Source organism: Rhodobacteraceae bacterium LMO-JJ12, assembly GCA_021555075.1.
GTDB lineage: Bacteria > Pseudomonadota > Alphaproteobacteria > Rhodobacterales > Rhodobacteraceae > JAKGBX01.
Genome location: JAKGBX010000002.1, coordinates 169,194 through 224,986 on the forward strand (window position 1 = coordinate 169,194; position 55,793 = coordinate 224,986).

Consider the following 55,793-nt stretch of genomic DNA (forward strand, 5'->3'; position numbering starts at 1 on the left):
GGCGATATCAACGCCCCATTCGTCCATGCGGAAATCCATCGAGGCGATCGAGCTTACGCCATCGACAAAAAGCAGAGCTGGGTGGCCCGCTGCGTCAAGTGCGCGGCGCACAGCGGCGATGTCAAAGAGCACGCCAGTTGCGGTTTCGTTGTGGGTTGCCAGAACCACTTTGATTTCGTGGTGTTTGTCAGCGGTGAGGATTTCTTCATAGCGATCTGCGGGCAGCCCGGCGCCCCACGGCGTTTCAACGATCTGCACATTGAGGCTGTGACGTTGGCACATGTCGATCCAGCGATGGGAGAACATGCCGTTTCGCGCAGCGAGAACTTTGTCGCCCGCGCTCAGCGTGTTGGTCAGGGCGGTTTCCCAACCGCCGGTGCCGGTGGAGGGGAAGATGAAAATCTCGGCGGTTTCGCTTTTCAGAACCTTTTTCACGCCCGCCAGTGCCGGACGAAGGATTTGCCCGAACAGTGGCGAGCGGTGATCCAGCGTCGGCATGTCGACAGCCTTGCGAAGCTGCTCGGGCATGTTGGTCGGGCCGGGGATAAAAACCGGGTTTTGAAAGCTCATGTCCGTCTCCTTGTATCGTTAAGAGGTAAGGTATCCGCCCCTCACAGGTAATGACACTTTTTTGAAATCATTTTTCATTTTCCTCATTGTTGAGAAAATTTAGTATTGTCAGCCGGTTACATTTTTCATATCGTGAATTTCCGTTTCATCCGGAAATTGAGATTTCTTATGGATTCCCAAGACAATCCCCAAACTGCCGTCCGTCGCGCCCGTGGGCGGCCAAGGGGTTGGGACGACAAGACCGAGCAAAACACCATCAAATCGCTCGATCGAGCGATGGAGGTTTTCGAATACCTGAGCCGGACGCAGGGCAAGGCATTGTCAGCGCTGGCCTCGGAGATGGGGCAATCGCCCGCAACGGTCTATCGAATTCTTGTGACACTTGAAACGCGAGGGTTGGTCGAATTTGATGCAGAGGAACAGGTCTGGCATATCGGGCCGAACGCCTTTGTGATCGGTGCGCGCTTTTTGCGGCGCACCGGCCTTGTGGAGCGCGCGCGACCCATTCTGAGAAAGTTGATGGAAGAGACCGGAGAGACCGCAAATATCGGGATCGAAAAGGGTGGCTCGGTGTTGTTTCTAAGTCAGGTGGAAACCGAAGAGAGCATACGCGCGTTTTTCCCGCCGGGAACGCTTTCGCCGATGCATGCGTCAGGTATTGGAAAGGCGTTGCTTGCTCATATGGATGAAAGCAGGCTGTCGAGAGTTTTGATCGAAGGCGCGTTGGAGACATTTACCCAGCATACGATAACGGATATCGCGCGATTGCGCGCCGATCTTGCCGAGACGCGGGCGCGTGGCTTTGCCATCGACGGTGAAGAGAAGAACCTCGGAATGCGCTGTATCGCGGCCCCGGTTTTCGATCTCAGTCAAGAGGCGGTCGCCGGTATCTCGGTTTCGGGGCCCACCAGCCGGGTCGACACAATAGATATCGAGCGCTTGAGCTCAGCCGTCATAAATGCGGCCAATGCGCTTTCGCGTGCCATTGGTGGCGAGCCAGCCTAAGCGAGTCAGACTTAACGGTGAGGAGTCCCCAGTCTCATGTGGCGGTTAACGTCTTTGTAGAGCAGATAGCGGAATTTGCCGGGGCCGCCCGCATAGCAGGCCTGCGGGCAGAAGGCGCGCAGCCACATGTAGTCGCCTGCTTCGACCTCGACCCAGTCTTGGTTGAGGCGATAGACGGCCTTGCCTTCGAGCACATAAAGCCCGTGTTCCATGACATGGGTTTCGGCAAAAGGGATCACCGCGCCGGGCTCAAACGTGACGACGGTGACATGCATGTCGTGGCGCAGGTCGGCGGGATCGACAAAGCGGGTTGTTGCCCACTTGCCATCGGTTTTGGGCATCACTGTCGGGGCTATGTCGTTCTCATTAGTGATGATCACGTCGGGCGTATCAAGCCCGTCGACCGCCTCGTAAGCTTTGCGAATCCAATGGAAGCGAAGCGTTTCGTCGCCCCCATTGTGCAGGGTCCAATCTGTCGCGGGTGGTAGGTAGGCATAGCCACCGGGTGTCAATTGATGGTCTTTGCCTGCGACGGCTAAGGTGGCCGTTCCCTCAACCACGAAGAGGACGCCTTCGGCCTGGGGGTCGGTTTCGGGACGGTTTGAACCGCCGCCCGGCGCAACCTCCATGATGTATTGCGAGAAAGTTTCGGCAAATCCGCTGAGCGGGCGCGAGAGCACCCAAAGCCGCGTGCCCTCCCAGAAAGGTAGGAAGCTGGTCACAATATCGCGCATCGTGCCCTTTGGGATAACGGCGTAGGCGTCGGTGAAGACCGCGCGGTCCGTCAGAAGGGTTTCCTGACCGGGGTGGCCACCATGGGGCGCATAATATTTTGTCGTCATGCGGTTTCCTAACGCTCGTTGGTTGGGGGTAGTATGTCTTTGAAAAGACGAGGGAACCACCCGCATTGCCGGAACATATCTTTTCGAGATTAGTTGATAATCCGAAATTGCTTGCGATGAGAATTTTGAAAAAGGTGGCGCGGGTTGCTGCGCCGCCTTGGGGGTTATTGGCGCGCCTGTTGTGCCTTTAGTTCCAGGCGGCGCGCATGCAAGACAGGCTCGGTATAGCCAGACGGTTGCTCGCACCCTTTGAGAACAAGTTCGCAGGCAGCCTTGAAGGCGATGCCGTCATAGTCGGGCGCCATCGGCACATAGTCGGGGTCTGAGGCGTTCTGACGATCGACGACTTCTGCCATCTGTCTGAAGATATCCATGACTTCATCCTTGCTAACGATGTCATGGTGCAGCCAGTTTGCGATATGTTGCGCAGAAATCCGGCAGGTTGCGCGATCTTCCATCAAGCCAACATCATTGATGTCGGGAACCTTGGAGCAACCGACGCCCTGATCAATCCAGCGCACGACATATCCCAGAATACCCTGTGCGTTGTTTTCGACCTCGCGGCGGATCTGTTCCGGGGTCCACTTGCGATAGCTGGCGATGGGGATATCGAGCAGCGCCTCGACATAGGCGCGCCGCCCACCTTTGGCCAGGTCAGCCTGAACCTTGAACACATCGACCTTGTGATAGTGCAGCGCATGCAGGGTTGCGGCGGTTGGTGACGGCACCCAGGCACAGTTCGCGCCCGCTTTGGGGTGTTCGATCTTGGCGTCGAGCATTGCGCTCATCTTGTCAGGCATGGCCCACATGCCCTTGCCGATTTGTGCGCGGCCAGAGAACCCACATTCAAGGCCGATGTCGACATTCTGATTTTCGTAGGCCGTGATCCAGCCCTTGCGCTTGATGAAATCCTTGCGGCTGAACGGGCCTGCTTCCATTGAGGTATGAATCTCGTCGCCGGTGCGGTCGAGAAACCCTGTGTTGATGAAAAACACTCGATGCTTGGCTGCGCGAATACATTCCTTGAGGTTGACGCTGGTGCGGCGCTCTTCATCCATGATGCCAAGTTTCACGGTGTATTGCGGCAGGCCCAGAATACGTTCGACCTGGGTGAAAGTCTCATCAGCAAACGCTACCTCTTCTGGGCCGTGCATCTTGGGTTTCACCACATAGATCGATCCTTGGGTGGAATTGCGTGCGCCGCCGTCCTTGGCCAGATCGTGCATCGCGACAAGAGTTGTCACCAGCGCGTCGAGCAGACCTTCGAAAATCTCGCCGCCGGTGCGGTCGAAGACTGCGGGATTGGTCATGAGGTGGCCGACATTGCGCACCAGCAAGAGGGCGCGACCCTTGACGGACAGATCGGTTCCGTCTGGCGCGGTAAATTGGCGGTCAGGATTGAGGTTTCGAGTGAGGGGCTTGCCGCCCTTCTCAAAGGTTTCCGACAGGTCGCCTTTCATCAGGCCAAGCCAGTTGCGATAGGCGAGCACTTTGTCTTCGCCATCGACACAAGCCACGGAATCCTCGCAATCAATGATCGCTGACATGGCGGATTCGAGTTTGACATCCGCCAAGCCAGAGGCGGTTTGCTTGCCGATGAGGTGGGTACGGTCAAAAACCAGTTCGACATGCAGGCCATGGTTTTTCAAGAGCACTGTGCTCGGGTTGTCTGCGTCCCCTGTATATCCAACGAATTTTTCGGGCTCGATCAGGGATGAACCATCGACGGTCAGCCGACCATCTGTGATGCGATAGGATTTGGCTTTCCCATGGCTTGTCTGGGTCAGTGGGAATGTTTCGTCCAGAAACACTGCTGTCCGGGCAACAACCCTTGCGCCGCGTCCGCCATCGAATGCCCCTTGTGGGGGCGGTGACCCCATGGCGTCGGTGCCGTAAAGCCCATCATACAGGCTGCCCCATCTGGCGTTTGCGGCGTTCAGGACAAAACGGGCATTGGTGACAGGGACAACAAGTTGCGGGCCGGGAATGCTTGCGATTTCTGCATCAACATTTTGCGTTGCAATGGAAAAATCGCCAGCTTCCGGCAACAGATACCCGATCTCTTCGAGGAACGCCTTGTAGGCCACGCTATCGAATGCCGTGTCGCGGTGTTGCTTGTGCCAGGCGTCGATTTTGGCCTGTAGCACTTCGCGCTTTTCCAGCAAGCTCTGGTTCCGGCTGCCGAAATCATGCGCCAGTGTTGATAGCCCGGCCCAGAAATCATCAGCTTTGACGCCGGTTCCCGGCAATGCTTCGTTTTCGATGAATGCGATGAGTTGGCAATCCACCGAAAGGTCGTTGCGGGCTTGATGGTTGGTATTACCGAACTTAGCTGACATGTCTTCTCTCGCTCGAAATAGGTTTGTCTCGGGTCTCATGCTTGCCGAGATGTATGATGTGGCCGCCCACCAGTTCTATACCGCGAACGCAGGCCCTGTCATTGATTGAGAAAGGGATCATTTGCAGCCGGCAGAGGAAGCACTTTCATCCTTTTTGCGAAAACGACCGCAGTTAAGCAAACCGGAGTCGGCACAGTGGTGGCGCGTGCGGGGTTTTCAGATTTCTAAGCGCACGGCCTCCCTAAGTCGGCCCGGACGACAATCTGCGTGATAATAGGTGAATTGTACGGCTGGCGGGTGGTGTTGAGACAGATGTTCTGTGAGTATCCTGAATTGAGATGGCGGTCTTCCGGGTGGCAGGCGAAAACATATCTATTTCTTGACTTTCCCGCTCCACGCTTTGATTGAAGCCCCAGTAGAACGATCAGAATAGGGGGGGAGAGATGCGTCTTCTTGCTGGAATTGCCGCATTGATCTGCGCTGTTAACCTGATGATCGGCAAAACATTCGCTTGGCTGTCGCTGGGCATTGTTGTCGTCTGTTTCACGGTTGTTGTTCAGCGCTATATTTTTGCGACGAGCTATGTGTGGATGCAGGATCTCTACATCTGGTTGAATGGTGCGATGTTTACCGCCGTGGCCGGTTTTGCATTGCTGCGCGATGACCATGTTCGGGTCGATATCTTCTATCGCCCCGCAAAGGTGCGGACCCGGGCGCTGACTGATTTGATTGGCGTATTTCTCTTCCTGCTTCCTTTTGCCGGGGTAGTTTACGTCTATTCGATGCCCTTTGTACTACGCGCCTGGGGGCACTACGAAAGCTCGGCGAATGTCGGCGGAATGCCGGGTCTCTTCATTCTGAAATCGTTCGTTATCGCATTTGTAGTGCTGATAGCCCTTCAGGGGGTTGCGATGGTCATCCGGTCAATTCTGGTTCTGTCGGGCAATGAACAGATGGTTCCCAAGTCAATTCAGTACAGCGCCAATCAAGCGGAAATTGACACCTCGAAGGGAGCTGCCTGATGGATCCGGTGTTGATTGGCGAAATCCTTGCCGCCCTGATGTTCTTTGGTGTGATCGGCTTCTTGCTGCTGGGCTTTCCGGTTGCGTTTACCCTGGCGGGTGTTTCGCTGCTTTTTGGTGGCGTCGGAATGGCCTTTGGGGTCTTTGATCCGTCAAACTTCGGCTCTCTGCCCAACCGTTATATCGGGTTTATGACCAATGAGGTGTTGGTGGCTGTGCCGCTGTTCATTTTCATGGGGGTGATGCTGGAGAGAAGTCAGATTGCCGAGCAACTTCTGCTGACCATGGGCAAACTGTTTGGCAACCTGCGCGGCGGGCTTGGCATTTCGGTGGTGCTGGTGGGGGCGATGCTGGCTGCCTCGACAGGTGTGGTCGGGGCAACCGTGGTGACAATGGGGCTGATCTCGCTGCCTGCGATGTTGCGTGCGGGATATGATCCCAAGTTGGCCAGTGGTGTGATCTGTGCCAGTGGCACGCTGGGTCAGATTATTCCGCCGTCAACGGTGCTGATCTTCATGGGTGACATGCTGTCAGGCATTAACAGTCAGGTGCAGATGGCCAAGGGCAATTTTGCGCCAACCCCGGTTTCGGTGGGGGATCTGTTTGCCGGGGCGTTGCTTCCGGGGATTCTGTTGGTTTCGCTCTATCTGGTCTGGGTTTTGTTCAAGGCGGTTACTGATCCGGCCTCATGCCCAGCGACGCCGGTCCCGCCGGAAGAGAAAGGGGGGCTTCTGCGTGAGGTCTTCGTGGCTCTTGTTCCTCCTCTTCTGCTGATACTTGCGGTTCTGGGTTCGATTCTGGGCGGTATTGCAACCCCGACTGAGGCCGCTTCTGTTGGGGCTGTCGGGGCAATGGTTCTGGCGGCGCTACGCTGGCGTTTGTCTTACAAAATCCTCAGGGAAACGATGGTCGCAACGGCGACGATCACCAGCATGGTGTTTGTCATTCTGCTGGGCGCTTCGGTCTTTTCGGTAGTGTTTCGGATGATGGGGGGCGACAATCTGGTGCATGAGTTCCTCAGCAACCTGCCCGGTGGCAAACTGGCGGCGGTTGCTGTGGTGATGCTGATCATGTTCTTCCTTGGCTTCATCCTCGACACGTTTGAGATCATCTTTATCGTGATCCCGATCACCGCGCCGGTATTGCTGATGCTCGATGTTGATCCGATCTGGTTGGGCGTTCTTGTCGGGGTGAACCTGCAAACGTCGTTCCTCACCCCACCCTTCGGGTTCGCATTATTTTACTTGCGCGGTGTGGCACCGCCGGGTCTGCCGACCAGCGCGATCTATAAAGGGGTTCTGCCCTTCGTGGTGTTGCAGATCATTGCGATCGCGATTCTGTTCGCGTTCCCCGAGATCGTTACATGGCTGCCCCGAATGGTGGCGGGGTGACGTAAGAAAGGCCCGGTGTTTCCACCGGGCCTTTCGTTTAGCGTAACTGCTAGAATTAGTATTTCAGATACATTTCGCGTGCACGAACATAGGGCGAGTCGATGTTCTCTGTGCGCGTGCGAACCAGGTTCAGCGCCTCAATAAAGCTCTCAGTGGTCTTCTTGACCAGCGGATCGTCGCTGTTGCGCAGTTCCTCGACCACTTCGACCGATGCTTTGGCACCGGCTTCCATGATGTCATCTGGGAAGTTGCGCACGACAACACCATGATCATCAACCAGCGTTTTCAGTGCACGTGGGTCGTTGGCAACGAAGTCGGCCGAAACCTGATCGTATTCTGCCTGAGACACGTCGCGGATGATGGCCTGAAGATCCTCGGGCAGTTCCTGATACTTTTTCTTATCGACGACCAGTTCGGTTGCCAGGCCGGATTCCACGAAGGACGGCATGTAGTAGTTCTTGGCGACCTGATAGAAGCCGAGCGCCAGATCGTTGTAAGGGCCAACGAATTCGGCGGCATCAAGCGTGCCCGATTGCAGCGCCTGAAAGATTTCGCCCGCAGCCATGTTGGTGACAGTTGCGCCAAGTTTTTCCCAGACCCGACCGCCAAGGCCCGGCGTGCGGAAGCGAACGCCTTTGACATCCTCAACACTTTTCAGCTCGTCACGGAACCAACCACCTGTCTGGGTGCCGGTGTTGCCGGATAGGAAGCCCTGAACGCCGAACTGATCATAGATTTCGTCCCAGATTTCCTGACCACCCATGAAGCGGACCCATGCGGTCAGTTCGGGCGTGGTCATGCCGTAAGGAACGCCGGTAAAGAACGACAGCGCAGGTGACTTGTTCTGCCAGTAGTAAGCGGCGCCATGGCTCATCTCTGCGGTGCCATCAATCACGGCGTCCAATGACTGAAGCGGCGGAACCAGCTCACCTGCCGAATAGACCTGAACAGTCAGACGGCCGCCCGAAGCGGCGGTGATGCGGTCAGCCAAGCGTTGCGCGCCAACGCCGAGGCCAGGGAAATTTTTGGGCCAGGTTGTGACCATGCGCCAGGTGATATTACCCTGAGCAACGGCTGGCGCAGCCAAGCCAGCGGCGGCAGCGCCCGCTCCCAGAACACCTGCACTGCGAATAAAACTACGACGATCCATGATGATTCCTCCCGGATTTACAATGTCTCAAAAAGCGGTTCGACCCGAGTGGCGGAAACGCTTCGGCACACACTTAATCCCCGGCTTCAGGAAATGTCCATGCTGTGAAAACCAATTGGATCAGTTGACTACTTTGCCGGTTCGCGTGCGTTCAAACCTGTTGTGGGGTTTGGTCTGGTTTGTTTATGCGAATACTGGTCATTTCCCACGATGTTTTGCCAAAGAATCGGGTATTTAGCTCTCTTATGGACGTCGGGTAACAAGTTTGTGTTCAACGTGCCGCCGCAACAAAAAGGTGAACGGGCAGAGTGCGGAATCGATCAAGTTGACGGGGCATTTCAAATCAGCGTGTTGAGCGGTTCAGGTGGCTGAAGAGAAAGCTTCAAAGAAGACGCCAGAAGAAAACTGCGCTCATACTAAACCCGATGCAGGCAATAAAAATGCGCAGTACCGGGACGGGGATTCGGCGTGCGATTGGTGCCCCTGCATATCCACCAAGGGTGGAGGCGATCATCATCACGACGGCTTGATACCAAACGATGAGTCCAGCGATTGCGAAAGTTGCAACGGAGATCGCGGACAAGGCAAACGACAAGCCGCTTTTCAGTCCGTTCATCTGGTGGATATCGTGCATTCCCCACAGCGCAAAAAGGGCCAGTAGAACGATCCCCAGACCGCCATTGAAATACCCACCGTAAACGCTGATCGCGAAGAGCCCGCTAGCGCCAAAGGGCGTAATGGCTTTGCCCTTGCTGGCGGCCCATTTTTTTAGTGGATCACCAAACAGAAAAACCAGCGTTGCAATGAGAAGCAGGAACGGAACAACGACCGAAAAGGCCTTGTCCGAAGACATCAGCAGCAGAACCGAGCCAATCAACCCTCCAACAAGGGTGATTGCTGTCAGTCTGATGAGCGTCTTGTGGTCGAACGCGCGCAGTTCACGCTGAAATCCAAGCGCACCACTCAGGTATCCGGGGAAGACGGCAATTGCGCTTGTTGCGTTTGCCGTAACCGGAGGAACCCCGGTAAAGACCAGCGCAGGAAGGGTCAGGAAAGTGCCGCCGCCCGCAATCGTATTGAGAACACCAGCGAAAAAGCCGGCAACGATAAGGATCAGGAGGTCAAGCAATTGAGTATCTTATCATAGGTTCGTTTCAGGGTGCGTGATTTGGGCATGACTAAAGCGTTTCACGCTTTAGAGAATCCTTGAGCGACGCAGCTCTGTGCACTTTCATGGCTAAGCAAATTACCCGGCATCTTAATTCGTGAGATGCCGGGTGTGTAGATCAGATGTGATCGTCTTTGGAGAAAGAGCCACGGCTGTGTCCGGTGAGGCCGCCAGAAACTTCTTCGGTGGCTTCGTCTGCCAATTCTTGTGGCAGGATGAGGTTTAGCACGATGGCAATCAACGCTGCGGGCAGCAGGCCGGAGGTCAGCAGGATACGTGCGGTGTCGGGCATGTGCTGCAATGCGCCGGGTTCAAGCTGAAGGCCAAGACCGATTGACAGTGCGATTGCAAAGATCACCATGTTGCGGCGGTTCCAGTTCACATCCGACAGCATGGAAATACCAGCAGCCACGACCATGCCGAACATGACGATAACGCCGCCGCCCAGAACTTCGATAGGCACGGTGCGGATAACCCCGCCAACCTTGGGTACCAGACCACAGATGATCAGGAAGACAGCACCGCAGGTCACCACATGTCGGCTCATCACACCGGTCATGGCGATGAGGCCGACGTTCTGACTGAACGAGGTGTTGGGGAATGCGCCAAAGCAGCCCGCAATCGCGGTGCCCAAACCATCGGCATAAGTCGCCCCCTGGATTTCCTTGTCGGTGGCTTCGCGGCCTGCACCTCCTTTGGTGATGCCCGATACGTCGCCCACGGTCTCAATCGCGGAAATGAAGGCCATCAAGCAGAAACCGAGTATTGCTGCTGTTGAGAATTCAAAGCCATATTTGAAGGGCTGGGGCAGTGCAAAGGCGGCTGAGCGCTCCCAAGAACCGGTAATCGCCGAGATCGGCAGCATGCCGACTGCAATCGCATAGACATAGCCGACAATCAGACCGACGAGCACAGCTGAAATCGACAACATTCCCTTGGTAAAGAATTTCAGGCCGAGAGTGACGATGATCACCACCAGCGCGGCGGACCAGTTGAGCAGGCTGCCATATTCCGGTGTGCCGATGGCAGGAACCCCACCAGCGGCGTATTGGATGCCCACCTGAACCAGTGCAAGACCGATCATGGTCACAACCAGCCCCGTCACGAGTGGTGGCAAGGCAAAGCGGATTTTACCGATGAAAGTGCCGAGGAAGGCATGAAACAACCCGCCGATGATGACTCCGCCAAAGAGGGCCGCCAGCGCATCGACACCTTTGCCTGCTACCAATGGTATCATGATAGGCAGGAAGGCAAAGCTGGTGCCTTGCACGATGGGCAGCTTTGCCCCGATTGGTCCGAGGGTCAGTGTCTGCAACAGCGTTGCCACACCGGCAAACAACATCGACATCTGGATGAGGTAAAGCAGTTCGGGAAAGTCAGGCGAATTTGAACCGAAGCCGAAACCGGCGGCACCGGCAACGATGATTGCGGGCGTCACATTCGAGACGAACATGGCCAGAACGTGTTGGATTCCCAGCGGGATGCCCTTGGCAAGCCCTGGGAAATAGTCTGGGTCGCGCAGTTGTTCTGCGGTCCCTATAGAGTTGTCAGCCATGGGGTGTCCTCTCTGTTGACTGTCCGTGCTATGTCTCCGCTTCTGTTGGCGAAGTGGTTTTGGTGTCAGATGTTACGACGAATGGCTCATCGAACCAGTGTTCTTCCAGATTCGGACCATCCCCGATGCGGTCAACGACTATAAATTGACCAGAATGCCCGATTGGTGTGAGTACACCGTGCCAGACGCCACGATGCAGGTTTATGGATTGTCCGGGCTGGCTGATGAAGGCTTGCAGATTTACGGGTTTGCCGCCGTTGTCATCTGCAACAATCACCAACATCGGCACGCCCGAAACCGGGATGAATGCCTGGCTTCCGTCTGGATGGCGTTCGACCATGTCGACGGTATGCGGAAAATGACGGGCCTTGGCGTCAAAAAGGCTGATGCCCGCGCGTCCGTCGGTGAAGTTTAGCGATGCTTTGTCATGATGTCTGCCGCAAAGCCCCTGATTGATCAGCTTGTCAGGCGCGCCGTTTACTTCAATGACATCTCCCCAAGGGGCGAAAGTTTCTGCTTTCAACGGGTCTGCGGTGATTTTGGTCGTCATGCGCCGAGTTTCTCTTGAAGTCGCAATTCGGCGATGCGCTCGACCTGTCGACAAGCCTCTGAAAACTCGGCGTCGCGGTCGTTTTCGATGCGGCGTTTGAAGGCATCCATGATCGAAGCCTTGGTGTTGTCGCGCACGGCGATGATGAAGGGAAAGCCGAATTTCGCGGTATAGGTATCGTTAAGTTCGGTGAATGTTGCGCGCTCCTCATCGGTCAGTGCATCGAGACCGACTGCGGCTTGCTCTGCCGTCGATTCCGCGGTCAGACGTTTGGCCTCGGCCAGTTTGCCGGCGAGATCGGGGTGGGCGGTAAGCACGCCAAGACGCTGGTCTTCCGACGCAGAGCGGAAAATACGCGTCAACGCATTGTGCACCCCCGTAGCGGTGTCATGCGCTGGCCCGAGTTCAAGCGCGTGCGCGCCCTCGGCGATCCAGGGACTGTGCTCGAACACCCCGCCGAATTGAGCAACGAACGTGGCCTTGTCCATTTCAGATGGTTTCGTTCGTGTTGTCGGTGGATGTTGTTTGCGCCAATGTTCGGCGATCTGGAAGCGGGTTGCGAACCAGACACCTTCATGCGAGGCGAAGTAATCGAGCGCCCGTTTCAGCGCCGCCGCACGGCCAGGACGCCCGGCAAGGCGACAATGCAGCCCGATCGACAGCATCTTGGGCTGGCCTTCCTGCCCTTCGGCGTAAAGCACATCGAAACTGTCCTTGAGATAGCTCTCGAATTGATCGCCGGTGGTGAATCCTGCCTGAATGGCAAAGCGCATATCGTTGCAATCCATCGTGTAGGGAATGATGAGCTGATCGTGCCCGTCAAATTGCATCCAGTAGGGCAGGTCGTCGGCGTAGCTGTCAGCGACATAGGCAAGTTGGCGGGTTTCGGCGGCCAATCGCACCGTGTTCATGGAGCAGCGGCCTGTGTACCAGCCACGGGGCGGCTCTCCGACAACTTCGGTATGCAGACGGAAAGCCTCGGTAATAGTTGCGCGCTCTTCCTCCTCGCTCATGTCCTTGTGCTCGATCCATTTCAGCCCGTGGCTGGCAATTTCCCAGCCTGCGGCTTTCATGGCAGAAACCTGTTCGGGAGAGCGAGCCAGTGCCGTTGCGACGCCATAAACGGTGATGGGTAGGTCGCGCATCATCCGGTGAAGCCGCCAGAACCCGGCGCGCGCGCCGTAGTCATAGATCGACTCCATGTTCCAGTGGCGCTGACCGGGCCAGGGCTGTGCGCCCGTGATCTCCGACAGGAATGCTTCGGAGGCCGGATCACCGTGCAGGACGTTGTTCTCGCCGCCTTCTTCGTAATTCAACACAATCTGGATGGCGATTTTTGCGTTGTTTGGCCAATTTGCCGCCGGGGGTGTGGCTCCATAGCCGGTCAGGTCGCGCGGATAACGGGTCAAGGATCGGTCCCTTTCGAGGTTTTCTCATTTCTATTTCATAAAAAACGAGATGTTTTTCAAATAATATGCGAAAGAGCCTTTTGTGCGAGGAGCTTTCCTCTTCACTTATCATGCGGCCAATATGGGTAGAAATCGAATGGAAAGGCCTCTGACATGACCGGATATCTGACAACGCATGTGCTCGATACGGCACGCGGCTGCCCAGCCGAAGGTTTGACCATTGAATTGTTTCGGGTCGAAGGCGACCGGCGCACGCATCTCAAGACGCTCAAGACCAATGACGACGGGCGCACCGACGAACAAATCCTGCCTGCGGACAAGTTCGAAACAGGCACGTATGAATTGGTGTTTCATGCGGGTGCCTATCTTGACGCAATTGGTGTGCCGCCGGAATCGCCGCGTTTTCTCGATGTCATCCCGCTGCGCTTTGGTATGTCAGAAGCTTCGCATTATCATGTTCCGCTGCTGCTTTCGCCGTTTGGATATTCGACGTACCGGGGCAGCTGACTGTCGGGTCAGGTTTTACCGACGGTCTTGGCGATTCGGTCAATCATGAATTCCATGAAGAGGCGCGATTTCGGATCTTGCCTGCGTCGGTGGGTGAACAGGCAGGCCATCTGAATAGGCTCAGGGGGTGTTTCAACCGCGACCGGAATCAGCCGCCCGGCTTTCATATGCTCGGCAATCTCAAACACCGGTTTCATGGCAATGCCGTGACCTGCAAGCGCCCAATCGGTCAGAACGTCACCGTCGTCTGATTCATAACGGCCCGATACCTGAAAGCGCTTGGGCCCGTCGGCGGTTGTGAGGCGCCATTGAAACTCTGTCGCTCCGGGAAACCGCAGGCTGAGGCATTCATGCCCTTGCGAAATCAACTCCTCGCCTGATGCGGGGTTGCCATGCGTTTCGACATAGGAGGGAGCGGCGCACAACACGCGTTGAACATCGGCAATCTTGCGAATGCGTAGATTGCTGTCTTCCGGCTGCCCCAGAAAGAAGGCAAGGTCGAGCCCCTCGGTCGTCAGATCGACCTTTCTGTCGGTCAATCTCAGGCGGACGCTCACTTCGGGATAGGCTTTCAAAAACTCGGGCACTTGTGGCGCGATCAGCCGTCGACCAACCCCCAGGGGCGCTGCGACATAGAGCGAGCCCTTGAGGTTTTCGGTGATGTTGACGATCTGCGCTTCTGCGTTTTCCACGGCTTCGAGTATCTCGCACGCGCCGCGATAGAACGACTGCCCCTGTTCTGTGGGTGTCAGGCTACGAGTCGTGCGCTGAAATAGACGAACGTTCAGATGCTCTTCCAATTGGGAAATGCGCGAGGACGTCACGGCGGGAGAAATACGCAGATCCCGCCCGGCGGCCGACATGCTGCCCAACTCGTAGACGCGAACGAAAGTACGGATGTTTCCGAGGTAGGACATGATTATTCTGTTTTTTTTGATGCTGCTTGGCAATAAGACACGGTACCAGAAGAATTGCGGACCGCCTAGTCTGATAAGAAAACGAATCTAGGGAGAAATGCCATGTTTGAACTTGCCATTTTATGGGACTGGTTCGGCTTTGCAGTGCGGTGGCTACACGTCATCACCGGTATTGCCTGGATTGGATCGTCTTTCTATTTCATTGCGCTTGATCTGGGCTTGCGCAAGGGGCCGCATTTGCCTGCGGGCGCCAGTGGCGAAGAATGGCAAGTGCATGGTGGCGGATTTTATCACGTCCAGAAATACATGGTTGCGCCAGAACAGATGCCCGAGCATTTGACCTGGTTCAAATGGGAAAGCTACTCGACCTGGTTGTCGGGGGCCGCTCTGTTGGCAATCGTCTATTGGGTGGGCGGTGAGCTTTTCCTGCTCGATCCGACCAAGGCCGAACTTGCCTTGTGGCAGGGTATTGCGATTTCGGCGGCTTCGATCGGGATCGGCTGGGTGCTTTATGACGGGCTCTGCAAATCGAAACTGGGGGATTACCCGACCGCGATGATGCTGGTTCTTTTCGTAATCATTGTGGTGATGAGCTGGGGCCTCAATCAGGTCTTTACCGGACGCGCAGCGCTGCTGCATCTGGGCGCGTTTACCGCCACGATCATGACGGCAAACGTCTTCCTCATTATCATGCCGAACCAGCGGATTGTCGTTGAAGATCTGAAGAACGGGCGCACGCCCGACCCGAAATACGGCAAAATTGCCAAGCTGCGTTCGACCCACAACAACTACCTGACCCTGCCGGTGGTTTTCCTTATGCTGTCGAACCATTATCCTTTGTCGTTTGGCACAGAGTATGGCTGGATTATCGCTAGCCTTGTCTTTTTGATGGGCGTTTTGATCCGCCATTATTTCAATTCGGTGCATGCCCGGAAGGGTCAGCCGCATTGGACATGGGCTCTGACGGTGTTGATTTTCGTTATCATGGCATGGCTTTCAACGGTGCCGGGCATGGATACCTATGAGGAATCCGAGGCCCGTGCCCTGACCCCTTACGAGCAGAACTTCGCTTCGGCCGATGGGTTTGATGATGCCTTTATGGCCGTGGTCGGCAATTGTTCGATGTGTCATGCGCGCGAGCCAAGCTGGGACGGTCTGAGATCGCCGCCCAAGGGTGTAGTTCTGGAAACCGAGGCTGACGTCGCACGCCATGCACCGCAGGTCTATCTGCATGCCGGGGCGAGCCACGCGATGCCGCCGCCCAACGCGATAGCCATGGATCGCGAGGCGCGCGCCCTGATCGTGGCGTGGTTTCGCAACGCATCGGATAGCTGACTGCTCAGCGGCCTGTCATATTTGTTGAGACTTGCGTTGTTGCGACATGCGACGAGTGACGAACTGACGCCGAACAAGGGCCAATATGAACATCGCAGTGAGGATCAGGATAATCGTGGGGGCGGGTGCGCTATCCAGAAAAAAGCTGGCATAGGTGCCCAGAAGCATTGAGGCCATACACACCAGAACCGACACCCACAGCATGGTTGAAAACTGACGCACCAGCAGGAAAGCGATTGCCCCCGGCGCGATCAGTAGCCCGATGGCAAGGATCAGCCCAGCCGCTGAAAGCGTCGCCACGATGGTGAGCGAGAGCGCGGCCAAAAGGCCATAATGCAGCCAACCGACCCAGAGGCCCGACGCCTTTGCTTGCGCAGGATCAAAGCTGTGCAGCAGCCAGTCTTTCCATTTCAGGGCGAGCATCAGGCCGACCCCCGCAGAAATGATCCCGGCGGTCCAGAGTTCATGGGTTTCCACCCCCAACATGTTGCCAAACAGGATGTGATCGAGGTGTGCGTTGGTCTCGATCGAGACATACAGCACGATGCCGACCCCGAACATGCCGGAGAACACCACCCCCATGACGGTGTCCTGTTTGACCCGGCTGTTAGTTGCAAGATAGCCGGTGGCAATGGCGCATGTCATGCCTGCGGCAAAGGCACCGACGATCAGCGGCAAGCCCAGGATGTAGGCCAGAACGATTCCCGGCAGGACGGCGTGGCTAACCGCGTCGCCCATCAATGCCCATCCCTTTACCACCAGAAAACACGACAACAGGGCGGTCGGCACCGATACGATGATCGAGATAAGGAAGGCGTTCTGCATGAAGCCAAAGCGGAAGGGCATCAGGAGTGTTTCGATATCCATCATGCGCTCTCCTGCATGGGGCGCGCGGGGCCGCGTTTGAGCGCTGCATTCGCCTTGCGCCGTGCCGCCAGAAGCCCGTGTTTCGGGGCAAATACGAAGGCCAGGAGGAAGATCAGTGTTTGCAAGGTGACGATGATGCCGCCAGTCGCCCCGTCGAGGAAAAAGCTGATGTAGGCACCAAAAAAGCTGGTCAGCGATCCGATGGCGACAGAGGTGACGATCAGGCGCGGAAACCGGTCGCAAAGCAAATAGGCGGTGGCGCCAGGCGTGACCACCATCGCGATCACAAGGAATGCGCCGACAGTTTGCATCGCTGCGACGACCGAAGCTGACAGAAGCACAAAGAAGACGGCCTTGAGCAAGCCGGGGCGCAGGCCGATGGTGCGCGCGTGGTTTTCGTCAAAGAAGGTGACCATCAGGTCTTTCCATTTCGCAAGTAACACCGCGAGCGACACAAAGCCAATGATCGCCAATTGCAACGTGTCCTCGGGCGTGATGGCCAGGATGTTGCCCATTGTTATGGTCTGGATCGAAACCGACATCGGATTGACCGAGACGATGAATAGGCCAAGTCCGAAGAATGAGGTGAAAATCAACCCGATGATGACATCGACCTTGAGACCCGAGCGTTCTGAGAGAAACAACATCGCACCTGCCGCCAGCGCGCCCGCGATGAACGCGCCCAGCGCAAATGGCAGTCCAAGGATGTAGGCGCCTGCAACGCCCGGCACGACCGAGTGCGAAAGCGCATCACCGATCAGCGACCAACCCTTGAGCATGAGGTAAGCCGACAGGAACGCACAGACGCCACCAACAAGCGCCGATACCCACATCGCATTTGTCATGTAGCCATAGGCGAAGGGTTCAAGCAGATAGCTGATCATTCCTCGCGCCCCGTTTCGTCGCGTTCTGTGCGCTGGGTCTTGTCGCCGTATTGAACGAAGGGGCGTTCGTCATCGGTTACGATCGTGACTTCGCGTGCGTCTTCGTCATCATGCAACTCGGTGCCGCCGAGCGTAAAATAGCGCAGCACACCGCCAAAGGCATGCTCGAGATTCTCGCGAGTAAAGATTTCTTCCGTTGGTCCGTGGGCCAGAACGGTTCCCTTGACCAGAATGGTGCGATCGCAGAATTCGGGGACCGAACCGAGATTATGAGTGGAAACCAGCATGACCCGGCCCTCGTCACGAAGCTCTCGCAAGAGCGTAACAATTTGATCTTCAGTTTTTACATCAACGCCTGTGAAGGGCTCATCCAGAAGGATCACTTGCCCGTCTTGCGCCAGCGCCCGGGCCAAGAAGACGCGCTTGCGCTGGCCGCCGGACAATTCACCGATCTGTCTGTGGCGGAATTCCTGCATGTTGACGCGCATCAGAGCCTGATCGACGGCCGCGTGATCCGCAGGTTTTGGGCGTCGCAGGAACCCCATATGGCCATAACGTCCCATCATCACAACGTCTTCGACCAAGACGGGAAAGGCCCAATCGACCTCTTCAGACTGCGGAACGTAGGCGACAAGGTTCTGGCTCAGAGCGTCGCGAACGCTGTGGCCGAGGATGCTGATCTCGCCGCGAGCGACGGGAACGAAGCCCATGATTGCCTTGAAAAGGGTCGACTTGCCCGCGCCGTTGACGCCGACCAGAGCAGTCACCGTGCCGCGCGGTATGTCAAAGCTGGCATCCCAGAGCGCGGTATGCCCGTTGCGATAGGTCACGGTGACATCACGCGCGGCTATGCCTTCGGGGTGGCCTGCTGGCTTGGTTTCGCTTGCAGGTGTCGCGTGGTCATCGCGCATGTTGTTATTCCATTCCTCTTTCATTCGTTTCCAAGGGTTAGCCCCTCGGCAATTGTGCTCGTAGTCACTCTGAGCAAGTCGAGATAGGTAGGCACCGGCCCGCCTGCCGCGCTGAGCGAGTCGACATAGAGCACCCCACCGAACCTCGCGCCAGTTTCCCGCGCGACCTGCTTGGCGGGTGCAGTGTTCACCGTGCTCTCGCAGAATACCACGGGAATTTCATGTTGGCGCACACCGTCAATCACGGCGCGCACTTGCTGTGGTGTGCCAATCTGATCGGCATTCATCGGCCAGAGATAGAGTTCCTTCATTGCAAAATCGCGGGCGAGATAGCTGAACGCTCCTTCGCAAGTGACCAGCCAGCGCTTGTCTTCTGGAATTTCCGCTATGGCCAGTCGCAGCGGTTCGATGGTGGCACGTAGCTCATCCTTGTAGCGGGTTGCGTTTTCAGCATAAATCGTCGCGTTATCGGGGTCATGCTCGGCAAGGGCGTTGGCGATATTATCGATATAGATAAGCGCATTATCCAGCCCCATCCAGGCATGCGGGTTGGCTTTGCCTTCGTAACTTCCGGCCGCAATCGAAATTGGGACGATACCGTCTGACAAGGTGGCCGAGGGAACATTGCTCAGGTTGGACAGGAATTGTTCGAACCAGAGTTCCAGGTTCAACCCGTTCCAGAGGATCAGATCGGCATCATAAGCGCGCACGATATCGCGGGGTGTGGGCTCATAGCCGTGAATCTCAGCGCCCGGTTTGGTGATCGACACCACCTCTGCCGCGTCCCCGGCAACATTCGCGGCCATGTCAGCGAGAACGGTAAAGGTTGTCACGACCTTCATCTTATCCTGCGCTTGGGCAGCCGTCACAAAGAGCGCTGCGATAGCGACCGCGAAGGGCGTGGCCTTAATAAGCGTGCGAAACATTCGTTTCTCCATTTCAACAAGTGCGTATGGCTTCTGTAAATGCAAATCATTCGCAAGTGTCAAGGTGTTTGCGAATTATTCGCATTAAGTGGCCTGTCGAGGTGTCGTGCGCGACTCATGCTCATTCACTTGCGCGCCTACGCTTGCGGTCTTGTTTGGCGATCAGAACCTGGCGTTGCGGCAGCCATTTGTAGTCTTTGTCGGCGCGCGTTCCGATCCAGGTCAGCCGCCCGCCCTTGCGCCAGGGGTCAAGAACAATGCCATCGAACATGGAATCGTTTTTCCGGCTGATGATGGTGGTGGAATGTTCGATCCGAAATGGATTTTGTGAATTGGCGATGGCACGATGCAGGTCGAGTGTCTGGAACTTCTCTTGCTTGAGCCGTTTTTCCATGTCTTCGGCCCAATGCCAGCATAAACCGCGCGGGCGCAGACCCATGTTGACCTTGGTGTTATGAATGAGCGGTGGATCAGTGATCTGATATTCGATCGCCAGTTGGCCGGAATGGAGAAACGCGATACGCGCGGCGCGTCCGGCTTCTGCGGCATCTACTTCTGGTCCCAACGCCTGGATCGCGGCGGCAAGCGCGGCTATCTCATCCATGTCGGCATCGGGCGGCGGCGCCGAACATGCCGACAGCGCCATCAGGACCAGAAAGCCCAGCTGTGCCAAAAAGGTATTCTTCCGCCTCATACAGGCCTGTGCAATGATTGACTCATTCTTCGGCCCAAGTGCTAACGCGCGTGTCGGCATATGTCGAGCCGCGCCGGATTACAGATTCATCACCTTGTCATAGAAGTCACGGTTGCGGGCGCGTGCGTCGTCGAGCAATCCGAGGTGTTGTCGGGCACGGGGAAGGGACAATTGCCAGTTCTCGGTGGTGGCCATCTCGGGCGGATCGGCGAAACCATCAAATTTTCCCGAGAACGGCAGGCAGAGAACCCGGCGGCCCAGAAGCATCGCCCAATAGGTACCATGATAGGAATTGGTAACAACGGTTGCGCCGTTGGCGAGATGGGCAATCGCCTCGGCCAGGTCGATATGGTGGTTGGTAATTGCGGGAATGCCGGGTGGCAGAGTTAGCCCATGGGACTTTCGGGCATGCAGGAATGCCACGACCTCGTGCCGGGGTGGCGGGGGCGCGTCAAAGAGCGGTGACATGGCTGACACGCATGGCACGTATTCACACCCCGGCACGTCCACATTGCGCGAAGAGATCAGAGCACAGACGGCGCGGGTAATTTCGAAGGGAAGGGAGTTTGCGGCTGTCCGGTCGATGCCGACACCCCAGATCACCTTGGCCTGCGCCTTGGCTGAATGATAGATAGCTGCATCGACAGATTGGCGAAACACCTGTCCGCCACCAAAGATTGCGCGTCGGCAAGCAGGTAACTCGTGGCCGAAATCCAACGCCGTGGTGCGCCCGAAAGCGAAATAATCCATCGGGCAACACGACTGATCACCGACATTTGCGGTGGTGCGGATATGTTGGAATACGGTGTCGAACATGTCTTCCCATAACGGCCATTGCCTCTGGCGCCCAGCCCCACTACCACTATTTACATGCTGGAGATATTCCTCAAGACCGTGCCGTTTTTTGCTCTTATCGGGCTGGGATATGGCGCCGGGCGAACGAAGTTCTTTTCCGAGGAAGCGACCGCCTATCTAACCAAGTTCGTGTTCTATTTTGCGCTCTCGGCGATGATATTTCGCTTCGCCTCAAATATGTCGCTGTCGGATGTGGCGGAACCGCGGTTCATCCTAGCCTATCTCTGGGGGTCGGGTTGTGTCTATGGGCTGGCGATGGGGGTGGCGTTTTTGCGCGGACGCCCAGCCGAGGAGGCAGCGATCGAGGCGCAATGCGCGGTGATTGCCAACGTCGGTTTCCTGGGGATCCCGATGCTGACACTGTTGCTCGGCCCCGATGCGGTGGGGCCGCTCATGATGGTGCTGGCGATGGACCTGATCGTGTTTGGTTCTCTGATTGTGATCGTCGTGACGGGCGGGCGCGATGGCCGGATGAGTTTTGCGGTGCTGGGCACAGTGGGTATGGGGTTATTGAAAAACCCGATGATCATGTCGATGGCGCTGGGTCTTCTGGTTTCGGCGCTGCATATTCCGATCCCGACGCCGGTGGAAGAGTTCCTTGTCCTTTTGGGCGCCGCAGCAACACCTGGTGCGCTTTTCGCCATCGGTGCATCACTGGCCAGCAAATCGGCTGAGCGGATGGTCGTAGCGGGGTGGCTGAGCTTTGCCAAGCTGGTTCTGCACCCGCTTTTTGTCGCCGTGGCGGCGCTTTATCTTTTCCCTCTTGATCCGTTCCCCGCGGCTGTCATGATCTCATGCGCTGCGTTGCCGGTGGCGGGCAACATCTTCATTCTGGCACAGCATTACGGCGTAGCGCCACATCGGGTCTCGGCGGTAATCCTTGTTTCTACCATGCTGAGCGTTGTGTCGGTCCCCTTGGTCATCGCCTGGGTGACACAGCTCTACTGATCACGCCGAATGCCTCGGGGTAAAGACAAAAGTGACCAGCGTGCGCGGGCAATACACGCGCTAATCCACGATTGCGTTTGAACTATGGGAGAGTGGCGCGGTAGGGTCGCGCGCAAAAGCACAAGTGAGACCAAGATGAGCCAGCAAGACTTGCCAGGATATCAGCCAGTTCCGCTGCCGCGGCGCCCTGAGCGCAGCGATGCAGAGGTCACGGAGGCCGCGAAAACCTTTCGTAAAGACATGGCAGAGCGGCACACGATCCGGGATTTCAGCACACGCAGCGTTTCGCGCGAGGTGATCGAAGAGATCATCCTTACCGCTGGTGGAGCGCCGAGTGGCGCCAACCATCAGCCGTGGCATTTTGTGGCAATTTCCGATCCTGAAGTGAAAGCGAAAATCAGGGTGGCAGCCGAAGAGGAAGAAGCGAAGTTCTATGCGGGTGGTGCAGGAGACGAATGGCTGAGCGCGCTGGAGCCCATGGGAACCGGCGTTTCCAAGCCACATTTGGAAGACGCGCCTTGGCTGATCGTTGTCTTCGCGCAGCGTTATGGGCTGCGCGAAGACGGCACACGGTTCAAGAATTACTATGTGCCTGAAAGCGTTGGGATCGCCAGCGGGTTTCTGATTGCGGCGCTGAATATGGCGGGGCTATATGCGCTGACCCACACGCCCAATCCGATGAAGTTTCTTACCGGGGTGTGTAGGCGACCGGAGCACGAAAAACCGATCATGATCGTTGCGGTAGGCCATGCCGCCGAGGATGCAATGATACCTGGCAAGGCGCTTAAGAAAAAACCGCTGGACGAGGTGGCGACGTTCATCACGGATTGAGCCAGCGAGGGCAGTTCGAGGCGGCTCTTTGCGCCCTGAAAATAAGGAACATGACTATGGAAACTGTATCGGAAAACAGGTGTTTCGGCGGGACGCAAGGCGTCTATACGCACGCATCAGAGGCCTGCGGCGGGCCGATGACCTTCGCGCTTTTCTTGCCGGAAGAGGCGCGCGATGGGCCTGTGCCGGTGCTTTGGTATCTCTCGGGCCTGACCTGCACGCATGAGAACGCCATGGTGAAGGCGGGAGCGCAGGGTTGGGCGGCCGAGCAGGGCATCGCGCTGGTCTTCCCCGACACCTCACCGCGCGGCGAGGGTGTGGCGGATGACGAAGCTTATGATCTGGGGCAGGGCGCGGGCTTTTATGTCAATGCAACTGAAAAACCCTGGGCGCCGCATTTTCAGATGTGGGACTATGTGGCCGAGGAATTGCCCAAGCTGATCGGGCAGGAATTTGCCCTGGATATGGAGCGTCAAGCCATCACCGGGCATTCGATGGGCGGGCATGGCGCGCTGACTTTGGCGATGGGTCTGCCGGGGCGTTTTCGCTCGGTCTCGGCGTTTTCGCCGATCTCGCACCCGACGGCGAGCGATTGGGGCCGCAAACAGCTTGCCGCCTATCTGGGCGATGATGAGGGCCTCTGGGCGCGCCACGATGCCACCCTGATGATGCGTGAAGGAGGCTTTGACGGGCCGATGCTGATCGACACCGGCACGAGCGATCAATTCATCGACCTGTTGATGCCGGAAGCCTTTGCCGCGGCTGTGAACACGCGGCGCCAGCAGGCCACGCTGCGCCTGCAACCGGGGTACGATCATAGCTATTTCTTCGTATCCTCCTTCATGGAAGATCATGTCGGGTTCCACGCGGAGGCGCTTTATGCCTGATCCCCAGTTGCGCAGTCTGGCCGAGATTTTCCTGTCGAACGGGGATCGCCAGATTTACAAATGGCTGCACTATTTCGACATCTACGAGAAGCACTTTGCCCGGTTTCGTGGCACAGCGCCGGTGATGCTGGAAATAGGTGTGCTCAAAGGTGGTTCGCTTCAGATGTGGAAGGAATATTTCGGGCCGGGAACGCAGATTGTCGGGCTCGATATCAATCCGAAATGCAAGAAATTTGAGGAGGAAGGCATCGAGATTGTCATCGGTTCGCAGGATGATGAAGAGGTGTTGGATGATCTTCTGGAACGCTACCAGTTCGACATTGTGCTTGACGACGGTAGCCATCAGATGGATCACCTGAACGCAACTTTCTCGCATCTCTACACCGCGATTTCGCCCCATGGGGTCTATCTTCTGGAAGATCTTCATTGCTGCTATTTTCCACGGTTTGGCGGCGGCCTGGGGCGCGACGGCAGCTTCATGGAAACGGTGAAAACCTGCATAGATCAACTGCACGCCACCTATATTCGCGATGTCGAACCGGATGGTTTTACCCGCAGCACAAGCGGTATTCACATCTATGACAGCATCGTCGCGTTTGAACGCGCGCCACAGGGGGAGCGCCAAAGACTGGCCACCGCCGCGATGGGGCAACTGACGAAAAAGGCGGATGGATGATATATGTCGACGCGGATGCGTGCCCCGTCAAAGCCGAGGTCGAGCGGGTCGCGGTGCGCCATGGGGTGAAGATGTTCCTTGTCTCGAACGGAGGTCTGCGGATGTCGCAGAACCCTTTGGTCGAGGTGGTAATCGTTTCCGCCGGGCCGGATGAGGCCGATATGTGGATTGCCGAACGGTGCGGGCCGCAAGACGTTGTGATCACAGGGGATATTCCGCTGGCGGCAAAATGTGTGGAGGCCGGGGCTCAGGTGCTCAAGCACAATGGTGAGCGTCTGACCCAGGCCAACGTGCGCGAGGCGCTGGCGATGCGTGATCTGATGACCGACCTTCGTGCTGCCGACCCGTTCCGCCAAGGCGGCGGCAAGGGCTTTGGCAAGGCGGATCGCTCGCGCTTTCTTGATGTTCTGGAAACCACGCTGCGGGCGTTGGCGCGGGGCTGAGGTAGACAATTACGGTATCGAGGGTGATGCCAATTATTGCTGCTTTGCCAAGGGTTTGACGCGTCGCGTCTGAACGTGGCAGGCAGTGCGAAAGTTGATAGGCCAGAGGAGCACCACGAGATGAGCATTCCAATGATTCCCTTTGTTGAGGGTGAGGCGAGGCTAAGCTGGCAGGGCTTGTTGAAGGCGTTTGAAGCTGGGCATGAGATGGCGAAGGCCGAGATTGGCGATACCTTTCTTTATCGTGGCAAGGACACGCTTTTGTCGCGCGCAGCGTGGATTGATGGGATGGGTCAGGCGGTCAAGACCGCGACCATTTTCCCCGGCAATCCGGGGCAGGGCAAGCCGATGGTGAACGGCGCGGTGAACCTCTATTCCGACAAAGATGGCACGTTGGAAGCGATTGTCGATTTTCATCTGGTAACGAAATGGAAGACCGCCGGAGACAGTCTCTATTCCGCGTCAAAACTGGCGCGCGAGGGCGCGCAAGACTTCCTGATCGTGGGCGCTGGAACGGTGGGCCGGTCGATGTTTGAGGCTTATGGCGCACTCTTTCCCGGTGCGCGGTTCAGCGTGTGGAACCGATCGCCCGAGGGGGCGGAGGCGATGGTGGCGCAGTGCCCCGGAATGGTTGTGGCGTGTGATCTTGAAGCGGCGGTGGGCGCGGCGGATGTGATTGTGACTGCTACGATGTCGTCCGAGCCGGTGATCAAGGGGGCGTGGTTGCGACCCGGGCAACACCTTGATCTTATTGGCGCTTATCGGCCGGATATGCGCGAAGTCGATGATGAAGCCATGACTCGCGCGCGGGTTTTTGTGGACAGCTATGATACAACGCTCGCGCATATTGGTGAGTTGATCGAGCCGCTAAAATCCGGGGCGCTAAAGCGCGACGATGTTATCTCCGACTTTTACATGCCCGAGACGTATGTGCGCCAAAGCGATGACGAAATCACCATCGCCAAGAACGGTGGTGGCGCGCATCTTGATCTGATGACAAGTCGCTATATTCTCGACGCGTGGCTTTCGTGACAAGTTGCACTCTGACAGGCAGGGTTTAACAAACTGGTAACGCGGCGCGCAGGCTGGGTTCAGGCCGGAACCAAACGGCGTTCCTTGACCGGAAGATGGACGATGGCAGAGAAGGCACCAATTGCGACGCCGACCCACCAGACGGCGGAATAGCTGCCGTAGATGTCATACATCCGCCCGCCCAGCCAGACCCCCAGGAAGCTGCCAAGCTGGTGCGAGAAAAAGACGATTCCGTAGAGCGTACCCATGTAGCGCAGCCCATAGATATGGGCGATGAGACCGGAGGTGAGTGGCACCGTGGCCAGCCATAGTGCCCCCATGGAAACAGAGAACAAAAGCACCGTTGCCGGTGTCATCGGCACGAGAATGAAGGCGGCGGCGATGAGGGTGCGACCGGTATAAATGCCTGCCAGCAAATACTTTTTCGAATACCGGTTGCCCAGCCAACCGGCAGTCAGGGTGCCGACGATATTAGCCAGACCGATTAGCGAGATTGCCACCGCGCCGAGCCGCGACGTTGTGGTGATGCCCAAGCCATGCAAAAGACCGCCCGATGTGAGGGGGCCGCACATCTCGGTGACCAGGGCCGGAAAATGCGCTGTGATGAAGGCCAGTTGATAGCCGCAGGAGAAAAAGCCGAGGAAAATCAATGTGTAGGACGGATCGCGGAAGGCTTTCTTGAGGATGGAGCCCATGCTTTCTTCCAGCTCGGCGCGGCTTGCTGGTGGTTTGGGGCCGCGCATCATTGGCAGGGTGACAAGGACAGCAAGGATCATTGCGGCAAAGATCACGAACACCGATTGCCAAGTGAAGAAGGTGAGCAGGTATTCGGCCAGCGGTGCGCCGATGACCTGACCGCCGGAGCCTGCGGCAGTGGCGATGGCAAGGCTCATCGAGCGGTTTTCATCCGAGGCGGCACGGCCCACCACCGCGAGAATGACCCCGAAGCCCGTGCCTGCGATGCCGAAACCCACAAGGATTTCATAGAGTTGCATTGAGGTTGGTGTGACTGCGAAAGAGCTGAGCACAAGTCCTGCGGCATAGATCAGGGCGCCGATGATTATGGCGCGCCGGTCACCTATTTTTTCGGCCAAGGCGCCGAAAATCGGCTGGCCGATGCCCCAGAACAGGTTTTGCAAGGCGATGGCGAGGGAAAACTCGCTTCGCGCCCAGCCGAATTCTTCGGCGATGGGGATCTGAAAAATACCGAAGCTGGCACGAATGGCGAAGGAAACAAGGATGATCACGCACCCCACGATCAACACGGGAGTGAAAAGAGGGGCGGATTTCTGCATGAACGTCTCCTGTAATGGTAGAAGGTTTACCCCGTATGCAGACGGCGTCAAATCAGGATTTGTTAACTTGTGTTAACGGCGGCGCGCGGTGTCGGAAGGTGGGGTGATTTGCGGCTGCTGTCTGGCTGCTATGCGTATGACATACGCAAGCGTATGGACTAACGCGCCGTTAAGGTTAATGCGGCGGTCGGCGCGGTGGATGGCCGCCCCCGCCTTCGCGCGCCCACCCGCCCACCCCGGTCGCGGTTTGCAGGCAAACCACGACCGACGCCCGAAGGCGGGGGCTTGGGTTTTGAATGAGCTGCCAAGCGGCACCTGCGGGAAGCTTCGCGGAGGATATTTTCGGTCAGAGGAAGATCGTGGCGCGCGCGCCTATTCGGGGAGGGTTCTTGCCCAATCGAGAAAGACCTGTGCGCTTGCCTGCCAGTGACGTGACAGCATCAGGTCATGCGGCGCGTCGGGGATGATATGTGCAGCAGTGTCAAAACGGCGGGCGAGGCGGTGCTGGGTTTTGGGTGGAAAGATCTGATCGAGTGCGCCGCCGACCACACAGACCGAGGGCGAGGCCGTGGGTTTGTGCGGCAGCGCCAATACCAGCATATCGAGGAAGGCAAGGAAGCTTTCATCGCTCAGCCGGGGATGGAAGGCGGCGATGGCGTCGTCTGTTGCATCCGGATCGAGAAAGAGTTGGGCGGCATGCTGCGGGTTCTGGACCATCGGGTAGAGAGAGGCGCGGGCAAGGACGCGAAGCAGGGTGAGCGGGGTGCGGCGCAGGGTTTTGAGCGCGACACCCAGCGCGCCGGTATGCGGGAGGGCGCAGAGAAGGCCCGCGCCACGCAGGGGGATGTTTCGCGCCATCAGGTGTTGGATGATGAACCCGCCCATGGAATGGCCGATGACGATGGGCGGGGCGGGCAGCTCTGCAATCGTGCAAGCGATATCATCGACGTAGTCGCGGATCCGGTTCCAGCGCATGGCTTTGCGCGGCGGGCTTTGCCCGTGGCCGCGCAAGTCGGGCGCATGGGTGTCGAACCCAGCGTCGGCGAAGGCATTGAGGTAATTGCCCTGCCAGCACCATGCGCCGTGCCACGCGCCATGGACCAAAAGCACGGGCGGGCCGTTCTTTGGCCCCTTGCGCAGGATGTTGAGCGTTGCAGTCATGTGCAAAAGCTTAGCGGCTCTACACTTCTGTGCAAAGCCGCGCTAAAGCGTTTCGACATTTTGCTCGAACCTATCAGGATGTGGAAACGCCCGGCGGAAAAGAATACTGGGGGCGGTTTCAATTCAGGTTCGAGTTTCAAATCACGCTTGAAACTTCTAGAGAAGGCCACATGACGCGCGATATTGCCGAGGAATATGCCGCCCGCGTGGCGGCGGGAACGCTGACGCCTGATCCGGCGCAGGTGGCGGTTTTGCCCGAGTTGGAACGGGTGCGCCAGGCGCTTGCCAAACCTGTCAGAAAGGGTTGGTTCGGCAAGGTCAAGGTGGAGCCTGTTCGCGGGCTATACCTCTGGGGCGGGGTTGGGCGCGGCAAGTCGATGCTGATGGATTTGTTTGTCGATTGTCTGGGCGATGTTCCGGTGCGGCGGGTGCATTTTCATGGCTTCATGCAAGAGATTCACGAGGCGATGCACAAGGCGCGCAAGGAGGGTGTGGAAGATGCGTTGATGCCCGCTGCGAGAGCGGTGATTGACAGCGTGCGATGCCTTGCGTTCGACGAAATGCAGATCAGCGATATCACCGATGCGATGATTGTAGGGCGGCTTTTCGAGGCGTTGCTTGGGGCGGGTGTTGCCATTGTTACCACGTCGAACCGCGCACCGGATGAGCTTTATAAAGACGGGCTGAACCGGCAGTTGTTTCTGCCCTTCATTGATCTGTTGAAGGAGCAGATGGAGGTGCGCGAGTTGGCCAGCGCAACCGACTATCGTCAGGATCGTTTGGAGGGGCAGCCGGTCTATTTCACGCCCAATGATGGCGCGGCGCGGGCGGCGATGGATGCGATCTGGCAGGATCTCACCGGCGGGAGGAGTGAGCGGCTGGTGTTGAAGGTGAAGGGCCGGGAGGTGGAGATTCCCGGGTTTCACAATGGCGTGGCGCGGGCGAGTTTTTATGACCTTTGCGGTCGGATGCTGGGACCGGGGGATTACCTGGCGCTGGCGCAGGAGGTCAAGGTTCTGTTGATCGACGCGATCCCGCGCCTGTCGCGCAGCAATTTCAACGAGGCGAAGCGGTTCGTGACATTGGTTGATGCCTTGTATGAGGCCGATGTGCGGCTGATCGCCAGTGCGGCGTCGGAGCCGGAAATGCTCTATGTCGAGGGCGAGGGCACGTTTGAGTTTGAGCGCACGGCGAGTCGGTTGCGGGAGATGCAGTCGGACGGTTGGGGTGCGGAGCAGGACTCAGCAGGCTGATCCGACGGGCATTTGAAAGGTTAGAAAAATGAAAGGGGGCCGTTGAACCGGCCCCTCAGTCATTCCTGCCTGGTTGTTTTGATGCTCGGGTGTCGGCCTTTCAGGATGTGCCGGGGTTGGGGATGGTCAGGCGCTGACCCGGGCGAATAGCGTTGGGGGTTGAAAGAAAAGTGCGGTTGGCCTCGTAGATCGTCTTGTAGAGGCGCGCGTCGCCGTAAAACTTGTGCGCGATCGCGCCGAGGCTGTCGCCGCTTTGAACTGTGTAGAAACTATAGTGAATGGTTTGCCCGGCGCGCTGGACCACGCGCACCTCGACGCCAGCGCCATCAGCGAAGGTTTTGGGCGGGATCGCGGCGTCATTGGCGGGTTTGGATTTGGTGACCAGCGTTGCCAGAAGCGTGGCGGTGTCGAGCTTGCCGGTGTCGGTGAGAAGCGCGTCGGGCACGGTGATCTGCCCGGCTATGGCGGCTTCGTTGAGAATGGCGTCGAGATAGGCGTCGGGCTGCCCCTGGTGCAGGGCCTGGGCAATCAGCGCTTCGAGATTTCGGGCTTGGGGTATCAGGGAAGGTGTGCGGGCGGCCGTGAGTGAGGCCAGCACATCGGCGGTCATGTCGCGCAGCGCGTCGGGTTCGCCGGTGGCGGGCGCGGTCGGGGAGGATTTGCCAAGGCCGGAAAGCACGCTGGCGCTGAGCGTGGCCATGTCCGCGTTGCCAGCTTCGGGCGCGGGCGCGGAGGGTTGGGCGATGGCGGAACCGAGGGGGGAGGCATTGAGCGATGCGGCGGATGTGGTGCCAAGCGTAGACACGAGGTCGAGATCGTTTTCAGCGCGGCTGACCTGAACCTGATTGACGACCGGGGAGGGCGCGCGATCTGAGCTGTCAGGTTCGGAAGCATGGAGGAATGCGTCTTGTGGCGGGGTGCCCGGTTGCAGAGCAAGCAAAGCGAGGGTGATTGCCAGAAAGCCCCCGGCGATGACGAACATGCGAAGCATTGGGCTTTTGTCCTCCATCGCTCAGCTTGTTGGTTGGTGAATGGTGAGCCCGAGCAGCGCCCAAAGCTGCATGCCACCACGATAATATTGGATTTTCTCGGGGGGGTAACCGGCCTGTATCAGGTTTTGGACGGCGCGTGCGCTTTGGGCGTCCCATGGTCCGTTACAAAACACGGTCAGAGCCAGCGCGTTGGAGAAATCCCACTCGGTATCGGACTTCTGGGCGCCCAGCGCCTTGAGGATATCATCGCGGTAGGGGTTGGCGGCATCGAGCGTGGAAAACGGCACGTTGACCGCGCCGGGGATCGTGCCTTTGCGGAACCATTCCGGCACCCGGCTGTCGATCAGAAGCCCTTGGTTCGAGGCGACGCTGGTTTCGAGAAAATCCATCACCTCGAGCTCGCCAATGGTCGCCACGCCGGGCGCTGCCGACACTGGAGAGATGCAGAACGGCGGGCAGGGGCGCGAGGTTTTGGTCAATTCGGGGTTGAGGTGGTGCGCAGTGTCCTGAATTCGCGCAATAATCAGTTCGTGGCCGTTCAGCACGATGTTGCGCGATGCCACGTCGGGCGTGATCTGGACTTCCTGGGCGACGAGGGGCGTGGCGATGGACAAGCCGATAGCGACGGCGAGGCGCAAAAGGCGCTGCATAATCGTGTCCCCTAATACTCACGCGCCAATTACGCTACAGGCTGGCGCGTTTCGTCTTCATGCCCAGATATAGGCGAATCGCCGCGAATCAGTCAACATAAAGTGATTCGCTATGAAACATCGAATTATCTGGGAAAATTTGGGCAGACGGGGAGATCAGGCGTTTGTACGCAGGACCATTCCGGCAAGGTAGAGTGAGCCACAGATCAGCACGCGCGCGTGGGGATCTTGGGTGGCGATGGAGGTGAGGGCGGCTTGAACGTTTTCTGCGGTTTGCGCTTGGATGCCGCAAGTGCGGGCGGCGCTGGCGGTTTCTTCGGCGGGTAGGGTGGCGGCCTCGCCGGGGATCGACACGGCGGTGAGGCTCTGGATATGGGGCGCCATCGGGGTCAGGTAGCCTGCGATATCCTTGGTATTGAGCATGCCGCAGATCAGATGCGTCGGGCGTTTGGGCAAGCCGGAGAGGTGGCGCGCGAGGGCCTGACCGGCGGCGGCGTTGTGGCCGCCATCGAGCCAAAGCTCGATTTCGGGCGCGCTGTCGGTGAGGGGGCCAGAGCGCAGGCGTTGCAGGCGGGCGGGCCAATGAGTGTTTTGCATGGCAGCTTCGGGCGATCCGGTTTTGAGCGTGCGCAGGGCGGCCAAAGCGGCACCGGCGTTGTCGATCTGATGCGCGCCGGGTAGTGCGGGCAAAGGCAGGTCGAGAAGGCCGGTTTCGTCCTGAAAGATCAAGCGTTCGCGTTCCTCGTAGGCGTGCCAATGCTGGGCCTGGGCAATCAGCGGCGCGCCGAGAGCAGCGGCGCGGGCTTCGATCACTTCCATCGCTTCATCCGGTTGCGGGCCGACGACGCAAGGCACACCACGTTTGAGGATGCCGGCCTTCTCGAAGGCGATCTTGGCCAGCGTGTCGCCGAGATATTGTTCGTGGTCGATTGACACCGGTGTAATGATGGTGAGGGCGGGTTTTTCGATCACGTTGGTGGCGTCGAGCCGCCCGCCGAGGCCGACTTCGAGGATCGTGTAATCCGCCGGGGTGCGGGCCATGGCGAGGAAGGCGGCGCAGGTGGTGATCTCGAAGTAGGTGATATTGCCGCTCTCGTTTGCGGCGTAGCATTCATCAAGCACGGCGGTGAGGGCGCTTTCTTCGATCAGATCGCCCGCGAGGCGGATGCGTTCGTGAAAACGCGCGAGATGTGGCGAGGTATAGGCGTGGACGCGGTGGCGCGAGCCTTCAAGCCCGGCGCGGATCATCGCCTGGGTTGAACCTTTGCCGTTGGTGCCAGCGATATGGATGACCGGGGGCAAGTCGTTTTGGGGGTTGCCCAATGCGTCGAGCAGACGCCACATGCGATCAAGCGTGAGGTCGATGATCTTGGGGTGTAGCGCCATCATCCGGGCCAGGATGGCGTCGGAGCCGGGGTTCATTTTTTCGCGGCAGGTTTGGCAGGCGGCTTCGCTTCCTTTTCAGGCGGCGTCGCTTTGGCGGCGGCTTGTGGCTCGGCTTCGGTATCCGCCTCGGCCTCGGGTGCGGGCAACTCGCCGGCGATGGCGGGATCGAGGCCCAGCAGCATGCGGGTGATCGAGATCAGTTCGTCACGCAATTGCGGGCGCGGTGTGACCCGGTCGAGCATGCCGTGATCGAGAAGATACTCGGCGCGTTGGAACCCTTCGGGTAGTCGTTCGCCAAGGGTTTGTTCGATGACGCGCGGCCCGGCAAAGCAGATCAGCGCATTGGGCTCGGCGATCTGGATGTCGCCCAGCATGGCATAAGACGCAGTCACCCCGCCGGTGGTGGGATGGGTGAGCACCACGATATAGGGCAGCCCGGCCTCTTTGAGCATCTGCACGGCGACGGTGGTGCGCGGCATCTGCATGAGCGACAGGATGCCTTCCTGCATACGCGCGCCACCGGCGGCGGAGAACAGGATGAGCGGGCGCTTTAGCTTTACCGCGCGTTCGGCGGCGGCGATGATGGCATTGCCGACATACATGCCCATCGAGCCGCCCATGAAGGCGAAATCCTGGGCTGCGGCGACGATGGGGGTGCGACCTATTTCGCCTTCGACCACCAACATCGCTTCTTTTTCGCCGGTGGCTTTCTGGGCGGCTCTCATCCGGTCGGGATAGCGTTTCTGATCGCGGAACTTGAGCGGGTCTTCGGGAACATCGGGCACGGCTACTTCGGTGAAGACGCCACCATCAAACAGGGCTGCGAAGCGGTTGCGCGGGGTGATTGCCATGTGATGGCCGCAAGAGGTGCAGACGTTGAGATTGTCCGTCAGCTCGCGGTGAAACAGCATCGTGCCGCATTCATCGCACTTCTGCCACAGGTTTTCCGGCGTATCGCGACGCGAAAAGATCGAGTTGATCCGGGGGCGAACGTAGTTGGTGATCCAGTTCATGGGGCTGAGTCGCCTCTTTTAGCGCGGGTTCGTTGGTTCACGAGATAGTCGCGGGCGCAGGGAATTGCAATCAACCTAACCCGGCGGGTTTTGCGTGTTCGCGAAGGAATGTGCCGTTGGGGAAGCCTGACACGGCAATACGTTGGCCAGTTTGGCCTGTTGTGCCAACACTTATCAATGAAAGCGCCGGGAGGTGCGTCAGCGATGCGCCAGAGATCTGCCGGTGCGTTGTTGCAAAACTGTCATGAAACCTTTGCAGAAGCATCACAGAATCCCACTAGCGACACGGCAGAGGTCGAATGCTCCGGCCCGAAATGACAACCAGGAGATAGTATGTCTTTCACCAAGCTTTCCGTGTCGGCGCTGACATTTGTCAGCGTGTTCGCCACCACCGCCGCCGCGCGTGACGAAATTCGCATTGTGGGGTCTTCCACCGTGTTCCCGTACACCCAGGCTGTTGCCGAACAATTTGCCAACAATACCGGCGCATCATCGCCGATCGTCGAATCCACCGGCACCGGTGGCGGCATGAAGATTTTCTGCGGCGGTATCGGCGAACAGCATCCCGACATCACCGGCGCGTCGCGTGCCATGAAGGCCTCGGAATACGAGCTTTGCCAACAGAACGGCGTGACTGAGATCTCGGAAGCTCTGATCGGTTTTGATGGCCTGTCGATGGCCGTGTCGCGCGCCAACGATTTTGATTGGAGCCTGAGCCTGGGTGAAGTCTATCTCGCGCTTGGCGCCCAGGTGCCGGTTGATGGTGCGTGGACAGACAACCCCTACAAGATGTGGAACGAGATCAACCCCGATCTGCCTGCGGTCGAGATTCTGGCATACGGCCCGCCGCCGACTTCTGGGACGCGTGACGCCTGGGTCGAATTGGCCATGCATGCCGGGTGTGAAGAGCTGGACTTTGTCAAGGATGGCGGTTTCGACGGTGACTGGGTTGAAGAGAACTGCTCGCGTATGCGCGTGGACGGGCCGTTTGTTGAAGCCGGGGAGAACGACAATCTGATCGTTCAGCGCCTGAACGCCGATCCGAACGCTCTCGGCATTTTCGGCTACTCGTTCCTTTTTGAGAACCTCGACAACCTGAAGGGCGTGAAGATCGACGGCGTCGAGCCGGATATGAACACCATCGCCGACAAGTCCTATCCGGTGTCCCGCCCGCTCTACTTCTATGTCAAGAACGCCCATCGTGGTGTCATTGCCAACCTCGACGAGTTCATCGAGGAATACATGTCGGATGATGCGCTGGAAGCTGGCGGCTATCTGTCCGAGCGTGGCCTGGTAGCGTTGGCTGACGCACGCCGCACCGAATTGCAAGATGCGGTTCTGAGCGGTGCGTCGATGACTGCCCCGAAGTGAGATCCCTACACGGATCCAAAGTCCGGGACGCGACGTGGCGTCCCGGACATTTTTCCTGAAAGAACGGGCCTATGACAGCTTTTCCCTTTCTTCTGCTGATGCTGGCGGTGATCTCTGGCTATGTGATCAACCGACGTGCGGCGCGGCTGATCAGCGACAACGGCCGTAGGCTGCATTCGCTGACCTCTTATCACGGCGGGTTTTCTGCGCTGCTGATCCTTGTTCCGGTGCTGAGCTTGATTCTGTTCTGGCTGGTCATGCAGGGGGCGGTCATCGACCGCGCCGTGATGAGCCATTTGCCGGACGGTGTTCTGGACGGCCTCGATTCCGGCGGTATTCAGCTTGTTCTGGCCGAGATCAAATCGATCTCGCGGGGGCAGATTTTTGGCACCCCGCAAGATTGGAAGATTGTCGCGGCAGACCATTATGTTGCCCTTTACGAGCGTTCGGGTTGGTTGCTGATTACTGTGGTGCTCGTTCTTTCGCTTGGCTTGCTGGGGTTTGCACGATCCCGCGTAACCGCCGATTTTCGGGCGCGTCAGGGTGTTGAGGGCATTGTTTCGGGGCTTATGATCTTTTGTTCGACCGTTGCGATTTTCACGACAATCGGAATCATCGTTTCGCTGTCCTATGAAACGCTGCGCTTCCTCGATCGGGTTCCATTGACTGACTTCCTGTTCGGTATGAATTGGGAGCCGCAGATTCCGCTGCGCGAAGACCAGATTGCCGCCGAAGGTGCGTTTGGCTGGCTTCCTGTCATCCTTGGCACGATCGTGATTACATTTGTTGCGCTGGTTGTGGCGGTTCCGGTCGGTTTGTTTTCCGCTATCTATCTCAACGAATTCGCGCCCAAACGGCTGCGTTCGTATGTGAAACCGGTGCTTGAGATCCTCGCCGGTGTTCCGACAGTTGTTTACGGCTTCTTTGCCATTCTGGTTGTGGCTCCGGCCATCCGAAGTCTTGGGCAGTCGATCGGGCTGGATGTGGCGCCCAATACGGCGCTGGCGGCGGGGGGGGTCATGGGGATCATGTTGATCCCTTTTATTTCCTCGTTTGCGGATGACGCGCTTTCTGCGGTTCCGCAGTCTCTGAGAGATGGTGCGCTGGGGATTGGTGCGACGCGTGCGGAAATGATGACGACGGTTCTGTTTCCGGCGGCTCTGCCGGGGATTATCGGTGGTGTTTTGTTGGCTGTCAGCCGGGCGATTGGCGAAACGATGATCGTGGTCATGGCCGCCGGTCTGATCGCCAGGATGACGATCAACCCGCTGGACAGCGTTACCACGGTGACGGTTCAGATCGTAACCTTGCTGATTGGGGATACGTCGTTTGACAACCCCAAGACGTTGGCGGCTTTTGCCCTCGGCATGATGCTGTTTCTCGTCACCCTGATGATCAACATTTTCGCGCTGCGCATCGTGCGCAAGTATCGCGAAGCATACGATTGAGGCTTTGGACATGAGCGATATAACGAACGCAGCGGGTTTTGCGCGAAAGCCCACCTCGACAGAGCTTGTGGCGGCCTCGCTTGGGCGGCGGCGGCGCAAGCAGACGCGCCTGAAGTGGATCGGAATCAGCGCCATTTCCGTCGCGTTTCTGATGCTCTTTATTCTCGTGGCATCTCTTGTGTCGAGCGGGTGGCAGGCCTTTACCCAAACCCATGTGACACTTGAGGTCTATGTCGACCCTGAAGAGATCCCGGCGGCGCGTTTGCCGCGCGGAGGGTTTGACGACGCGCTCGCGGCTTCGCTTGGGCGGATGTTGCCGGGCGTGCAGATGGATGACCGGGCGACCGCCCGTGCCGTCGAAGGGCTCTTGTCGAATGGCGCACAATTCGAGCTGCGTGACAGGGTCGTGGCCGACCCCGGGCTGATCGGGCAGACCATCACCATGAAAGTGCCGGTGTCCGATCCCTATGATCAGTTGAACAAGGGGCTGATCGAGCGCGACACGCAGGAAGTGAACCGACGCGTCAAGGACAATGAGATCGCTTGGTTCGACGCGTTGGCCGAGCAGGGCGCCATTTCGAAGCCATTCAACTGGGCGCTGTTTACCCATGCGGATTCACGCTTTCCCGAATTGGCGGGTCTCAAGGGTGCGTTGGTCGGTTCGTTCTGGGCGTTGCTGATCTGTTTTCTGATTTCGTTTCCGCTTGGGATCGGGTCGGCGATCTATCTTGAGGAATTCGCGCCCAAAAACAAGCTGAGCGACTTTATCGAGGTCAATATCAACAATCTGGCTGCTGTGCCGTCGGTGGTCTTTGGTTTGCTGGCTCTGGCTGTTTTCATCGGCTGGTTCGGGATGCCCCGCTCGGCGCCATTTGTTGGCGGTCTGACATTGGCGTTGATGACGATGCCGACCATCATCATCGCGACGCGTGCGGCGCTCAAGGCGGTGCCGCCATCTATCCGCGAGGCGGCGCTCGGGTTGGGGGCGTCACGTCAACAGGTCGTGTTTCAGCATGTCTTGCCGCTTGCCATGCCAGGCATTCTGACCGGCACCATCATTGGCCTTGCGCAAGCGCTTGGCGAGACGGCGCCGCTGCTGCTTATCGGCATGAACGCCTTTATTACTTCGGCGGCCAGCAGCCCGTTTGACAGCTCGACCGCGCTGCCGACCCAGATTTTCATCTGGGCAGACAGCCCCGAGCGCGGCTTTGTCTCGCGGACATCGGCGGCAATTCTGGTGCTGCTCGGCTTTCTTGTGATGATGAACGCCATTGCGATCTATCTGCGGCAAAAATTCGAGCGAAAATGGTAAGCGCCGAGAAACAAGGGACAAAACCATGAACGACATGAGAAAGATCGAGCTGGCCGAAATGACAAATGAACCCAAAATTACCGCAAGAAACGTTAACGTCCACTATGGCGACACGCATGCGCTGAAGGATGTGGATGTCGATATTGCCGAAAAAACCGTGACCGCCTTCATCGGGCCGTCGGGCTGTGGGAAATCGACGTTCCTGCGCTGTCTCAACCGGATGAATGATACGATCGACATCTGCCGCGTAACGGGCAAGATCGAGATGGGTGGCAGGGATATCTATCACAAGTCCATCGATCCGGTGCAATTGCGCGCGCAGGTCGGAATGGTGTTTCAGAAGCCAAACCCTTTCCCCAAGTCGATCTATGACAACATCGCCTATGGTCCGCGTATTCACGGGCTGGCCAGGTCGAAAGCCGAGCTTGACGAGATCGTCGAGATGTCGCTGCGGCGCGGTGCGATCTGGAATGAGGTCAAGGACCGGCTTGACCAACCGGGCACGGGGCTGTCGGGGGGACAACAACAGCGCCTATGCATTGCCCGCGCCGTGGCCACCCAACCCGAGGTGCTGTTGATGGATGAGCCGTGTTCGGCGCTTGACCCGATTGCGACCGCACAGGTCGAGGAGCTTATCGACGAGTTGCGCCGCGATTATTCGGTGGTGATTGTAACCCACTCGATGCAGCAGGCCGCGCGGGTCAGCCAGAAAACGGCGTTCTTCCATCTGGGTCATCTCGTTGAATTCAACGACACAGACCAGATTTTTACCAACCCGCAAGACAGCCGGACGGAAAGCTACATCACCGGCAAGATCGGATAAGGAAAAAGCTATGAACGACAAACATATCGTGTCCTCGTTCGATCGGGATCTCGAAGGTATTCAGGCCAGCGTTGTGAAAATGGGCGGGCTTGTGGAAGAGGCGCTGTCGCAGGCGGCCACCGCTTTGAAGCGCGGAGATGCGGAGTTGGCGCAGAAGGTTCGTGCCGGTGATCGGGTGATCGACGGGCTTGACCTTGCGCTCAAGTCGGATGCCGCACGGTTGCTGGCGCTTCGTTCGCCTACGGCGGGGGATCTTCGCACGGTCCTCAGCGTGATGGAAATCAGCTCGCATCTGGAACGCTGTGGCGATTATGCAAAGAACATCGCCAAGCGCACGATCGCGATGTCGGGCAGCGGCGAAATCAGCGGCTCGTTTGCGGCGCTTGGGCAGATGTCCAAGTTTGTCGAGACGATGATCAGGGATGTATTGGACGCCTACATCCAGCGCGATGCGGCAAAAGCCAATGAGATCATCGAGCGGGATATGGAAGCCGATCAGATGTATAACACGCTGTTTCGCTCCCTGTTGACCCATATGATGGAAGATCACCGCAACATCGCAATCGGTATGCATTTGCATTTTATCGCCAAGAACATCGAGCGTGTTGGGGATCATGCGACGGGCATTGCCGAGCAGGTCATTTACCTGGTGACTGGTGAGATGCCTGATGACGATCGCCCGAAGCAGGATCGCACGTCTTTGGATTTTCACGAAAGCGATGATTGAGGCTGACCCGGCAGCTAGCGTTTGATCGCCAGTCGGGCGGCGAGCCAGGTGAGGCCCAGCAGCATCAGTTCGCCGGGTAGCCCGGTGGCCAGAAGGCTGTCGGGCGCCGCGAATGAATGCGGGGCGGGGGCGTAGAGCACCAGCGCAAGGCCGCTGTCGGGTGCCGATCTTTCGGCGAAGAACAGGAAGGCGTAGGCGTTGTTGGCCAGGTGCAGCGCGATGGCGGGGCCGAGCGTGCCGGCGCGCGCGGTGAGATCGGACGCGGCAAGGCCGAAGCAGAAGGCCCAGACGATATAGGCGGCATTCTCGATCCCCGGCGCGGCGCCGCTCCAATGTGCCAGCGCGAAGGCGATGTTGGGCAGGATAAGCCAGGCCGCCGGGTGGGGGATCAGAACCGCGATGCGCTGTTGCAGGTAGCCACGATAAAACAGCTCTTCGGTGCCGGTCTGAATCAGCAGGGCGATAAGTGCGGGGGCGAGCAACATGAGCCAGCCGTCAAGCGGGCGCAGTGTTGCGCCGTCGGGAAGGGCGAAGCCGCCCAAGAACGCTTCGGTGGCCAGAAAAAGCAGCGCGACATAGATCAGGGTTGCGCGAAATTGCGGCGCGAAGAGATGTGTCGGGCCGATCAGGCTAAGCAGGTTGCGGCCATGCGCGTAACGCATCACCAGGGCAATGCAGACCCCAAGCCAGCCGAAGATGGCGAGATTGATCAACAGGCCGAGTGGCGTATCGCCGTATTGCACCGTTTTGGCGAAGGCCGGTGCGAAGGACTGAAGCGACAGCAACACAAGCTGTTGGCCCAATTCAAACAGGCTTTCGATGATGATGAAGCCGAGGATGACAGGCCGCAGGCCGGGTGTGCCGAGGGCCGGGGCGATAAACCGATCATGCGCGGCGTAGCGCGACGGGCGGCTCATCGGATGATGGCCAACCGCGCGGCGAGCCAGGCGCAGAGCAACATCAGCATGTCATAGGGCACCCAGGTTGCGCGGGTGGAAATGTCATCGGGTGAGAATGGGTAGAGTTGCAGAGCAAGGCCAAAGTTATGGCCCTGTGGTGCGGTGATCAGAAGAGCGCTGATATTGATCGCGAAATGCAGCGCTAGGGCCGGTCCCAGGGTGCCGGAGCGCGCGGTGAGATCGGCGGCAGCCAGGCCAAAAACGAAGGCCGAAGCCACGTAGAAGGGTGCATTGGCGCCTGCGATTTCGGGGTCATAATGCATCAGGGCGAAGACCAGCGCAGGCAGGCCGATCCATACCAGCGGGTGGGGAAAGCGCGCCGCGAGTTGGCTTTGCAGATAGCCGCGAAAGGCCAGTTCCTCGGCGCTGATCTGAAGAAACACCAGCGGCAGCGACAAGGGCAGAAGTGCGAGCCATCGCAAGGGGGGAAGGCCGGGGCTTGTCGCCATGTTTTCCGGTTCGGGCAGAATCCAAAGCAGCGTGGCGAGGGCGCAGAGTGCGACGCTGACGCGCAGAAAGTCGAGCAGGGCCTTGCGCGGCGGACCGATCAGCGTGCGAAGTTGGCGGTGGTGAAGTTGGTTGGTGACCAGCATCAGTGACAGGGTGAGCAGGCCGAAATAACCCAGGATCACGAACATGCCGCGCGGGGTGGAGCCTTTGTCGATCTCGGCGGCGAGTTGGGGCCATTCCGATTTCGTGACCAGTTCCGCGAGCAGATTGAAATAGGAATAGCCCATCGCCAGAAAGCAGGCGACGATGATCACGAGGCCAAGTGCCAGCCGCCAAAGCTGGGCTGAGGGGCGGGCCGGTGCCACCAGGTATTCATGGGCATTGTAGTGCATGGCTTTCCTTTAGAGCAGTTCGCGTTTGATTTGAAACTAAAGACGCGGCGTGGACATCCGAGCCAGGCAATAGCGGTGATTGCGACACGGGACGTGGCGCTGGGCGTGCAGGCCGGGGCGCACAAGGTTGGATAGCGCGGAGGGTGCGACGATTGAGTGGTTATCAATTGCTGAGGTGGGCACAAGGGGCATCGCAGGGACGCTCCGCGGGGGATATTTGGGGTCAGAGGCAGCGCAAAAGGCCTCTAACACACTGGGAAACGATGTGTTTCCAAGCTTTAGCGGGCCTTGTGTGGCAAGGTGGCTTTGCCGTATGTCTGTTGCGGTGGTGGCGGACGGGAGGTCGGCGATGATCAACAAGCGCGAAACGGGGGTGTCGCATCGTGCGTTGGGGCCTGTCATGGCGCTTGGGCTGATGATGGCGCTTTCGGGATGTTTGGGGGAAGGCGCGGGCGGTGAGTTCGGGTTTTTCTCGGACAAGACCGTAAGCCAAGCGGCGGGCGGCGCGGGGAGTGCGCGCGCAAAGCCGCAAAAGCCGAAGGTCACGCCGCTTAGGCAGGCGGAATTGGCCGGTGGCAAAGTGGTGGTGCAGGGGCCGCGGGGCTATTGCGTCGATCCGGCGACGTTGCGCCGGGGCTTTGCCGGTGGGTTCGCTCTGATTGCGTCCTGCAACAGCCTGACGGGCGAGTTTTCGGGGGCGGATGTGGAACCCGTGGTGATGACCGTGCAGGTGCAATCGGGGTTGGCGCGCAAGGAGGCGCCGACGGCCTCGGCGATGGCAAGTGCGCTGGCACCGGAGCGAGCGTTGGAGCGGGTGGATGGCGATGCGCTGTCGCTGGTGCATATGGCGGGGGGCGGCGACAAGGGGCTGCCGACAAGCGATCCGAAATACTGGCGTGGTGCGATGGTGATCAACGGCTATCTTGTCGGGTTGGCGGTCTATGCGCCCAAGGGCAGCGCGTTGGCAGGCAAAGGCGGCAAGCGGTTGATCGTGGATCTGGCCGAAAACCTGCGCGAGGCGAGTCCGACAAAGATGTATTTGCCCCCGGAGAAGGCGACGCGACCGGTCAAACAGTGAATGCGCGGGGCAAATTTGCGGATGCCGTACCAATTGTTTCTATTTTTTAGCCAATCAGAGCTTTTCGTTAATTCTGTTTCCGGTAAGACTGGGCCGGGGAACAAACAGTAACAGTATGGGGCGAGTGCCGGACGAAAATGGCGAAGACAGCGGGTGTCATACGGGAACTGATTTATCAGGCGACGCTCAGGCGGTGGTCGCGCGCGGCGCGTAATGCGGCCAAGGCCGATCTGGTGCAATTGCGGGCCGAGCGACAGAAGGCGCGGCGGCTGAAGGCGCATCTCGACAAGCTGATCCATATTTCGGAAAGCCGTCTTGCCCTGCCGATGATCGGGTCGAGCGCATTCGCAAAACCGTTTGACGCCGACTGGGACTGGCGCCCTGAGCTGTGGCGCGGGCCGCTGCCGGTGCCGGGTATGAGCTCGGCGGCTAACAAGAGCATGCTGGGCCGGGAGGTGACGCTGTTTCATGATTGCCAGCGTTCGGAACTGACCCTGCGCCAGGTACGCAACCTGCGCGAGGTCGATCTGGCACCCTATGGGTTGCGAATGGACGTGTTCAACTTTGACGGCTCGTTCCTGTCTCTGGTGGTGGATCTGCCCGAGGAGTCGGTGCACGGGTTGAAGAAGCGACACCTTCTGCGGATCGACACGATCGTTGAGATGGAAAAGCCGCTGGAGATCTTTGCCCGTCTGAACATCAAGAACGGACCCAACACCGAACAGATCGTGCGCGAGCTGCCGCTGGGGGCGGAGGAGGTGATGGTGGAATTCGACCTCGCTTATTCCAAACTGAACGAGAAACGGGTCGAGAAGATGTGGCTTGATCTGATTTTCGAGGGGCCGCAGATGAACCAAGTCACGCTGCGAGATCTGACCTTCAGCCGCCGCCCCAGGGCCGAGCTTTAGGGTGGCGGGAATTCGACGGAGAGTAAAATGAGCGATTTGACGGTCACCGGAACGCGAATGAAGGAAGGCGTGTGGGAGGCGATTCTGCGCCGGGAGGGAGAAGACGGGTTTGCCGATCTGCCCAAGGTCGAGGTGACGTTGGACAATCTTCAGGTTGCGGGTGTTGTGGTGAGCCCGGATCAGGAGGGCGGCTATGTGTTGCGCGTGCCGGTACCCAAGGAAGCGATAAGCGACGGCATCCAGACCTTTCTGGTGAAAGACGCAAACACCGGTGAGAAGCTGGAAAGCTTTGCCGTGGTGGCGGGGGAAGCTCTTGAGGATGATGTGCGTGCCGAGATCGGATTGTTGCGTGCCGAGCTTGATATGCTCAAGCGGGCGTTTAGGCGTCATTGTCTGGAGACGATGTGAGGGCGCGGGTCTGATGGCCGCGCCGCCGGATGAGGCGCGACGGCATTTGCGAGGGTCTTGAGTGGAGAAAATGCGCGCGCGGGCGTCTGTGACTTGAGGGCGCATGACGCCGGGTTTGGGGTGACAAGCGCCGCAAGATCGGGTGATGTGGCGCGCAAACCTAGGGAGGTCTTCCATGTCGCAATATTCGCATCTGCTTGCCCCGCTTGATCTGGGCCATACCACTTTGAAAAACCGGGTTCTGATGGGCTCGATGCATACCGGGCTGGAAGAGCGCGGTGACTGGAACCGGGTGGCCGAATATTATGCCGATCGGGCGCGTGGCGGTGTTGCATTGATGGTGACGGGCGGAATTGCACCTAACACTGAGGGTGGCGTGGCGCCCGGTGCGGCGGGGCTTTACACCGAGCAGGACATCGCCAATCACAAGCTGGTCACGGATCGGGTGCATGAAGCGGGCGGCAAAATTGTCATGCAGATCCTGCATGCGGGCCGCTATGCCTATAGCCCCGAATGCGTCAGCGCGAGCGCAGTGAAATCGCCGATTTCGCCGTTTGTGCCCAAGGAACTGGATGAGGCCGGGATCGAAAAGCAGATCGCCGATTTCGCCACCAGCGCCGCGCGCGCGCAAGAGGCGGGGTATGACGGTGTCGAGGTGATGGGGTCGGAAGGCTATTTCCTCAATCAGTTTCTTGTCACCCACACCAACAAGCGGACCGACCGCTGGGGCGGGTCTTATGAGAATCGTATGCGGCTGCCTATCGAGGTGGTCAAACGGGTGCGTGCAGCAGTCGGGACCGATTTCATCATCATCTATCGGCTGTCGATGATTGATCTGGTGCCGAATGGCTCGACCCATGACGAGGTTGTGCAGCTGGCGCAGGAAATCGAGAAGGCGGGCGCCAGCATCATCAATACCGGCATCGGCTGGCATGAGGCGCGTATTCCCACGATTGCCACATCGGTGCCGCGCCGGGCGTTTTCCTGGGTGACGAAGAAGTTGATGGGCAAGGTGGGCATTCCGGTGATCACCTCGAACCGGATCAACACGCCGGATGTGGCCGAGGCGGTGTTGGCCGAGGGCTGTGCCGATATGGTCAGCATGGCGCGGCCGTTTCTGGCAGATGCAGATTTTGTGAACAAGGCCGCCGATGGGCGCGCGGATGAGATTGCGCCATGTATCGGCTGTAATCAGGCGTGTCTCGACCATACGTTCTCGGGCAAGATTTCCTCTTGTCTGGTCAATCCGCTTGCCTGTTATGAGACCGAAGTCGAGATTTCGCCAACAACGGCGCCCAAAAAGGTGGCTGTTGTCGGGGCCGGGCCTGCGGGGCTCTCGGTTGCGATGACAGCGGCGCGGCGCGGTCACAAGGTGACGCTATTTGACAAGGCCGGAGAGATCGGCGGGCAGCTTAACATGGCCAAGGTGATCCCCGGCAAAGAGGAATTTTTCGGGCTGGTCGAATGGTTCGACACGATGATGGACAAATATGGGGTCGAATTGCGGTTAAACACCCAAGCCAGCGCCGAGGATATGGCCGGGTTTGACGAGGTGGTGGTGGCCACCGGCGTGCTGCCACGCGATCCGGGGATCGAGGGGCAGGACCGAGAGGGCGTGCTTTCCTATGTTGATCTGCTGCGTGGCAAGGCGGAGACGGGCAAGCGTGTGGCGGTGATAGGTGCAGGCGGTATTGGCTTTGATGTGTCTGAATACCTGGTGCATGAGGGCGAAAGCCCAACCGAAAACCTTGATCTGTGGCGCGAGGAATGGGGCGTGGGCGACCCGGAAGAAACGCGCGGAGGGTTGGCCCCGGAAGGGCCGCAACCGCATGCGCCCGCGCGACATGTCACGTTGATGCAGCGCAAGGCCAAGGCGCTGGGCAAGGGGCTGGGCAAAACGACCGGGTGGATTCACCGTGCCGCGCTGAAGATGAAGAATGTCGATATGATCGGTGGCGTGAATTACGAGAAAATCGACGACGCCGGCCTGCATATCAGTTTTGGCGAAGGGCGCGAAAACCCGCGGGTGATTGAATGTGACAACGTCATTCTCTGTGCCGGGCAGATCAGCGAACGATCGCTTGCGGATGCGCTGATTGCGAAGGGTGTGGCGTGTCACGTGATCGGCGGTGCCGATGTCGCAGCCGAGCTTGACGCCAAGCGCGCGATTGATCAGGGCGTTCGTCTGGGCGCGACTCTCTGAAATAGGATCGGGTGGAAACGCCGCGCAACAGCTAAATGTCGTGGGCGTTTCGAGACAAACACCATGAGTCTGGGGTGTCTCGAAACGCTTTGACGGCATCTTTTCTGTCTCGATGAGGCCTTTAGGGCAGGTGCGCAGACTTGCGCAAGCCTGTCACCCGCTGCTCATCCCGGCAAGCATTGCACCCAGAGCGACGATGTGGATCAACATGATTGCCTTGTCGTTCCAGAGCACGCCGACTGTGAACCAGCCGAGAACACCGACAAGAAACAGATACAGGTTCCAAGGAGTCCAGCCGAAAGCCGTCGCGGTGTAGCCCATGATCTGGATGATCGACGCGCCCCACTTGACGGTGAAGACAATGCGGTCCGCAGATTGCCCGGCCAGAGCGATATCAGACGGCACGGGTGAGCCCGCCGTCGATTCGCAGGTTTTGACCGGTCATGTAGCCGCCCCCCTCCGAGGCCAACCAAGAGATCAGCGATGACACCTCTTTGGCATGCCCATAGCGACCCATCGGGATACGGGCGCGGCGGTCTTCGGTTTCTGGCAGGCTGTCGATAAAGCCGGGCAGGACGTTGTTCATGCGAATGTTTTCGGCCGCGTATTTGTCGGAAAAGAGTTTGGTGAACGCGGCGAGCCCTGCGCGGAATACGCCCGACGTCGGGAACAGCGGGTCGGGTTCAAAGGCCGCAAAAGTCGAGATATTTATGATCGTGCCGCCGCCTTGTGCCTGCATGAGAGGCGTTACCAGCCGCGTAGGGCGGACCACGTTCAGCAGATACACATCCATCCCGGCGTGCCAGTCATCATCGGAAATTTCGAGTACCGGGCCTTTGGGGCCGTGCCCGGCAGAGTTGACCAGAACATCGACGCGCCCCCACTTGTCCTTTGCTTTGTTCACGAGCGTTGCGAGGTCGTCTGTCGAGAGGTTCGATCCCGTGACGCCGAAGCCGCCAAGCTCTTCTGCGAGGGCTTGGCCTTTGCCCGAGGAGGACAGAATTGCGACCCGAAACCCATCTGCCGCAAGGCGGCGGGCAGCCGAGGCTCCCATGCCGCTTCCGCCAGCGGTGATAAGTGCTACTTTTTCTACTGACATGGTTTTCTCCTTCATGGTGTTGTGACAACAATACTCTTATTAGAGTTGGATTACGCATCAATTCCGATGCGCTATGATTGTAGGAATGCTACTGTCAAATGAGTCAACTTCCTCCGCTTAACGCGCTACGCGCCTTTGATGTCGCGGGCCGTCATTTGAATTTTCGCGCCGCCGCCGATGAGATGAAGGTGACGCAGGGGGCCGTCGCGCAGCAGGTGCGGTTGCTTGAAGCACACCTGGGGATGCCGCTGTTTGACCGGCTGTCAAAGGGGTTGGCGTTTACGGCGGCGGGGCGCAGTTATCACGCGCGCGTCGCGGCTGCTTTCGAAGATCTGCGCGCGGCGACAAATGCAGTGCGACCCGAATCGGGTAAGGTTCTGATCAGCGTCACGCCGACCTTTGCGGCGAAATGGCTGATCCCGAACTTGCCGGAGTTTTCGGCCACGCATCCTGAGATTGATCTGCGCATACTCGCCACCGAAAAGGTGTCGAGCTTTCATGGGGATGGGATCGATTTGGCCATACGCCAAGGGCAACCGCCATTCGGAGCGGCGCTTGATGCCATTCGCCTGTTTCCTCAGGAAATCATTGCCGTGGCGGCCCCCGGGCTTGTTGAAGGGCAGGTACTGCCGCTTGATCTTGCGGCCTTGTTGCGGTTGCCCAAGTTGCACGATGCCCACGATCTCTGGCCCAAGTTTCTCAAGTCGCTGGGTAGCGAGGATCGCGATGAGCATGGGTTGCGCTTGAGTCAAACCGCGCTGACCATCGACGCCGCCCTTTCAGGTCAAGGCGTCGCGCTTGTGAGTCGTTTCTTGGTGACACGCGATATCGCGGCGGGCAATCTTGTGCAGGTGACGCCCGAAACACTGCGGGGGCAGCAGGATTTTTACCTGTTGGTAGAGCGACGGGCCAAACGTGATGCTGCGACGGGCGCTGTGGTTGATTGGCTCTCATCCAAGGCCGTTCCAGAGAGATGATCTTGTCCACCGAAGCGAGATTTTTGCGACAGAACCAAGCAAGGTGGGGGCCAAGAGACCCGGCGACGCGCGGCTGTTGATGTGGATCAAAGCATGAGCTTGCCTTTATGCGCATAAGCGCATGAAGGAGATTGCTATGATTCTAAGTGTTCTTTCCGCATTGGCCGAACCTACGAGGCTTGCTGCGATTCGCCTTCTTGCCGATGGTGACGAGCATTGTGTCTGCGAGTTGATGCAGGCGCTTGGGGCGACCCAAAGCCGAATGTCGCGCCACATGCAGGTACTCAGACAGGCGTTTCTGGTGATCGACAGGCGCGACGCCCAATGGGTGAGATATCGGATAAACCCGGATTTGCCGCCAAGTATCGCAGCTGTTCTGCAAGCGGTTTGCCAAGTTGAAAATGAACAGGAAAGGAGCGTGGCATGACCACGGAGACACAAGGCGCGGCCCCTCATCATGATCGCCCCGATTGGTTTTGGTATGTCGGGACCGCCGCGGCGGGGATTGTTTGGGTGCTGCTCTATCGGCAGTTGATCGCGTTTTCGGAATGGGCGACCGGATTGTTCCCGGTTGCGCGCGATAGCCACAGCGGCGAAGCGATTGCCTTTTTTATTTATGACGTGCCGAAGGTACTCTTGCTGTTGACGCTTATCGTGTTTGTCACGGGGGTCTTGCGCAGTTGGTTCAGCCCGGAAAAGACGCGTGCCATCCTGTCGGGCAAACGCGAAATAATGGGGTATCCGCTTGCGGCGGCGCTTGGGGTGCTGACGCCTTTTTGTTCGTGCTCGTCTGTGCCGCTTTTCATCGGCTTCGTCTCGGCGGGCATTCCGCTGGGGGTCACATTCTCATTTCTGATCGCCGGGCCGATGGTGGGACCGGTTGGGCTTGGGCTTTTGTTCGGGCTGGTGGGATGGAAGATTGCCGGGATCTATCTGGTATTCGGGTTCACGATCTCGACAGTGGCGGGATGGGTGATGGGGCGGATGGGCCTTGAGAGATACCTGCAGGATTGGGTGCGGGAGTTGAACGCCGGCGCGGTAGGTGGCTTGGAAGAAGAGCGCCTGACGATGGTGGACCGGCTCAAGATCGGTCTGGAACAGGTTCAGGAGATATTGGGCAATGTCTGGATCTGGGTGGTGATTGGCATTGCCATCGGCGCGTTGATCCATGGCTATGTGCCCGAGGCCATGATGCTGCGGATCATGGGCGGTGAGGCATGGTGGTCTGTGCCTGCGGCAGTGGTGGTGGGGATTCCGATGTATACCAATGCGGCGGGCGTTATCCCCATCGTCGAAGCGTTGTTGGGCAAGGGTGCGGCGCTTGGCACGACGTTGGCTTTCATGATGTCGGTCATTGCGCTCAGCTTGCCTGAGATGATCATTCTGAAACAGGTGCTGACCCTGCGCCTGATTTCGATCTTTGTCGCTGTGGTTGCCTCGGGCATTCTGGCAACCGGCTTTTTGTTCAACATAATTCTCTGAAGGAGAAGAAAAGTGAAAAACGTCAAGGTTTATGGCCCCGGGTGTAAACGGTGTGAAGCCACCGAAAAGATGGTGAAAGACGCGGCCGCCAAATTGAGTATTGAAGTTACCGTCGAAAAGGTCACTGACCCGCGCGAAATTGCCATGGCGGGGGTTATGTCGACGCCGGGGGTGTCGGTTGATGGCAAGTTGGTTCACGCAGGTGGTTTGCCCGACCAAGCCAAGCTTGACGGGTGGTTGTCGGCCTGAGCCTGTCTTGGAGCGGCGCGAAGCGGTCATACGTCACGCAGAGCGCCGCCTCATCCCTTGCCTTGGGAAGAAAATGCCTTAGCGCGGACGATTGGCCGGGTAGACGCCGAGGATTTCGACGTATGAGGTGAAATAGTCCAATTCTTCCATGGCGAGTTTCACATTCGCATCATCGGGGTGGCCGTCGATATCGGCATAAAAACGCGTGGCGGTGAAGGAGCCATCGACCATGTAGCTTTCCAGCTTGGTCATGTTCACGCCGTTGGTGGCAAAACCGCCCATCGCCTTGTACAGGGCGGCGGGGATGTTACGGACCTCGAAAACGAAGGTGGTCATCATACCCAGGCTGCCGCGCGGCGTGAGATCCATTTCGCGGGCCATGATGACGAAGCGGGTGGTGTTGTGGCCGTGATCCTCGATATCGCGGGCCAGCACGTCGAGGCCATAAATTTCGCCGGCCAGTTCAGAGGCCAGCACCGCCTCGCCCGGAGTTTTCAGCCGCACCAGATCGGCGGCGGCACCGGCGCTGTCGGCGGCGGCGTGGGCCTTGATGCCGTGGGATTTGAGAAAGCTCGCTGATTGCGGAAGCAGCACCAGATGGGCGCGCACGGTGTGAATATCGGACAGCGGCGTTCCGGGATTGGCCAATAGGCAGATACGCACCCGCACGAAGGCTTCATCGACGATGTGCAGCCCGCTTTCAGGCAGCAGGCGGTGAATATCGGCGACGCGGCCATAGGTCGAATTTTCGACCGGCAGCATGGCCAGGTCAGCGCGCCCGTCACGAACACAAGCAATCACGTCTTCAAAGGTATGGCAGGGCAGGGCTTCCATATCGGGGCGGGCCTTGCGGCATGCCTCGTGAGAATAGGCGCCGGGTTCTCCTTGAAAGGCGATGCGCTGGATCATTTTGGGCGATTCCTGTCGTTTTTCCCGCTGTCGGGCAATTGGACGCGCAAACTACACCTTGCCTTAGGGAAGGGGAAGCGGATAGATACGCGCCGACAAAGGATCAAATTTGGAATCGAGCCTATGGACACTATGACCTCCACCAAGATCATTGGCGCGTTCTGCGGAGCGCTCCTGATACTCATGCTGGGAAAGTGGGCAGCTGACCTGCTTTATACCACTGGCGGCGGCCATGGCGAAGGCCAGATGGCAGCCTATGTGATCGAAGTGGAAAGCGGCGATAGCGACGCAGAGGCCGAACCAGAGGCGGAAGGCCCGAGCTTTGAGGAGCTGCTTGCCGAGGCAGATATTGGCAAGGGCGCCAAGGTCTTCTCGAAATGCAAGGCCTGCCACAAGGCGGACGAGGGCGCACACGCCACCGGCCCATCGCTTTACGGTGTGGTTGGGCGCGAGATCGACGGCACAGACTTTGGCAGCTACACTGGCGCGCTTGAACAGGTGGGTGAAGTGTGGACACCTGAAAACCTCAACCATTTCCTGACCAAGCCGAAAGACGCGGCGCCGGGAACCTCGATGAGCTTTGCCGGGTTGAAGAAAGAAGACGATCGCGCCAACCTGATCGCCTATCTCGACAGTCTCGACGACTGATCACGAAAGATACGAATGCAAGAAGCCGCCCGGCATTGTCTGTGGCGGCTTTTTTATTGGCCCGTACCCGCACAATCACGCCGCTTCACATATTCTCAACTTGAATGTCGCGAGGTGACACCATTAGCTTATGCTAACGATAAATCGCCCCATGTTTACCGGGCGCGACAGGAGGATGAGCGATATGGCGAAATCAGCGAGCCAGGCCCGAACAATCGACCCGACCATCTGGATGATGCGGGGGTTGATGATTGTCGGGTTGATGATGACGCTTTTACCGGGCGCGGTGCGGGCGCAAGACAAGATCATCAAGAGCCACGGCTATTCCTATTTTGGAGAGCTGAAATATCCGGCAGATTTCGCGCATTTTGATTATGTGAACCCCGATGCGCCCAAGGGCGGCGAGATTTCTATCGCGGTGTCCGGCACGTTCAATTCGCTGAACCCCTATACCCGCAAGGGCAAGGCGACGGGCACGCAAATCTGGACGATCTATGAAAGCCTTCTGGGCGATGGCCCGGCGGATGCCTATGGCGAGGCCTATGGCGTGTTGGCAGAGAGCCTTGAGTATGACGAGGGCAAGACGTGGGTGATTTTCCACATGCGCCCTGAAGCCAAGTTTTCCGATGGTACGCCGGTGACGGCGCATGATGTGGTGTTTTCGCATTACCTGTTTATCGAGCAAGGTTTGCCGTCTTATGCCTTGGCGGTGAAGAAGCTCATTTTGAGCGCCGAGGCGCTGGACGATCACACAGTCAAGTTTACCTTTGCGGATGGAATTTCACGGCGCAGCCTGATTGATCAGGTTGGCGGCACGCCGGTGTTTTCGAAGAAATGGTATGAAGAAACCGGCGCGCGACTGGATGAATCGCGGCTGACGTATTCGCCGGGGTCGGGGCCATATATCGTTGATGAATTCGATGTTGGTCGGCGCATTACATACAAGCGCAACCCGGATTATTGGGGCTGGCATTTGCCGCGCAATGTCGGGCGGCATAATTTCGATCGCATCCGGATCGAGTATTTCGCCGATGATTCCGCGTCATTTGAGGCGTTCAAGGGTGGTGTTTATACCCTGCGCACCGAAGGTGACCCGAAGAAATGGGCCACCAGCTATGATTTCCCGGCGGCCAAGCAGGGCAATGTTGTTGTCACCACGCTTCCTGATGGCACGCCGCCGACGCCAACGGGATTGGTGTTCAACATGCGGCGCGATGTGTTGAAGGACAAGCGGGTGCGTGAGGCGCTGTCGCTGGCCTTTAACTTTGAGTGGACCAATGCGTCGCTGCAATATGATCTGTTTGCGCAGCGCAATTCGTTTGTCGAGAACGCGCCGCACGAGGCCAAGGGCGTGCCCGACGGGGCCGAATTGGAGTTCCTCAAATCGCTGGGCGATCTGGTGCCGCCGGAGATATTGAGCGAACCGGCGGTGATGGCGCATTCTTCAAAACCCGAGCGACCGCAGGACCGCAAGAACCTGCGCCGCGCGTTGAAGATGCTGGGCGAGGCAGGTTGGAACGTGGATGACACGGGCAAGCTGCGCAATGCCGAGGGGCGGACGTTGAACATTTCGCTGTTGCTGCCCGCCAGCGTGTCTTCGACGCTGAGCGCCGCTGTGGAGACTTATGTGCAGAGCCTGCAACGCATGGGGGTGAATGCCACATTTGATCAGATCGACGACGCGCAATACACGCTGCGGACGCGCGATTTTGACTATGACATTATCTATGATGCCTATAGCAGCTTCCTCGCCTCCGGGACCGGGTTGATGCAGATGTATGGCTCGGACGAGGCGGCGATCAGCCTGTTCAACCCCGCCGGGCTGGCCAGCCCTTTGGTGGACGCGATCATCAAACGTTCGCTTGAAACAGAAAACCGCGAGGATGAGCAAACCGCTTTGATGGCGCTGGATCGGGTGTTGCGTTGGGAGCGGTTCATGGTGCCGATGTGGTACAAGGACAAATATTGGGTGGCCTATTGGGATATGTATGAACATCCCGAAGAAATTCCGCCGCTGGATTTGGGGATTCTGGATTTCTGGTGGATCAACCCGGAAAAGGAAGCCGCGCTCAGAGCGTCGGGCGCGTTGAGGTAGCGGGCGGATGGGAGCCTATTTTGCACGGCGCTTGTTGTTGATCATTCCGACGTTGTTCGGGATCATGATCATTAACTTCTCGCTGGTTCAGTTTGTGCCGGGTGGCCCGGTTGAGCAGGTTCTCGCGCAGCTTCAGGGCGGCGGGGATGTGTTTGAGGGATTTGCCGGGGGCGGCGGCGATACCGGCAACACTGGCCTGAATAACGACGATTTCTTCCAAGGCTCGACCGGGGACGAGAAATACGTCGGGGCGCGGGGGCTGCCCAAGGAATTCATCGACCAGTTGGAGAAGGAATTCGGCTTTGACAAGCCGCCGCTGGAACGGTTTGGCATGATGATGTGGAACTATATGCGGCTGGATTTTGGCCAAAGCTATTTCCGTTCGATCAGTGTGATTGATCTGGTGCTGGAAAAGATGCCTGTGTCGATCACTTTGGGGCTTTGGAGCACGCTTCTGGCCTATCTGATTTCGATCCCGCTGGGCATACAGAAGGCGGTGCGCGATGGCAGTGCGTTTGATACATGGACCAGTGGCGCGATTATCGTCGGCTATGCGATTCCGGGGTTTTTGTTTGCGATCCTGCTGCTGGTTCTGTTCGCGGGCGGGTCGTATTGGCAATGGTTTCCGCTGCGCGGGCTGACCAGTGATGATTGGGACAGCTATAGCCCGCTCTGGAAGGTGTTAGATTACTTCTGGCACATTGCGCTGCCGGTGATTGCCTCGACGATTTCGGGGTTTGCCACGCTGACCCTGCTGACCAAGAACAGCTTTCTTGACGAGATCAAGAAGCATTATGTAATGACGGCGCGGGCCAAGGGATTGAGCGAGGGGCAGGTGCTTTATGGGCATGTGTTCCGCAACGCGATGTTGATTGTGATTGCGGGCTTTCCGTCGGTTTTCATCGGGGTGTTTTTCGGCGCGTCCCTGATCATCGAGACGATCTTTTCGCTGGATGGATTGGGGCGGCTCGGCTTTGAGGCGGCGATTGCGCGGGATTATCCGGTGATGTTCGGCACGCTGTTTATCTTTGGCCTGATTGGCCTGGTGGTCGGGATCATTTCGGATGCGATGTATGTGCTTGTCGATCCGCGGATTGATTTTGAACGGAGGGAAGGCTGATGGCGCTTTCGTCTCTCAATCAGCGGCGCTGGCGCAATTTCCGGCGCAACAGCCGCGCGTTCTGGTCGCTGATCATCTTTCTGGTGCTGTTTACCATCACGCTGTTTGCGGAATTCGTGGCCAATGACAAACCGATCCTGCTGAAATATCGCGGCGATCTTTATATGCCGATCTTTACCTTCTATCCCGAGACCGCCTTTGGCGGTGATTTCCCGACCGAGGCGACCTATACCGACCCGGAGGTGAAATGCCTGATCGAGAGTGGCGGGCTGGAAGATTGTTTTGACGATCCCGAGGCGGTGTTTGAGGACGCACAGGATGGCATGGTCAACGGTGAGGCGATTGAGAAGGGTTGGGCGATCTGGCCGATCATACCTTATTCGTATGACACACCGGTGGACCGGTTGGGCGCGGCGCCGCTGCCGCCAGGCGAAGGCAATTACCTCGGTACCGACGATACCAAGCGCGATGTGCTGGCGCGGGTGATCTATGGTTTCCGCCTGTCGATCTTCTTCACCCTGATCGTGACGGTTCTGTCGAGCTTTGTGGGGATCATGGCGGGGGCAGTGCAGGGGTATTTCGGCGGCTGGGTCGATCTTATCTTTCAGCGGCTCATCGAGATCTGGGGGGCGACGCCGCAGATTTATGTGATCATCATCATGTTTGCAGTGTTCGGGCGAAATTTCTGGCTGCTGGTGTTCATTACGGTGCTGTTTGGCTGGACCGCGTTGGTGGGGGTGGTCAGGGCCGAGTTCTTGCGGGCGCGCAACCTTGAATATGTGCGCGCGGCCAAGGCGCTGGGGGTTTCCAACACAGTGATCATGTTCCGCCACATGCTGCCCAATGCGATGGTGGCGACGGTGACGATGCTGCCCTTTATCGTGACGGGGACGATTGCCTTGTTGGCCGGTTTGGATTTTCTGGGCTTTGGGTTGCCGTCTTCGGCACCGAGCTTGGGTGAGTTGACGTTGCAGGCGAAACAGAACCTGCAGGCGCCTTGGCTGGCCTTTACCGCGTTTTTCACCTTCGCCATCATGCTGTCGCTTCTGGTCTTCATTTTTGAAGGTGTCAGGGATGCGTTTGACCCGAGAAAGACCTTTCAATGAGTTTGCTTGAAGTGAAGGACCTGTGGGTTGGCTTTCGCCAAGATGGCAAGGTGAATCCGGCGGTGCGCGGGGTGTCGTTCTCGGTGGACCGAGGTGAGACCGTTGCCATTGTAGGCGAGTCCGGCTCGGGGAAATCGGTATCGGCGCTGTCCACTGTGTCGCTGTTGCCATCGAGCGCCGAAGTGAAAGGTTCGGTGCTCTATGACGGGCAGGAGATGATCGGGGCGGATGAGAAGTTGCTGCGCAAGGTGCGGGGCAATGACATCAGCTTTATTTTTCAGGAGCCGATGACGAGCCTTAACCCGTTGCACACGATTGAAAAGCAGCTGGTCGAAAGTATTGCGCTGCATCAGGGGCTGACTGGGGCGCCGGCGCGTGAGCGGATTTTGGAGTTGTTGGCCCGTGTGGGTATTCGCGATGCCGAAAGCCGTTTGGGGGCCTATCCACACCAATTGAGCGGCGGGCAGCGGCAGCGGGTGATGATCGCCATGGCGCTGGCCAACAAGCCCGACATTCTGGTGGCGGACGAGCCGACGACTGCGCTTGATGTGACCATTCAGGCGCA

The 55,793-nt window shown here is 58.2% G+C and carries 56 protein-coding genes (2 of these 56 cut by a window edge); 30 read left to right on the forward strand and 26 right to left on the reverse strand.

Annotated elements, in window-relative coordinates:
• Positions 1–570, reverse strand: the start of a protein-coding gene (locus tag LZG00_12835) for an aminotransferase class V-fold PLP-dependent enzyme (GenBank protein MCF3594884.1). Its footprint begins 621 nt before the window's first position; 570 of the gene's 1,191 nt are visible here — the first part of the coding sequence; its start codon is at positions 568–570; its stop codon lies beyond the left edge, outside the window.
• A 168-nt stretch (positions 571–738) separates the two neighbouring features.
• Here LZG00_12835 and LZG00_12840 point away from each other — a divergent pair, with 168 nt between their 5' ends.
• The gene (locus LZG00_12840) at positions 739–1,575 is read left to right on the forward strand and encodes an IclR family transcriptional regulator (protein ID MCF3594885.1); all 837 of its coding nucleotides are present in this window, start codon (positions 739–741) and stop codon (positions 1,573–1,575) included.
• Positions 1,576–1,586: 11 nt separating this feature from the next.
• On the opposite strand, the gene LZG00_12845 is transcribed toward LZG00_12840, so the two are convergent.
• Complete coding sequence (locus LZG00_12845) at positions 1,587–2,417, reverse strand: (S)-ureidoglycine aminohydrolase (GenBank protein MCF3594886.1); 831 nt, start codon at positions 2,415–2,417, stop codon at positions 1,587–1,589.
• A gap of 164 nt (positions 2,418–2,581) precedes the next feature.
• On the reverse strand, positions 2,582–4,756 hold the full coding sequence (locus LZG00_12850) for a malate synthase G (GenBank protein MCF3594887.1): 2,175 nt from the start codon (positions 4,754–4,756) through the stop codon (positions 2,582–2,584).
• 443 nt (positions 4,757–5,199) lie between these two features.
• Here LZG00_12850 and LZG00_12855 point away from each other — a divergent pair, with 443 nt between their 5' ends.
• Both LZG00_12855 and LZG00_12860 read left to right on the forward strand, forming a co-directional pair.
• Positions 5,200–5,778 (forward strand): TRAP transporter small permease subunit, encoded by a 579-nt coding sequence (locus LZG00_12855; GenBank protein ID MCF3594888.1) that lies wholly within the window; start codon positions 5,200–5,202, stop codon positions 5,776–5,778.
• Positions 5,778–7,169, forward strand: coding sequence for a TRAP transporter large permease subunit (locus tag LZG00_12860; GenBank protein ID MCF3594889.1), 1,392 nt, complete (start codon positions 5,778–5,780; stop codon positions 7,167–7,169). The genes LZG00_12855 and LZG00_12860 overlap by 1 nt, the downstream gene beginning before the upstream one ends.
• Positions 7,170–7,224: 55 nt before the next feature.
• Here LZG00_12860 and LZG00_12865 read toward each other — a convergent pair whose 3' ends face one another.
• The 5 genes from LZG00_12865 to puuE all read right to left on the reverse strand — a co-directional run bounded on the left by LZG00_12865 (position 7,225) and on the right by puuE (position 13,001).
• Positions 7,225–8,319, reverse strand: a complete 1,095-nt coding sequence (locus LZG00_12865) for a TRAP transporter substrate-binding protein (protein MCF3594890.1) — start codon at positions 8,317–8,319, stop codon at positions 7,225–7,227.
• 382 nt (positions 8,320–8,701) lie between these two features.
• The gene (locus LZG00_12870) at positions 8,702–9,448 is read right to left on the reverse strand and encodes a sulfite exporter TauE/SafE family protein (GenBank protein ID MCF3594891.1); all 747 of its coding nucleotides are present in this window, start codon (positions 9,446–9,448) and stop codon (positions 8,702–8,704) included.
• A 157-nt stretch (positions 9,449–9,605) separates the two neighbouring features.
• Complete coding sequence (locus LZG00_12875) at positions 9,606–11,042, reverse strand: purine permease (protein MCF3594892.1); 1,437 nt, start codon at positions 11,040–11,042, stop codon at positions 9,606–9,608.
• A 28-nt stretch (positions 11,043–11,070) separates the two neighbouring features.
• Complete coding sequence (locus tag LZG00_12880) at positions 11,071–11,592, reverse strand: ureidoglycolate lyase (GenBank protein ID MCF3594893.1); 522 nt, start codon at positions 11,590–11,592, stop codon at positions 11,071–11,073.
• On the reverse strand, positions 11,589–13,001 hold the full coding sequence (gene puuE, locus LZG00_12885) for an allantoinase PuuE (GenBank protein ID MCF3594894.1): 1,413 nt from the start codon (positions 12,999–13,001) through the stop codon (positions 11,589–11,591). The genes LZG00_12880 and puuE overlap by 4 nt, the downstream gene beginning before the upstream one ends.
• Before the next feature lie 153 nt (positions 13,002–13,154).
• On the opposite strand from puuE, the gene uraH reads away from it, so the two are divergent.
• On the forward strand, positions 13,155–13,508 hold the full coding sequence (gene uraH, locus LZG00_12890) for a hydroxyisourate hydrolase (GenBank protein MCF3594895.1): 354 nt from the start codon (positions 13,155–13,157) through the stop codon (positions 13,506–13,508).
• Positions 13,509–13,516: 8 nt separating this feature from the next.
• On the opposite strand, the gene LZG00_12895 is transcribed toward uraH, so the two are convergent.
• A complete protein-coding gene (locus tag LZG00_12895) occupies positions 13,517–14,425 on the reverse strand; it encodes a LysR family transcriptional regulator (GenBank protein ID MCF3594896.1) in 909 nt (302 codons plus the stop codon).
• A gap of 102 nt (positions 14,426–14,527) precedes the next feature.
• Here LZG00_12895 and LZG00_12900 point away from each other — a divergent pair, with 102 nt between their 5' ends.
• A complete protein-coding gene (locus LZG00_12900; GenBank protein ID MCF3594897.1) occupies positions 14,528–15,760 on the forward strand; it encodes a urate hydroxylase PuuD in 1,233 nt (410 codons plus the stop codon).
• A gap of 15 nt (positions 15,761–15,775) precedes the next feature.
• Here LZG00_12900 and LZG00_12905 read toward each other — a convergent pair whose 3' ends face one another.
• The 6 genes from LZG00_12905 to LZG00_12930 form a co-directional block, all read right to left on the reverse strand.
• Positions 15,776–16,627 (reverse strand): metal ABC transporter permease, encoded by an 852-nt coding sequence (locus LZG00_12905; protein ID MCF3594898.1) that lies wholly within the window; start codon positions 16,625–16,627, stop codon positions 15,776–15,778.
• Positions 16,627–17,511 carry a metal ABC transporter permease gene (locus tag LZG00_12910; GenBank protein ID MCF3594899.1) on the reverse strand — a complete coding sequence of 295 codons (885 nt, stop codon included), beginning with the start codon at positions 17,509–17,511 and terminating at the stop codon, positions 16,627–16,629. Before LZG00_12910 ends, LZG00_12905 begins: the two co-directional genes overlap by 1 nt.
• Positions 17,508–18,422, reverse strand: coding sequence for a manganese/iron ABC transporter ATP-binding protein (locus tag LZG00_12915; GenBank protein MCF3594900.1), 915 nt, complete (start codon positions 18,420–18,422; stop codon positions 17,508–17,510). The genes LZG00_12910 and LZG00_12915 overlap by 4 nt, the downstream gene beginning before the upstream one ends.
• Positions 18,423–18,442: 20 nt before the next feature.
• Positions 18,443–19,264 carry a metal ABC transporter substrate-binding protein gene (locus LZG00_12920; GenBank protein ID MCF3594901.1) on the reverse strand — a complete coding sequence of 274 codons (822 nt, stop codon included), beginning with the start codon at positions 19,262–19,264 and terminating at the stop codon, positions 18,443–18,445.
• 205 nt (positions 19,265–19,469) lie between these two features.
• Positions 19,470–20,042: a hypothetical protein gene (locus tag LZG00_12925; GenBank protein ID MCF3594902.1), complete on the reverse strand. Its 573-nt coding sequence runs from the start codon at positions 20,040–20,042 to the stop codon at positions 19,470–19,472.
• Positions 20,043–20,120: 78 nt separating this feature from the next.
• Positions 20,121–20,858, reverse strand: a complete 738-nt coding sequence (locus LZG00_12930) for a hypothetical protein (protein ID MCF3594903.1) — start codon at positions 20,856–20,858, stop codon at positions 20,121–20,123.
• Positions 20,859–20,912: 54 nt separating this feature from the next.
• Here LZG00_12930 and LZG00_12935 point away from each other — a divergent pair, with 54 nt between their 5' ends.
• The 6 genes from LZG00_12935 to LZG00_12960 all read left to right on the forward strand — a co-directional run bounded on the left by LZG00_12935 (position 20,913) and on the right by LZG00_12960 (position 25,714).
• Positions 20,913–21,845 carry an AEC family transporter gene (locus tag LZG00_12935; GenBank protein ID MCF3594904.1) on the forward strand — a complete coding sequence of 311 codons (933 nt, stop codon included), beginning with the start codon at positions 20,913–20,915 and terminating at the stop codon, positions 21,843–21,845.
• Positions 21,846–21,980: 135 nt separating this feature from the next.
• Positions 21,981–22,676 carry a nitroreductase family protein gene (locus LZG00_12940; protein MCF3594905.1) on the forward strand — a complete coding sequence of 232 codons (696 nt, stop codon included), beginning with the start codon at positions 21,981–21,983 and terminating at the stop codon, positions 22,674–22,676.
• A gap of 56 nt (positions 22,677–22,732) precedes the next feature.
• Positions 22,733–23,563, forward strand: coding sequence for an S-formylglutathione hydrolase (fghA, locus tag LZG00_12945; GenBank protein ID MCF3594906.1), 831 nt, complete (start codon positions 22,733–22,735; stop codon positions 23,561–23,563).
• Entirely contained in the window at positions 23,556–24,239 is a 684-nt protein-coding gene (locus LZG00_12950; protein MCF3594907.1) for a class I SAM-dependent methyltransferase, read from the forward strand. Before fghA ends, LZG00_12950 begins: the two co-directional genes overlap by 8 nt.
• Positions 24,236–24,682, forward strand: coding sequence for a YaiI/YqxD family protein (locus LZG00_12955; GenBank protein ID MCF3594908.1), 447 nt, complete (start codon positions 24,236–24,238; stop codon positions 24,680–24,682). The genes LZG00_12950 and LZG00_12955 overlap by 4 nt, the downstream gene beginning before the upstream one ends.
• A 120-nt stretch (positions 24,683–24,802) precedes the next feature.
• On the forward strand, positions 24,803–25,714 hold the full coding sequence (locus LZG00_12960; protein MCF3594909.1) for an ornithine cyclodeaminase: 912 nt from the start codon (positions 24,803–24,805) through the stop codon (positions 25,712–25,714).
• A gap of 59 nt (positions 25,715–25,773) precedes the next feature.
• Here the strand turns inward: LZG00_12960 and LZG00_12965 are convergent, their stop codons facing one another.
• Both LZG00_12965 and LZG00_12970 read right to left on the reverse strand, forming a co-directional pair.
• Positions 25,774–27,009, reverse strand: coding sequence for an MFS transporter (locus LZG00_12965; protein MCF3594910.1), 1,236 nt, complete (start codon positions 27,007–27,009; stop codon positions 25,774–25,776).
• A 372-nt stretch (positions 27,010–27,381) separates the two neighbouring features.
• Positions 27,382–28,170: a lysophospholipase gene (locus tag LZG00_12970; GenBank protein ID MCF3594911.1), complete on the reverse strand. Its 789-nt coding sequence runs from the start codon at positions 28,168–28,170 to the stop codon at positions 27,382–27,384.
• A gap of 170 nt (positions 28,171–28,340) precedes the next feature.
• Between LZG00_12970 and LZG00_12975 the strand changes: the two genes are divergently transcribed.
• Complete coding sequence (locus tag LZG00_12975) at positions 28,341–29,423, forward strand: AFG1 family ATPase (GenBank protein ID MCF3594912.1); 1,083 nt, start codon at positions 28,341–28,343, stop codon at positions 29,421–29,423.
• 100 nt (positions 29,424–29,523) lie between these two features.
• On the opposite strand, the gene LZG00_12980 is transcribed toward LZG00_12975, so the two are convergent.
• The 4 genes from LZG00_12980 to accD form a co-directional block, all read right to left on the reverse strand.
• Complete coding sequence (locus tag LZG00_12980) at positions 29,524–30,414, reverse strand: LysM peptidoglycan-binding domain-containing protein (protein MCF3594913.1); 891 nt, start codon at positions 30,412–30,414, stop codon at positions 29,524–29,526.
• 21 nt (positions 30,415–30,435) lie between these two features.
• Entirely contained in the window at positions 30,436–31,065 is a 630-nt protein-coding gene (locus LZG00_12985) for a rhodanese-like domain-containing protein (protein ID MCF3594914.1), read from the reverse strand.
• A gap of 156 nt (positions 31,066–31,221) precedes the next feature.
• Complete coding sequence (locus LZG00_12990; GenBank protein MCF3594915.1) at positions 31,222–32,487, reverse strand: bifunctional folylpolyglutamate synthase/dihydrofolate synthase; 1,266 nt, start codon at positions 32,485–32,487, stop codon at positions 31,222–31,224.
• The gene (gene accD, locus LZG00_12995) at positions 32,484–33,464 is read right to left on the reverse strand and encodes an acetyl-CoA carboxylase, carboxyltransferase subunit beta (GenBank protein MCF3594916.1); all 981 of its coding nucleotides are present in this window, start codon (positions 33,462–33,464) and stop codon (positions 32,484–32,486) included. The genes LZG00_12990 and accD overlap by 4 nt, the downstream gene beginning before the upstream one ends.
• Positions 33,465–33,797: 333 nt before the next feature.
• Here accD and LZG00_13000 point away from each other — a divergent pair, with 333 nt between their 5' ends.
• The 5 genes from LZG00_13000 to phoU all read left to right on the forward strand — a co-directional run bounded on the left by LZG00_13000 (position 33,798) and on the right by phoU (position 39,145).
• The gene (locus tag LZG00_13000) at positions 33,798–34,835 is read left to right on the forward strand and encodes a substrate-binding domain-containing protein (GenBank protein ID MCF3594917.1); all 1,038 of its coding nucleotides are present in this window, start codon (positions 33,798–33,800) and stop codon (positions 34,833–34,835) included.
• A gap of 71 nt (positions 34,836–34,906) precedes the next feature.
• Complete coding sequence (gene pstC / locus LZG00_13005; protein ID MCF3594918.1) at positions 34,907–36,283, forward strand: phosphate ABC transporter permease subunit PstC; 1,377 nt, start codon at positions 34,907–34,909, stop codon at positions 36,281–36,283.
• Between the two features lie 10 nt (positions 36,284–36,293).
• Positions 36,294–37,595, forward strand: coding sequence for a phosphate ABC transporter permease PstA (gene pstA, locus LZG00_13010; GenBank protein MCF3594919.1), 1,302 nt, complete (start codon positions 36,294–36,296; stop codon positions 37,593–37,595).
• Between the two features lie 25 nt (positions 37,596–37,620).
• A complete protein-coding gene (gene pstB, locus LZG00_13015; protein ID MCF3594920.1) occupies positions 37,621–38,418 on the forward strand; it encodes a phosphate ABC transporter ATP-binding protein PstB in 798 nt (265 codons plus the stop codon).
• Positions 38,419–38,428: 10 nt separating this feature from the next.
• Positions 38,429–39,145: a phosphate signaling complex protein PhoU gene (gene phoU, locus LZG00_13020; GenBank protein MCF3594921.1), complete on the forward strand. Its 717-nt coding sequence runs from the start codon at positions 38,429–38,431 to the stop codon at positions 39,143–39,145.
• Positions 39,146–39,159: 14 nt separating this feature from the next.
• On the opposite strand, the gene LZG00_13025 is transcribed toward phoU, so the two are convergent.
• Complete coding sequence (locus tag LZG00_13025) at positions 39,160–40,062, reverse strand: CPBP family intramembrane metalloprotease (protein ID MCF3594922.1); 903 nt, start codon at positions 40,060–40,062, stop codon at positions 39,160–39,162.
• Positions 40,059–40,946: a CPBP family intramembrane metalloprotease gene (locus LZG00_13030; GenBank protein ID MCF3594923.1), complete on the reverse strand. Its 888-nt coding sequence runs from the start codon at positions 40,944–40,946 to the stop codon at positions 40,059–40,061. Before LZG00_13030 ends, LZG00_13025 begins: the two co-directional genes overlap by 4 nt.
• 349 nt (positions 40,947–41,295) lie before the next feature.
• Here LZG00_13030 and LZG00_13035 point away from each other — a divergent pair, with 349 nt between their 5' ends.
• From LZG00_13035 to LZG00_13050, 4 genes are all read left to right on the forward strand, one after another.
• Positions 41,296–42,024, forward strand: a complete 729-nt coding sequence (locus tag LZG00_13035) for a hypothetical protein (protein ID MCF3594924.1) — start codon at positions 41,296–41,298, stop codon at positions 42,022–42,024.
• Between the two features lie 137 nt (positions 42,025–42,161).
• On the forward strand, positions 42,162–42,932 hold the full coding sequence (locus LZG00_13040) for a DUF6478 family protein (GenBank protein MCF3594925.1): 771 nt from the start codon (positions 42,162–42,164) through the stop codon (positions 42,930–42,932).
• 27 nt (positions 42,933–42,959) lie between these two features.
• A complete protein-coding gene (locus tag LZG00_13045) occupies positions 42,960–43,340 on the forward strand; it encodes a hypothetical protein (GenBank protein ID MCF3594926.1) in 381 nt (126 codons plus the stop codon).
• A gap of 175 nt (positions 43,341–43,515) precedes the next feature.
• Positions 43,516–45,543: an NADPH-dependent 2,4-dienoyl-CoA reductase gene (locus LZG00_13050; protein MCF3594927.1), complete on the forward strand. Its 2,028-nt coding sequence runs from the start codon at positions 43,516–43,518 to the stop codon at positions 45,541–45,543.
• 153 nt (positions 45,544–45,696) lie between these two features.
• On the opposite strand, the gene LZG00_13055 is transcribed toward LZG00_13050, so the two are convergent.
• Positions 45,697–45,948 carry a ubiquinone biosynthesis methyltransferase UbiE gene (locus LZG00_13055; protein ID MCF3594928.1) on the reverse strand — a complete coding sequence of 84 codons (252 nt, stop codon included), beginning with the start codon at positions 45,946–45,948 and terminating at the stop codon, positions 45,697–45,699.
• Entirely contained in the window at positions 45,938–46,642 is a 705-nt protein-coding gene (locus LZG00_13060) for an SDR family oxidoreductase (protein ID MCF3594929.1), read from the reverse strand. The genes LZG00_13055 and LZG00_13060 overlap by 11 nt, the downstream gene beginning before the upstream one ends.
• 98 nt (positions 46,643–46,740) lie before the next feature.
• Here LZG00_13060 and LZG00_13065 point away from each other — a divergent pair, with 98 nt between their 5' ends.
• The 4 genes from LZG00_13065 to LZG00_13080 all read left to right on the forward strand — a co-directional run bounded on the left by LZG00_13065 (position 46,741) and on the right by LZG00_13080 (position 49,350).
• Positions 46,741–47,619: a LysR substrate-binding domain-containing protein gene (locus tag LZG00_13065; GenBank protein ID MCF3594930.1), complete on the forward strand. Its 879-nt coding sequence runs from the start codon at positions 46,741–46,743 to the stop codon at positions 47,617–47,619.
• A gap of 136 nt (positions 47,620–47,755) precedes the next feature.
• Positions 47,756–48,046 carry a metalloregulator ArsR/SmtB family transcription factor gene (locus tag LZG00_13070; protein MCF3594931.1) on the forward strand — a complete coding sequence of 97 codons (291 nt, stop codon included), beginning with the start codon at positions 47,756–47,758 and terminating at the stop codon, positions 48,044–48,046.
• The gene (locus tag LZG00_13075; GenBank protein MCF3594932.1) at positions 48,043–49,101 is read left to right on the forward strand and encodes a permease; all 1,059 of its coding nucleotides are present in this window, start codon (positions 48,043–48,045) and stop codon (positions 49,099–49,101) included. Before LZG00_13070 ends, LZG00_13075 begins: the two co-directional genes overlap by 4 nt.
• Positions 49,102–49,113: 12 nt before the next feature.
• On the forward strand, positions 49,114–49,350 hold the full coding sequence (locus LZG00_13080) for a thioredoxin family protein (protein ID MCF3594933.1): 237 nt from the start codon (positions 49,114–49,116) through the stop codon (positions 49,348–49,350).
• Between the two features lie 78 nt (positions 49,351–49,428).
• On the opposite strand, the gene LZG00_13085 is transcribed toward LZG00_13080, so the two are convergent.
• Positions 49,429–50,259 carry a prephenate dehydratase gene (locus LZG00_13085; GenBank protein MCF3594934.1) on the reverse strand — a complete coding sequence of 277 codons (831 nt, stop codon included), beginning with the start codon at positions 50,257–50,259 and terminating at the stop codon, positions 49,429–49,431.
• A 123-nt stretch (positions 50,260–50,382) separates the two neighbouring features.
• On the opposite strand from LZG00_13085, the gene LZG00_13090 reads away from it, so the two are divergent.
• The 5 genes from LZG00_13090 to LZG00_13110 form a co-directional block, all read left to right on the forward strand.
• Entirely contained in the window at positions 50,383–50,907 is a 525-nt protein-coding gene (locus tag LZG00_13090; protein MCF3594935.1) for a cytochrome c family protein, read from the forward strand.
• A gap of 247 nt (positions 50,908–51,154) precedes the next feature.
• Positions 51,155–53,002 (forward strand): extracellular solute-binding protein, encoded by a 1,848-nt coding sequence (locus LZG00_13095; GenBank protein MCF3594936.1) that lies wholly within the window; start codon positions 51,155–51,157, stop codon positions 53,000–53,002.
• 7 nt (positions 53,003–53,009) lie between these two features.
• The gene (locus LZG00_13100) at positions 53,010–54,122 is read left to right on the forward strand and encodes a microcin C ABC transporter permease YejB (GenBank protein MCF3594937.1); all 1,113 of its coding nucleotides are present in this window, start codon (positions 53,010–53,012) and stop codon (positions 54,120–54,122) included.
• Positions 54,122–55,228, forward strand: a complete 1,107-nt coding sequence (locus tag LZG00_13105) for an ABC transporter permease (protein ID MCF3594938.1) — start codon at positions 54,122–54,124, stop codon at positions 55,226–55,228. The genes LZG00_13100 and LZG00_13105 overlap by 1 nt, the downstream gene beginning before the upstream one ends.
• Positions 55,225–55,793, forward strand: the 5' end (the start) of a protein-coding gene (locus tag LZG00_13110; protein MCF3594939.1) for an ABC transporter ATP-binding protein. 1,024 nt of this gene lie beyond the right edge of the window; only the first 569 of its 1,593 coding nucleotides appear in the window; the start codon lies at positions 55,225–55,227; its stop codon lies off the right edge, out of view. The genes LZG00_13105 and LZG00_13110 overlap by 4 nt, the downstream gene beginning before the upstream one ends.

What these genes read in the sequence shown, in the direction of transcription:
- LZG00_12840 (MCF3594885.1), top strand. Translation starts at nt 739, where the DNA reads ATGGATTCCCAAGACAATCCCCAAACTGCCGTCCGTCGCGCCCGTGGG.
- LZG00_12845 (MCF3594886.1), bottom strand. Translation starts at nt 2,417, where the DNA reads ATGACGACAAAATATTATGCGCCCCATGGTGGCCACCCCGGTCAGGAA.
- LZG00_12850 (MCF3594887.1), bottom strand. Translation starts at nt 4,756, where the DNA reads ATGTCAGCTAAGTTCGGTAATACCAACCATCAAGCCCGCAACGACCTT.
- LZG00_12855 (MCF3594888.1), top strand. Translation starts at nt 5,200, where the DNA reads ATGCGTCTTCTTGCTGGAATTGCCGCATTGATCTGCGCTGTTAACCTG.
- LZG00_12860 (MCF3594889.1), top strand. Translation starts at nt 5,778, where the DNA reads ATGGATCCGGTGTTGATTGGCGAAATCCTTGCCGCCCTGATGTTCTTT.
- LZG00_12865 (MCF3594890.1), bottom strand. Translation starts at nt 8,319, where the DNA reads ATGGATCGTCGTAGTTTTATTCGCAGTGCAGGTGTTCTGGGAGCGGGC.
- LZG00_12875 (MCF3594892.1), bottom strand. Translation starts at nt 11,042, where the DNA reads ATGGCTGACAACTCTATAGGGACCGCAGAACAACTGCGCGACCCAGAC.
- LZG00_12880 (MCF3594893.1), bottom strand. Translation starts at nt 11,592, where the DNA reads ATGACGACCAAAATCACCGCAGACCCGTTGAAAGCAGAAACTTTCGCC.
- uraH (MCF3594895.1), top strand. Translation starts at nt 13,155, where the DNA reads ATGACCGGATATCTGACAACGCATGTGCTCGATACGGCACGCGGCTGC.
- LZG00_12895 (MCF3594896.1), bottom strand. Translation starts at nt 14,425, where the DNA reads ATGTCCTACCTCGGAAACATCCGTACTTTCGTTCGCGTCTACGAGTTG.
- LZG00_12900 (MCF3594897.1), top strand. Translation starts at nt 14,528, where the DNA reads ATGTTTGAACTTGCCATTTTATGGGACTGGTTCGGCTTTGCAGTGCGG.
- LZG00_12905 (MCF3594898.1), bottom strand. Translation starts at nt 16,627, where the DNA reads ATGGATATCGAAACACTCCTGATGCCCTTCCGCTTTGGCTTCATGCAG.
- LZG00_12910 (MCF3594899.1), bottom strand. Translation starts at nt 17,511, where the DNA reads ATGATCAGCTATCTGCTTGAACCCTTCGCCTATGGCTACATGACAAAT.
- LZG00_12915 (MCF3594900.1), bottom strand. Translation starts at nt 18,422, where the DNA reads ATGCGCGATGACCACGCGACACCTGCAAGCGAAACCAAGCCAGCAGGC.
- LZG00_12920 (MCF3594901.1), bottom strand. Translation starts at nt 19,264, where the DNA reads ATGAAGGTCGTGACAACCTTTACCGTTCTCGCTGACATGGCCGCGAAT.
- LZG00_12925 (MCF3594902.1), bottom strand. Translation starts at nt 20,042, where the DNA reads ATGAGGCGGAAGAATACCTTTTTGGCACAGCTGGGCTTTCTGGTCCTG.
- LZG00_12930 (MCF3594903.1), bottom strand. Translation starts at nt 20,858, where the DNA reads ATGTTCGACACCGTATTCCAACATATCCGCACCACCGCAAATGTCGGT.
- LZG00_12935 (MCF3594904.1), top strand. Translation starts at nt 20,913, where the DNA reads ATGCTGGAGATATTCCTCAAGACCGTGCCGTTTTTTGCTCTTATCGGG.
- LZG00_12940 (MCF3594905.1), top strand. Translation starts at nt 21,981, where the DNA reads ATGAGCCAGCAAGACTTGCCAGGATATCAGCCAGTTCCGCTGCCGCGG.
- fghA (MCF3594906.1), top strand. Translation starts at nt 22,733, where the DNA reads ATGGAAACTGTATCGGAAAACAGGTGTTTCGGCGGGACGCAAGGCGTC.
- LZG00_12950 (MCF3594907.1), top strand. Translation starts at nt 23,556, where the DNA reads ATGCCTGATCCCCAGTTGCGCAGTCTGGCCGAGATTTTCCTGTCGAAC.
- LZG00_12955 (MCF3594908.1), top strand. Translation starts at nt 24,236, where the DNA reads ATGATATATGTCGACGCGGATGCGTGCCCCGTCAAAGCCGAGGTCGAG.
- LZG00_12960 (MCF3594909.1), top strand. Translation starts at nt 24,803, where the DNA reads ATGAGCATTCCAATGATTCCCTTTGTTGAGGGTGAGGCGAGGCTAAGC.
- LZG00_12965 (MCF3594910.1), bottom strand. Translation starts at nt 27,009, where the DNA reads ATGCAGAAATCCGCCCCTCTTTTCACTCCCGTGTTGATCGTGGGGTGC.
- LZG00_12970 (MCF3594911.1), bottom strand. Translation starts at nt 28,170, where the DNA reads ATGACTGCAACGCTCAACATCCTGCGCAAGGGGCCAAAGAACGGCCCG.
- LZG00_12975 (MCF3594912.1), top strand. Translation starts at nt 28,341, where the DNA reads ATGACGCGCGATATTGCCGAGGAATATGCCGCCCGCGTGGCGGCGGGA.
- LZG00_12980 (MCF3594913.1), bottom strand. Translation starts at nt 30,414, where the DNA reads ATGCTTCGCATGTTCGTCATCGCCGGGGGCTTTCTGGCAATCACCCTC.
- LZG00_12985 (MCF3594914.1), bottom strand. Translation starts at nt 31,065, where the DNA reads ATGCAGCGCCTTTTGCGCCTCGCCGTCGCTATCGGCTTGTCCATCGCC.
- LZG00_12990 (MCF3594915.1), bottom strand. Translation starts at nt 32,487, where the DNA reads ATGAACCCCGGCTCCGACGCCATCCTGGCCCGGATGATGGCGCTACAC.
- accD (MCF3594916.1), bottom strand. Translation starts at nt 33,464, where the DNA reads ATGAACTGGATCACCAACTACGTTCGCCCCCGGATCAACTCGATCTTT.
- LZG00_13000 (MCF3594917.1), top strand. Translation starts at nt 33,798, where the DNA reads ATGTCTTTCACCAAGCTTTCCGTGTCGGCGCTGACATTTGTCAGCGTG.
- pstC (MCF3594918.1), top strand. Translation starts at nt 34,907, where the DNA reads ATGACAGCTTTTCCCTTTCTTCTGCTGATGCTGGCGGTGATCTCTGGC.
- pstA (MCF3594919.1), top strand. Translation starts at nt 36,294, where the DNA reads ATGAGCGATATAACGAACGCAGCGGGTTTTGCGCGAAAGCCCACCTCG.
- pstB (MCF3594920.1), top strand. Translation starts at nt 37,621, where the DNA reads ATGAACGACATGAGAAAGATCGAGCTGGCCGAAATGACAAATGAACCC.
- phoU (MCF3594921.1), top strand. Translation starts at nt 38,429, where the DNA reads ATGAACGACAAACATATCGTGTCCTCGTTCGATCGGGATCTCGAAGGT.
- LZG00_13025 (MCF3594922.1), bottom strand. Translation starts at nt 40,062, where the DNA reads ATGAGCCGCCCGTCGCGCTACGCCGCGCATGATCGGTTTATCGCCCCG.
- LZG00_13030 (MCF3594923.1), bottom strand. Translation starts at nt 40,946, where the DNA reads ATGCACTACAATGCCCATGAATACCTGGTGGCACCGGCCCGCCCCTCA.
- LZG00_13035 (MCF3594924.1), top strand. Translation starts at nt 41,296, where the DNA reads ATGATCAACAAGCGCGAAACGGGGGTGTCGCATCGTGCGTTGGGGCCT.
- LZG00_13040 (MCF3594925.1), top strand. Translation starts at nt 42,162, where the DNA reads ATGGCGAAGACAGCGGGTGTCATACGGGAACTGATTTATCAGGCGACG.
- LZG00_13045 (MCF3594926.1), top strand. Translation starts at nt 42,960, where the DNA reads ATGAGCGATTTGACGGTCACCGGAACGCGAATGAAGGAAGGCGTGTGG.
- LZG00_13050 (MCF3594927.1), top strand. Translation starts at nt 43,516, where the DNA reads ATGTCGCAATATTCGCATCTGCTTGCCCCGCTTGATCTGGGCCATACC.
- LZG00_13060 (MCF3594929.1), bottom strand. Translation starts at nt 46,642, where the DNA reads ATGTCAGTAGAAAAAGTAGCACTTATCACCGCTGGCGGAAGCGGCATG.
- LZG00_13065 (MCF3594930.1), top strand. Translation starts at nt 46,741, where the DNA reads ATGAGTCAACTTCCTCCGCTTAACGCGCTACGCGCCTTTGATGTCGCG.
- LZG00_13070 (MCF3594931.1), top strand. Translation starts at nt 47,756, where the DNA reads ATGATTCTAAGTGTTCTTTCCGCATTGGCCGAACCTACGAGGCTTGCT.
- LZG00_13075 (MCF3594932.1), top strand. Translation starts at nt 48,043, where the DNA reads ATGACCACGGAGACACAAGGCGCGGCCCCTCATCATGATCGCCCCGAT.
- LZG00_13085 (MCF3594934.1), bottom strand. Translation starts at nt 50,259, where the DNA reads ATGATCCAGCGCATCGCCTTTCAAGGAGAACCCGGCGCCTATTCTCAC.
- LZG00_13090 (MCF3594935.1), top strand. Translation starts at nt 50,383, where the DNA reads ATGGACACTATGACCTCCACCAAGATCATTGGCGCGTTCTGCGGAGCG.
- LZG00_13095 (MCF3594936.1), top strand. Translation starts at nt 51,155, where the DNA reads ATGATTGTCGGGTTGATGATGACGCTTTTACCGGGCGCGGTGCGGGCG.
- LZG00_13100 (MCF3594937.1), top strand. Translation starts at nt 53,010, where the DNA reads ATGGGAGCCTATTTTGCACGGCGCTTGTTGTTGATCATTCCGACGTTG.
- LZG00_13105 (MCF3594938.1), top strand. Translation starts at nt 54,122, where the DNA reads ATGGCGCTTTCGTCTCTCAATCAGCGGCGCTGGCGCAATTTCCGGCGC.